The following is a 53,660-nucleotide window of genomic DNA, read 5'->3' on the forward strand; positions in this document are numbered from 1 at the left end:
TAGCGGCCCGGCTTGTCGACCATGCCGTCGATTTCAATCGCCCAGCCGGAAGTATCCAGCGCGGCGGCATTGTCGGCAGGGTCCGTCTTGCCGGTGCCGAACTCGTAGTAGTTGTTGTAGCTGGTGATGTCCTCAAAGCTGTTCGGCTCAAGATCCTCACCTGCCGCCTGCGCCCGCCCGGCCAGCGAGCCGGCCACACCGGCCGCCGTCAGCCCGGCGATGATCTGGCGCCGGTTCAGCCAGATCGGCTCTGGTGTCACGTCGGCGCGGGTGAGTGTGTTGCTCCAGCGAAAAGCCATTATCGTCTCCTTCTTTCCCCACCCACTATATAAGGTGAGAAAACTGAAACATTTCTCACGAGCCGTTTGGCTGACGGGATCGTCAGCCGTTGAAACACTACTCGGGCGGCGCGTTGAAGCTGGGCAGGATGCGGTTGAACGGGATCGAGGTGCCATCGGCCTGCACAATCCGCACGTGCCGCCGCCGCATCAGCCGAGGCTCGGCCACCCCAACAGAGTGCGCAATGGTCTCCACCTCCTTGATGACCGACTTGGCATAATGCGCCACCTTCTTATCCTTATCCTCCACCACAAGCCCCTTCTGGAAACGCGGGTTATGGGTGGTGATGCCGGTGGGGCAGGTGTTGCGGTTGCACTTCAGCGCCTGAATGCAGCCGAGCGAAAACATGAAACCACGGGCAGAGGTGACAAAGTCGGCCCCCAGGGCGAGGGCCAGCGCCACATCGCCCGGGTTCACCATCTTGCCGGACGCAACCAGCCGAATGCGCTCTTTCAGCCCGAACTCGTCGCGCAGGTTGTTGAACAGCGGCAGCGACTCGCGGATCGGCATGCCGACAAGGTCCATCAACGGCATCGGCGCCGCACCGGTGCCACCCTCGCCACCGTCTATCGTAATAAAGTCAGGTGCCGAGGCCTCGCCCCGCTCCGCGATCAGCTCAAACAGCGGTCGCCACGCCTCGATGTTGCCGATCACCGTCTTGAAGCCCACCGGCTTGCCCGTGACCTCGCGCACATGGGCAATGTAGTCGAGCAAATCCCCCCAGTCATCAATCTCGGGATGGCGGTTGGGCGAGATAGACGCCTCGCCGACGCGAATGCCCCTGATCTCTGCAATCTCCGGCGTCACCTTGGCGGCAGGCAAAATGCCCCCCTTCCCCGGCTTGGCCCCCTGCGCCAGCTTCAGCTCCACCATCTTCACCTGCGGGTGGGTGGCCAGCTCTTGCAGCTTTTCATCCGAGAGGTTCCCGTCATGGTCGCGCACGCCGTATTTGGCCGTGCCGATTTGAAACACGAGGTCACATCCGCCTTCAAAGTGGTAGGGGCTCACGCCGCCCTCACCGGTGTTCATCCAGATACCGGCCAGCTTTGCCCCCCGGCTCAACGCCCGAACGGCGGGCTGCGACAGGGCACCATATGACATGCCCGAAATGTTGAAGATCGACTGCGCGGTATAAGGCTCGCGACAGTGGGGGCCAATCAGCACGGGCTCGGTCGATGCAAACTGGTCGTCCAGCGGCGGGAAGGCCGCGTTTACAAAGATCGGCGTGCCGACAACGCTGATGTTGCGGGTCGAGCCGAAGGCCACCGTGTTGGAATGCCCCGCAGCCGCATGTTTGACCCAATCGCGCTGCGCCCGGTTGAAGGGCAGTTCTTCGCGGTCCATCGCAAAGAAGTATTGCCTGAAGAACTCCCCAAGCGTGCTGAACACATGCCGGAAGCGCCCGATCACCGGATAATTGCGGCGAATGGCATCCTGCGTCTGGGTCTTGTCGATCACAAAGAGGCAGGCCGCAACAAACAGGGCCACGCCGATTGCCACCAGCAGCCCCAGCGCCAGAACCTCAAGCGCCCAGCCCGCCCAGTTCGTAAACCACATCTGCCTGCCTCCTTCGGTCGGTTGCCGGAGGATGCGCCGGGTAAGTCGCAGGTGGCAAGGCTAGCCAGTAATGAATTGCGCCCAGATCGGGCGATGGTCCGAAATATGATAGCGGGTGAAGGCATCAAACTCGGCAGGCGAGCGGCTTCGCCAAAGATCGGCAAACACCGCGCCATCAAAGTCGAACACCCCCTTCTGCACGAAGGCCTGCCCCGCATCGCCCGGAAAGAAGGCGAGTTGGTCATAATGCTTGCCCTCGGTAATGACGGTGCCGATGCGCGATTGATGAGCCGGCACCTCCAGCCCGCGCTTTCGCAGAGCATCAAAGATCGCATCGCCCATCTCGGCCTTGGGCATGTTCAGATCGCCAATCGCCACCACATTGGGCGAATAGGCCCAGCCACGTTTGCGGCGCAGGTCGGCCCAGCGGCCCAGCGCGTAGGTTTCCAGCGCACGCCGGTTGACCGAGCGTTTGGACTCCGAGCCGAAGTAGAGGTGCGCGTTCACCACCGTCACCACCCATCCGCCCGCCTCGAAGGCGACGGCAAAGGGGTTGCGGTCGAACCCGCGAAACTTCTGCCCGATCCCCGGCAGTTTCACATGGCGGTGGCTCCCGGGCGGCACGGCGATCTCGCCCGCCAGCTCCATCCGGGTAACGCGGGCGGTGTCGAAGGCAAAAAGCATCCGCTCGTCATTGCCGCCCTGATCCGAAAAGACAGTGTCCCACCCGTGGGGCAGATGCGCCTGCACCCGCCGCCAGTCGGCAAGGTTTTCCTTCACCTCCTGCACGGCAACGATATCGAACCAAGAGATGACCTCGGCGATGAGGCGAACATCGGCCTCATCCCTGATCTGCGAACGGTCTCCCAGATTGGCGATGTTCCACGAAGCCAAGAGCAGCCGCCCGTTCTGCTTGGGCGGAATGGCGCGGCCCGGCTGCGTATCGCGCCAGGCCCGCATGGCGGCGATCTCTGCATCAGCATCGTAGCTGAAGGCGAAGGCAGGTGGTTCGAAGGGCGGCATGCAGGGCTCCGGCGATCTGGCCCCAGCCTAACCGCCCTGCCCCGCTTGCCCTACCCCGCGCAGGCAAATTTCACGCGCGCTTCACGACCGGAGCGCGGGAAGCCCGATCCCGGTGCTCTCAAAGCCGCCATCCACCGAGAGCAACTGCCCCGTAATATAGCTGGCCTTGTCGGACAGCAGGAAGACGATGCCCTGCGCAATCTCCTCTTCCTTGCCGTAGCGATTGAGCGGGATGGAATCGTGGTAGGCCGCGCGAATGTCAGGCGTGTGCACGGCGAGTGCCAGCTTGGTATCCACCGGGCCGGGTGCAATGCAATTGACCCGCACACCATGCTCGCCCCATTCGGCGGCGAACTGTTTGGTCAAGTGAATCACTCCCGCCTTCGAGGTGCCATAGGCCACGCGCAGCGTGCTGGCCCGATGACCGGAGATCGAGGCGATGTTGACGACGGCACCCTTGCTCTCGATCAGCGCCGCGCGCGCGGCCCGCGAACAGAGGAACACGCCGTCGAGGTTGGTGGCCATGACCTCGCGCCACATCGCAAAATCGGTTTCCGCCTCCGGGCCAAACAGCGCCACACCCGCGTTGTTCACCAAGCCGTCGATGCGGCCCAGCGCAGCCTTGGCCTCGTCGACCATCCGGCTCACATCCTCGGGCAGCGACACATCGGCAACCACGGCCACACCGCCCGGCACCTCGCCCACGGCGGCCTCCAGCGCCTCGCGGTCGCGGTCGACCATGGCCACCTTCCAGCCTTCACCGGCCAGCAGCTTGGCAGTCGCCAACCCGATCCCGCGCGCGGCCCCGGTAATGATTGCACCCTTCATGCGCCCTCCTCCCAATGCAAAGGCCCCCTCCCGGGCGGAAGGGGGCCTTGCGTGTTTAGGCGGGCGATGGGCCCGGATCAACTTCGCTCAGTGCACCACGGCATCATCGGGGCGCGGGCGGTTGGAGCCAGCCACCTTGTCGCCGATGATCAAGCCCTCAGCCCCGGCAGACACCGTGACCGTATCGCCATCGGCAACATCCCCGGCCAGCAGCATCTCGGCCAGCTCATTCTGCAAGGCCCGCTGGATCACCCGCTTCAGCGGGCGGGCCCCGAACACAGGGTCATAACCCTCATCGGCCAGCCACTTCTGCGCGCCCTCATCCAGCTCGATCGCAATGCCCCGCGCACCAAGGCGACGGCGCAGATGTGCAAGCTGGATATCGACGATGCCATCCATGTCATCCCGGCTGAGCCGGTCGAAGATGATCGTTTCATCCAGGCGGTTGAGGAACTCGGGGCGGAAGTGCGCCCGCACCGCATCCATCACATCGCGCTTGGCCTCACCGGCGTCCGACCCCTCGGGCAACTGGCTGAGCGCCTGCGCCCCAAGGTTGGAGGTGAGCACGATCAGCGTTTGCTTGAAGTCCACGGTGCGGCCCTGACCATCGGTCAGCACACCATCATCAAGCACCTGCAACAGCACGTTGAACACGTCCGGATGCGCCTTCTCGACCTCGTCGAACAGCACGACCTGGTAGGGCCGACGCCGAACCGCCTCGGTCAGCACGCCGCCTTCGTCATAGCCAACGTAGCCCGGAGGGGCACCGATGAGCCGGGCGACGGCGTGCTTCTCCATGAACTCACTCATGTCGATCCGCACCATCGCGCTGTCATCATCGAAGAGGAACTCGGCAAGCGCCTTGGTCAGCTCCGTCTTGCCCACGCCGGTCGGCCCGAGGAAGAGGAAGCTGCCCAGCGGGCGCGCCTCGTCGTTCAGCCCGGCCCGCGCACGGCGCACCGCGTTGGACACCGCCTGCACCGCCTGGCGCTGGCCGATCACGCGCTTGCCGATCTCGTCTTCCATGCGCAGCAGCTTCTCGCGCTCACCTTCCAGCATCCGCGCGGTCGGAATACCCGTCCACCGCTCGACAACTTCGGCGATCTGCTCAGGGCGGACGGCCTCTTCGACCATCACGTCACTCTCCGACGCTTCAGCCTCGGCAAGCTGCTTCTCCAGCCCCGGGATGACGCCATAAGAGAGCTCACCCGCTTTCGCCAGATTGCCTTCACGCTTGGCCTGATCAAGCTGGGCACGGGCATGGTCGAGCTGCTCTTTCAGCGCACGGGCCGAATCCAGCTTGTCACGCTCGGCCTGCCATTGCGCCGTCATCTCGGCAGACTTCTCCTGCACGTCGGAAAGCTCTTTTTCGAGCTTTTCGAGCCGGTCCTTGGAGGCTTGGTCGTCTTCTTTCTTCAACGCCTCGGCCTCGATCTGCATTTGCAGGATCTGCCGGTCCAGCTGGTCAAGCTCCTCGGGCTTGCTATCCACCTCCATGCGCAAACGGCTCGCCGCCTCATCCACAAGGTCGATTGCCTTGTCGGGCAGGAAGCGGTCGGTGATGTAGCGGTGCGAAAGCTGGGCCGCGGCCACGAGGGCGGAGTCGCTGATCCGCACGCCGTGGTGCAACTCATACTTTTCCTTGATGCCCCGCAGGATCGACACCGTGTCTTCCACCGTCGGCTCCTGCACCACCACCGGCTGGAACCGGCGGGCAAGAGCCGCGTCTTTCTCGACATGCTTGCGATACTCATCGAGCGTGGTGGCACCGATACAGTGCAGCTCACCGCGCGCGAGCGCAGGCTTCAGCAGGTTGGAGGCGTCCATCGCCCCATCGGCCTTACCGGCACCCACAAGCGTGTGCATCTCGTCGATGAACAGCACAATATCACCGGCGGCGGCCTCGATCTCTTTCAGGATAGCCTTCAACCGCTCCTCAAACTCACCGCGATACTTCGCGCCCGCAATCAGCGACCCCATGTCGAGCGCCATCAGGGTCTTGCCCTTCAGGCTCTCGGGCACGTCGCCGTTGATGATACGAATGGCGATGCCCTCGGCGATGGCGGTTTTACCCACGCCGGGCTCACCGATCAGCACCGGGTTGTTCTTGGTCCGGCGCGAAAGCACCTGCATGGCGCGGCGAATTTCCTCGTCGCGCCCGATAATCGGGTCAATCTTGCCGTCACGAGCCGCCTCTGTGAGATCGCGGGCATACTTCTTCAAGGCGTCATAGCCCTCTTCCGCCGAAGCGGTATCGGCAGTGCGGCCTTTGCGAATGTCGTTGATCGCGCCGTTCAGCCCCTGCGCCGTAACGGCCCCGGCCTCCAGCGCCTGCTTGGCCCCCGAGCGCACAACGGCCAGCGCCGTCAGGATGCGCTCCACCGGCACAAAGCTGTCGCCCGCCTTCTTGGCAATTTTGGCGGCCTCGTCGAGCACCTTACCCGTCTGGCTATCCAGATAGACCTGCCCCGCATCGCCCGAAACCTTGGGCTGCTTGGCCAGCGCGGCATCGAGCGCCTCGACCACGCGCTCAGGCGAGCCGCCCGCGCGCTTGATAAGGTTGGATGCAAGCCCCTGCTCGTCGTCCATCAGGGCCTTCAAAAGATGCTCGGGCACCATCCGCTGATGGTCTTCCCGCATCGCGATGGTCTGCGCAGCCTGAATGAAACCGCGAGACCGTTCCGTGAACTCGTTCATGTTCATCGGCAGTTCTCCTTTTCATAAGCGCCCCTTGCGCTGGTCTGCCCGCTCGGCGGCACAGACCTTTCGGGGCCTTCGCTTCCCTATTTGGGGTCGCGTCGCAGCGCTCTCAAGGGGCCGCGTTCCGATGAATCACTGTTTCGTGACTCCCTGTGGAAAACTTTATGGAACATCCCCAGATGTTGTTGCGTTGAGGGTGTGAACCACAAGGATGAGGAGGCAGAGATGCCGTTCACCGGACCACAGATTGACCATGTCATTTACGACCCGGCCATGCGCCGGTTCGAGGCCGATGTCAGCTTCACCAACGGAACGCCGCTGCGCCGCAAGGTGCATGTATCCATCCCCGGGCACGTGCAGTGGGGGCACCAGAAGATGGTGTCAGAGCTCGTGGCCGCTGGAGAAAAGGCGCTCCAAGCGCGGTAAGACTTTTTGATACGGGCCCGAAGCGCAGATCAATCGGGCTCGCAACACGGCGACGGGTTGCTGCCTGGCCCGTCCCCTGTCCCCGGCCCGTCTTCGCTGCCCCCAAAACGCGAAGGCGGGCCCTTTTTTCATCCCGTCAGGTGATCCACCACCATCAGATGCTGCGCCGTGGTGTTGACCCGGTCGAGCCAGCGCAGCACCAGCTTTTCATCAGACGGCGCGGCAGTAACGCCTGCCGGAATCTCATGGGCCAGCACGGCCTCAACGGCCTGCGCAACCGTGTCACTCACCAGCCGCGCCATGGCGGAGCCGCGGGCATCGCCCCAAGCGTCCATCACGTAGCTCTTGTGATAGACCGGAACGCCTTCGGATTCCGCCTGGAGCGCCACGCAAAGCACAACGCGGTCTGGCTCGCCCTCGGCATAGGCGTGCTTATCCCAAAACTCATCCGCCATCTCGCGCAAGCGGTCATCCGCCTCGGGCTTGCCTTCCAGCGCCTCCACCTCGGCAAACACGTCCTTCCACGCATCCGCCCAGCCGTTCAGTCGCAGGGTGCCCCGCACGAAGTCTTTCACCTTCCAGCCGGGCTCAAAGCCATATTCGGCCATGAAAGGAAGGCTGTCACGGTTGGGATAAACCTCGAAGCTTTCAGGCGTGGCCAGCGGAGCATCATAGCGGCTGAGCGCGTCCCACGGGCGTGACACGCGCAGCTCGGAGTGGCTGCGGATGGACACAGAAGGAGATTTCAGCGCCTTCAAAACGCCCAGCGGCGACCAGCTGAACTTGTAGCGGAACGCATTGGGCTCCTTCGGAATACCGCCGCAATAGCTGATAAAGCTTAGCACGTTATCAGGGTTGAAGGCGTCGGAGGCGCGATAGTCGGCCATCAGCCAATGCGCCATCAGGTGATCTATCCCCGGATCGAGACCAACCTCGTTGACGAGGCGCAGGCCCTTTTCCTTTGCCGCCCCATCAAGCGCGCGCATCTCGGGGCTGATGTATGAGGAAGAGACAAAATGCGCCCCCGCATCAAGGCAAAGCTCTGCCAGTGGCACGTGATGGTCGCCGGGCAGCATGGAAACCACAACATCTCCCGCGCCCAGAGCCTCGCTCAAGGCCTCCATCGAAAAGGCGCGAATGTCGCTCGTCAGGTCGCCCACGGCCTCGCGGGCCTTGGCTTCTGTCCTGTTCCACACGACCACATCATCGCGCTCGCTCAGCAACCGCCGCAGGCCGGGAATGGCCGAAAGCCCTGTGCCGCACCAATGAATCGTCATTCCGTATGCTCCTTGAAAGTCTCAGCCGCCCGGCCCCAAACACCCTTGCTGATCTCGTCCAGTCGCAGGAGGTGGGGCAGCATCTGTGCGGCAAAATCCTCGCTGGATTCCTTGGGCAGCAGCGAGGGCAGGTTGTCGATTGCCATGACATCGAGCACCGGCTCATCCGCCGCCCGGTGCACGGGGTCTTCCCAGCTTGTTGCTGCGTCATAGATCGGGATCGGGTTGAAATCGCTCGTCGGGTCGCAGGAGATATCGCCAATGGCCGCAAGGGCACGGGGCGCGGCAAGCGCCTCCCGGGGCACAAATACCGGCGTTTCGGGCCCCGCGAGAACGCAGTTGAAAAAGAGTTCGTTGCCAAGGATCTCGGGGAACGGCCCGCCAGACGCGGTTTCGGCGATATCCCAGCGGATGGGTTCAATGCCCACCTCTTCGCACATGTCGCCCGCGCCGGTGCCCACCCGGCCCAGCGCGCCCACGATCAGCGCGCGGGGCGGCGACAGACCCTCAAGGTCTGCGCGGATTTCACTGACAAGCTCGGCCTGCTCCTCCCACTCGCGCACCGCAGGGCAAATCATGCCCCGCTGCCCGGCAGCCCAGGCCTTCAGGGTAATGGCCGCGCCGACAAACCCCGCCCAATAGCCAAAGGCCGCAACACGGCGGCCGTCGGGCTCGGTCAGATACTCCAGATCATAAAGCGCCCCGCCGCCCGCCCGGAAGCGTCTCAGCAGATCTTGCCCGGCGCGTTGGCCCTTGTAGGCATGGCCGAACATGATGTGGCGATGCACCAGCGGGCTGCCATCTTCCGGCAGTTCCTTGAGGCCGTAAATCAGGGCGCCCTCCGGCGCCTCGCGCCAGCTGCCGCGCGGGGCGATCTCTGCCCCGGCGTGGCGGTATGGCTCCAGCGGCAGGATTCGGTCGGGGCTTTCTTCCACCGTCACCCTGAAGCCGCGCTCCAGCAGGGCTTCCACGCCATCGGGCACAAGGCCCACGCGCCGTTCATTCTCGCGCTCCTCGGCGCGGACCCAAAGGTGAACCATGTGACTTCCCCGCATGTTGCCGCCCGACTTAACAGTGCTGCGCAGGTGGGCGCAATCTCCTGTTGCGTCAGATCAGGCCGCGCAGCAGCGGCAAGACGCCGGCGGCGATGATTCCGACGAAGACGCCAATGGCAAAACGCGTCGGAATGCGCCAGCTGGCCGGAACGAAGCCTGCAAGCAGCCCGCAGACCACTCCGTAATACGCCAGCGAAACAACATCCATCGGTTCAACTCCCCGTTATTTCGGAACGGTGTTCCACACGTATTGAACAGTCGTTCAAAAAACATTTGACGCACGCCCCATGCCTTGACCATAGTAACTGACAATCAACGTCGGGCCAAAGGCCTGGTGCCTGGGGAGAGGCACCTTCTGGGAGGAGACATTGACGGTGACGGCAACGCCTGAGGGCGATCTTAAATCTATTCCTGCACTGCTGGCGCGGAACGCGCGCCAGTTTGGAGGCCGCCCGGCCTTTCGGGAAAAAGAATTTGGCATCTGGCAAAGCTGGACCTGGGCCGAGACCTCCGAGGAGATCGAGGCGTTGGCGATGGGGCTTATCGCGTTGGGGCTGGAGCCCGGTGATCATCTGGCGATCATCGGGCGCAACCGGCCTGCGCTGTACTGGTCTTTCGTCGCCGCGCAAAAATGCGGGGCGGTGCCGGTGGCGCTGTATCAGGACGCGGGCGCCGAAGAGATGGCCTATGTGCTGGAGCACTGCGGTGCGCGCTTTGTCATCTGTGGCGATCAGGAGCAGGTCGACAAGGTGATCGAGGTGCAAGAGAGCGTGCAGGGCATCGATCAGATCATCTATGTCGACAAGCGCGGCCTGCGGAAATACGACCATACCCATATGAACGCCTATGCCGATGTGCAGGCCGAGGGGCGCGCGGGGCACCACAGGTTGGAGCCGGTGATGCGCGAGCGCGAGGCGGGCCTTGGCTACGACGACACATGCGTGATGCTCTACACCTCCGGCACCACCGGCAAGCCCAAGGGCGTGGTGCTGAGCAACCGCAACATCATCGAAACCTCCAAAAACTCTGCGGCCTTCGACCATCTGACTGAAAAAGAAGAGATTCTCGCCTACCTGCCATTGGCCTGGGTGGGCGATTTCATCTTCTCCGTCGGGCAGGCGATGTGGACGGGGTTCTGCGTGAACTGCCCCGAAAGCGCCGAAACGATGATGACCGATCTGCGCGAGATCGGGCCGACCTATTATTTCGCCCCGCCCCGGGTTTTTGAAAGCCAGCTGACCAATGTGATGATCCGGATGGAAGATGCCGGGCGGTTCAAGAAATGGCTGTTCGATCGCTACATGGCGCATGCCCGCGAGGTGGGCCCGAAGATCCTTGACGGTAAACCGGTGAGTGCGGGCGACAAGCTGAAGTACAAGCTCGGGGAGCTGTTCATCTACGGGCCACTGAAGAACACGCTGGGCTTTTCGCGGGTGCGCGTGGGCTACACGGCAGGCGAGGCGATTGGGCCGGAAATCTTTGATTTCTATCGCTCTTTGGGGATCAACCTGAAGCAGCTCTACGGCCAGACCGAGGCCAGCGTTTTCATCACCCAGCAGCCGGATAACGGTGTGCGGGCCGATACGGTGGGCGTGGCCTCACCCGGTGTGGAGCTGAAGATTGGCGACAATGGCGAGGTTTACTATCGCTCGCCCGGCGTCTTCGTCGAATACTACAAAAACCCCGAAAGCACCGCCTCGACCAAGGATGCCGAAGGCTGGGTGGCGACGGGCGACGCGGGCTTCATCGAAGAAAGCACAGGCCACCTGCGCATCATCGACCGGGCCAAGGATGTGGCCAAGCTCGCTGACGGGCGGATGTTTGCCCCTAAATACGTGGAGAACAAACTCAAGTTCTACCCCAACATCCTCGAAGCCGTTGTGATCGGCGCGGGGCGCGACCGCTGCTGCGCGATGATCAACATCGACCTCGGCGCGGTGGGCAACTGGGCGGAGCGCAACAACATCAGCTACGCGAGCTATCAAGAGCTGGCTGGCCACCCGGATGTGCTCAATATGATCCAGAGCCATGTAGAAGAGGTTAACGCCTCGGTTGCCGAAGACGAGATGCTCTCGGGCTGCCAGATTCACCGCTTCCTTGTGCTGCACAAGGAGTTGGACGCCGACGATGGCGAGTTGACCCGCACGCAAAAGGTGCGGCGCGGGGTGATCGCCGAGAAGTTTGCCGACCTTGTCGATGGGCTCTACGGCGGTGCCGACAGCATCTATACCGAAACCGAAGTGACCTATGAAGATGGCCGGAAGGGCAAGATCAAGGCCACGCTGGAGCTGCGCGACGCGAAGGTGTTCGACTCCGCGCAGAAGGTGGCGGCCGAATGAGGGAGGCGCTGGCATCCTTCGTGTTTCTCGGCGCTCTCTTTGCCGCTCCAGCAAGTGGCGGGCCAATGGTAGAAGCCTTTGAAACCCATTGCCTTTCAGCTCTGCAACAGGGCGTGGCGGTGAATACCGAAGGCCTTGAGCAACTCGACCCTGAAAGCCTTGGGCGCAAGCCGATGAAGATGGCTGCCGCCGAGCCGCCAAAGTTCTTTGCCCTGCCGGGGGGCGAGGCCTTTTTGGGAGTGCTCTATTTGGGCGGTTACCAAGGCTGCATGGTGGGCCATCGCAGTGGGCACAAACTGGCCCCCGGGGCCTTTGCGGCCCTTGCAGAACAGGCCGATCTGCTGCTGCTCGAAGAATGCGACGAGACGGACCCGGACATTGCCGTGGCCACCCGCCCCAACTCCATCGGGCGCTACTTCATGGTGAGCCACAGCACCAGCAGCGCGGGCAATGATGAACTGATGGCGATGGAGCGCACCCGCCCTCACACGGGCCGCGCCTGCGACAGCTCGGGCGGGGGTGGAAACTGATGCGTTTTCAAAGAACTGGATGGTCTGATGCTTGATACCGCCGAGAGCTACACCACCGAAGATGGCCGCACGATTGGCGGGGTCATGATGGAAATGAAGAACATCACCCTGCGCTTTGGCGGGGTGGTGGCGATCAAGGATATCTCCTTCGACATCCGCGAGGGCGAGATCCGCGCGATCATCGGGCCAAACGGGGCCGGAAAATCCAGCATGCTCAACGTGATAAGCGGGTTTTACAATCCGCAGGAGGGCGAGGTGTGGTTTCATGGCGCAAAGCGCCCCCCGATGAAGCCCTATGAGGTGGCGCGGCAGGGGATTGCCCGGACATTTCAAAACATCGCGCTCTTCGAGGGCATGTCGGTGCTCGACAACATCATGACGGGCCGCCTTGGCTTTATGAAATCGGGGATGCTGGCGCAGGCGATCTGGTGGGGGAAGGCCGAGAAGGAAGAGATTGAAAACCGGGAAGCCGTTGAAAAGATTATCGACTTCCTCGAAATCCAGAACATCCGCAAAACCCCGGTGGGCCGCCTGCCCTATGGCCTGAAGAAGCGCGTGGAGCTAGGCCGGGCGTTGGCCGCCGAGCCCAAGCTGCTGCTGCTCGACGAGCCGATGGCCGGGATGAACGTGGAGGAGAAGGAGGACATGAGCCGCTTCATCCTCGACGTAAATGACGAATATGGCACGACAATTGCGCTTATCGAACACGATATGGGCGTTGTCATGGATCTCTCCGACAGAGTCGTGGTGATGGACTACGGCAAGAAGATCGGGGATGGCACGCCGGACGAAGTGCGCAACAATCAGGACGTCATCGACGCTTACCTGGGGGTTGCACATGATTAGAGAGATCGCCGCGTTAACCGCCGACAAGGTGCGAAAACGATACAGCCACACCCCATGCACATCCTATGCACATCCCATGCATACGAGGATGCGCCTTGCCTGCGCCGCGCTGGCGTTAACGCTTTTGAATGCCGCCCCGGCCCGCGCCGTTGCGCCAGACGTGCTGAACGAATTTCTGACCTACTGCACCGAGGCCATCGCCACCGCCAGCCCAACCGGGCCAAAACTGCCGCGCGGGGCGCAGGCCAATGACACCGGCGCAATCCTTGCCACGCCCACAGTGCCGCATTTTTCGATGCGCAAGGACAGCCGTGGCGATTGGGTGTGCGAGGTTGGAGACAAGCAGGCCAAGGTGATGACCCGCGTGGTGGAAGATTACCTGCGCACGGTGAACACCGTGGACAAGTATCGCTCCACCTTCGGAGAAAACCGCTACATCGCCGCCACGATCTGCGTGGGGCCAAATGCGGTGGCGCTGATCCTGAATGGCCCGCTGAGCGATGAGCTCGTAATGGGCACGGCGGTGTTCTCCGGGGGCAAGGTCAGCTCGGGGTGCGACGGGTGAAGGCGCTGGCGCTTCTGCTCGCGGCAGGAGCCGCGCCGGCCGGGGCGAACCCGGCGGCCATAGGCGAGGCGCTGGCGCTTTGTATCGACGTGGTGGAAGCGCAGAGCCACGCGCCGCTGGACGAGGCCGGGCTGAACATGCTCGCGCCAAACACCCTGAGCCCGCCGCAATGGCGCGCGCGCTACCGCTCGCCTGCCGGGATCGGAGAGATCTTGGCGGCACGGGGCGCGCAGGAGGCAGAGGGCCTGCCCGCAGAAGTGAGCTGCACACTGCACCTTCCGGCGGCCAATGGCTCTGCCGCGATGCGCTGGGAAAAGCTCGGGCTGGGGCCGGTGATGGCGCTGGAGGGCGATGGCTTTGCGCAGAATGGCGGCAGCTACGTGTCCCCGAAGCTGGCCCGGTGCACCGGCACCGACACACCGATCTATGTGAGCTTCACCCATAACGAGACAAAGCAGGCCGTGGTGGCGCGGATGAGCAACCGCCCCGACGACGGCCAAGACCCTTGCTAGGAGAGCGATGATGCCCGATCAGCTGTTGTTTGCCATGGAAGTCACCCTGAACGGGCTGATGGCGGGCGTCATGTATGCGCTGGTGGCGCTTGGCTTCGTGCTGATCTTCAAGGCCTCGGGCATCTTCAACTACGCGCAGGGCGTGATGGCGCTGTTTGCGGCGCTCACGCTCGTTGGGCTGCAGGACGGGCAAATTCCGTTCAGCCACCTGATCAACGCCACCTTCGGCACCGATCTCCACCACTTCGGCTGGCACATGCCGGCGGTGCTGGCGATTGTGCTGACGGTCGCGGTGATGGTGCTGTTTGCCTGGATCGTGGAAAAGCTGATCCTCAAGCACCTCGTCAATCAGGAGCCGATCATCCTGTTCATGGCCACGATCGGGCTGGCCTACTTTTTGGAAGGCTTCGGAGACCTGATGTGGGGCAGCGACATCAAGAAGCTGGATGTGGGCCTGCCGCAGGGCATCAACATCTGGATCGACGAAACCACGTTTGGCTGGTTCGGCTACGGCTTCTTCATCGACAACCTCGATATCGTGGCAACGGTGGTGGCGGCGCTGCTGGTGGCCGGGCTGGTGCTGTTTTCGCAATACACCAAGCAGGGCCGCGCGCTGCGGGCGGTGGCCGATGATCACCAGGCCGCGCTGAGCGTGGGCATCAGCCTGCGGTTCATCTGGGTGCTGGTCTGGGCGATTGCGGGCTTTGTGGCGCTGGTGGCCGGGATGATGTGGGGCACCAAGAGCGGCGTGCAGTTTTCGCTATCGCTGATCGCGCTGAAGGCGCTTCCCGTTCTGATGCTGGGCGGCTTCACCTCGATCCCCGGCGCGATTGTGGGCGGGCTCATCATTGGCATGGGCGAAAAGCTGTTTGAATTCCTCATCGGGCCGCTGGTCGGCGGCGCGACGGAAAACTGGTTTGCCTATGTGCTGGCGCTCATCTTTCTGGTGTTCCGCCCGCAGGGGCTGTTTGGGGAGCGGATCATTGAACGTGTCTGACCGACCCCTCGCCCCCAGCAACGCCCGGTTGGCGGCCGCGCCCGTGCCTCAGCTTTGCGTGGCGGCGATAAACACGCCCAGCCCAACGGCGCCGAGGCCCAAGAGGATGATCGCCGCCTGCGCTGACACGCCGAAGAACACCGCAATGGCCACAACCAGCACACCTGACACGATGATATACGGCATCAGCCCACCGAGGATCTCGGCGCAGGTGCCCAACATGCAATCAAGGCAGCGCCGAAAGAGCCCTTTTGGGGCCTTGGGTTCGCTCAGGTCCGCCGGCATGTCTTCCAATGGATGGATCTGCGTTTGCGGCGACAGGGGAACGAAGCGGTTCTTGGAGCTCGGCATTAATGTCCTCAGGGGCGTTGTTCGGAACAATTTGCCCAAAGATTGCGGCAACCGCTTGGCGGCATTGTCTCGAAAGCAAGAAAACGCGGGCATCGGCACGGGCCGGATGACGGGCCAGCGGCGCGCCAGGGGCGGAGACTTGGGCGCTGCGCTGCCGCGTATGACGGGGCCTGCCATCGCCGTTGCCGAAATGGAAACAAACAACTTGGGCGGCCCGGTGGCGGGACTGGCTCAAAATGGAGGAAATGGCTGATGCTCTACCGTGAGGCCGGCGACTTCAAAACCAGTTACGCCGCAGACAACCAGACCTTTCCCATCAAGTTCGACCGCTGGCGTTATTACGCGATTCTGGTGGTGGCCTTCGGCGTCGTTCCCTTCATCATCAACGACTACTGGGTGAGCGCGGTTTTCCTGCCCTTCCTGATCTATGCCATCGCCGCAATCGGGCTGAACATCCTCACCGGATACTGTGGGCAGGTCAGCCTTGGCACCGGCGGGTTCATGGCTGTGGGGGCCTATGCCTGCTACAAGCTGATGACGGCCTTTCCGGATGTCAGCATCTTCTTTCACATCATCCTTGCGGGCGGCGTGACGGCGGGCGTGGGCATTTTGTTTGGCCTGCCGAGCCTTCGGATCAAGGGGTTTTACCTTGCCGTGGCCACGTTGGCGGCGCAGTTCTTTCTGGTCTGGCTCTTCAACCGGGTGCCGTGGTTTTACAACTACTCGGCCACCGGGCAGATCAGCGCGCCAGAGCGCACGATCTTCGGCATCAAGATCACCGGCGCCGAAACCGAGGCCTGGGCGACCTATCTGTTCTGCCTTGTGTTCGTGGTGCTGCTGGCCCTGCTGGCGCGCAACCTCACCCGGGGCACGGTGGGCCGCAAGTGGATGGCGATCCGTGACATGGACATCGCCGCGGAGATCATCGGGGTAAATCCGCTCACCGCGAAGCTCTCGGCCTTTGCGGTTTCGTCCTTCTTTATCGGCATCGCGGGGGCGCTGTTCTTCTCTGTCTATCTCGGCGCGGTCGAGGTGGGCGAGGTCTTTGGCATCAACAAGAGCTTCCTCGTGCTGTTCATGGTGATCATCGGCGGGCTGGGCTCTATTTTCGGCAGCTTTGCGGGCGCGGCCTTCTTGGTGCTGTTGCCGGTGCTGCTGAAAAACGTCTTCGTCGGCACGCTGGGCTGGCCGACCGATCTGGCGGCGCATCTGGAGTTCATGATCATCGGCGGGCTTATCATCGTGTTCCTGATCGCCGAGCCGCACGGGCTGGCGCAGCTTTGGCGGGTGGCGAAGGAGAAGCTGAGGCTCTGGCCGTTCCCGCACTGAGCGGGGCGGGCGGTGGGCAGATTGCCCACCCTACCGATTGCTTCGGGCCGCAGCGCCCGGACAAAGGGTTGGCCCACCGCACGGGCCGAGGAGGAGGAGACCGGGGCAAAACCCCGGCGCGCAACGCAACATCGGACCAACCAAGGGAGGAGACACCCGATGAGACTGAAACTAGCAACACTGGCGCTTGGCGCGGTGATGGCCGCCGCTCCGGCGATGGCAGAGATCACCATGTCGGCGCTGAGCTACCGCACCGGCCCCTACGCGGCCAACGGCATTCCGTTTGCGGATGGCTATCAGGACTACTTCACCCTGCTCAACGAGCGGGACGGCGGCATTGGCGGTGAGATGATCAACCTCGTCGAATGCGAGACCGGCTACAACACCGAGAAGGGCGTGGAGTGCTATGAATCCACCAAGGGTGAGGGCGTTCTGGTTTACCAGCCGCTGTCGACCGGGATCACCTATCAGCTGATCCCCAAGGCCACCGCTGACGGCATCCCGATGCACACGATGGGCTATGGCCGCACCTCGGCCAAGAACGGTGCTGTGTTTCCGTGGGTGTTCAACTATCCGGCCAACTATTGGGACGGGGCCTCTATTGCCATCACGCATATCGCAAACGAAGAGGGCGGCGACCTGAGCGGCAAGAAGGTGGCGCTGGTCTATCACAACTCCGCCTATGGCAAGGAGCCGATCCGCACGCTGGAGAGCCTCGCCGAAAAACACGGCTACGAGCTGATGCTGCTGCCGGTCGATCACCCGGGCCAGGAGCAGAAGAGCCAGTGGCTGCAGATCCGCCGGGAGAAGCCCGACTACGTAATCATGTGGGGCTGGGGCGTGATGAACCAGGTCGCGATTCAGGAGGCGGTGAACATCCGTTTCCCGATGGATCATTTCATCGGCATCTGGTGGTCCGGCTCGGAGAATGACGTGCTGCCCGCCGGTGATGGTGCCGATGGCTACAAGGCGCTGACCTTCCACAACCTCGGCATGGAATACCCGGTCTATGACGACCTGAAGACCCATGTGGTCGACAAGGGGCTTGCCGCCGGCGCGGGAGACCAGCTGGGCACGGCGCTGTACAATCGGGGCATGTATGCCGCGATGCTGGCCGCCGAAGCGGTGAAGACGGCGCAAGAGCTGAGCGGCGAAACCACCATCAGCCCGGCGCAGATGCGCGACGGTATGGAGAACCTCGGGATCACCGAAGCCAAGATGGCCGCCCTCGGCCTGCCCGGCTTTGGCCCCGAGTTCACCGTCAGCTGCGAAAACCACGGCGGCAACGGCTTTGGTGCCGTGGCGCAGTGGGATGCAGCCGCCAAGAAGTGGAGCCTGATCACCGACTACTACCAGTCCGATCAGGAGATCCTCGCGCCGCTGATCGAGGAAGACAGCGCGGCCTATGCCGCCGAGGCGGGCGTGGAGCCGGCCTGCAACTGATGTGACTGCTCCCGGCCAGACCGCTCCGGCCGGGAGACCCTTTGGGCCATTTTCGAGAAAGACCGGGGGCGCCCTGCCGCCGGAAGGAGAGCCAGACCATGCTGGATGCCGCCAAGCCCGACGCCGAGACGCTGCTGGAGGTCAACAACATCGAGGTGATCTACAACCATGTGATCCTCGTTCTGAAGGGCGTGAGCCTGAAGGTGCCCAAAGGCGGCATCACCGCGCTGCTGGGCGGCAACGGGGCAGGCAAGACCACCACGCTGAAGGCGATCAGCGGCTTGCTGCGCTCGGAGCGCGGCGAGATCACCAAGGGCAGCATCACCTATCGCGGGGACAGGCTGACCGGAGAAGATCCGGCGGCGCAGGTGAAGAGCGGCATCATTCAGGTGATGGAGGGGCGGCACTGCTTTGAGCATCTGACGGTGGAGGAAAACCTGCTGACCGGCGCCTACACGCGGAGCGACGGGCGCGGGGCCACCGATGCCGATTTGCAAATGGTGTATGACTATTTCCCGCGGCTGAAAGAGCGGCGGAAGAGCCAGGCGGGCTACACGTCGGGCGGCGAGCAACAGATGGTGGCGATTGGCCGGGCGCTGATGAGCCGCCCCGAGACGATCCTGCTGGACGAGCCGAGCATGGGCCTCGCGCCGCAGCTGGTGGAGCAGATCTTCGACATCGTGCGGCGGCTGAACGAAGAGCAGGGCGTGACCTTCCTGCTGGCCGAGCAAAACACCAACGTCGCCCTGCGGTTTGCCCATTACGGCTACATCCTCGAGAGCGGACGGATCGTGATGGACGGCCCCGCCGCCGAGCTGCGCGAGAACCCGGACGTGAAAGAATTTTACCTCGGCATGAGCGAGGAAGGCCGCAAGAGCTTCCGCGACGTGCGCAGCTATCGCCGCCGCAAGAGGTGGCTGGCCTGATGCTGCGTGGTATTCCCCCGATCCTTTCACCCGATATTCTCTGGACGCTGCGGGCCATGGGCCATGGCGATGTGCTGGCCATCGTAGATGCCAACTTTCCCGCCGAGGCGCTGGGGCCGCGCTGCCTGCGGCTGGACGGAATCAGCGCCACCGACCTGCTGGAGGCGGTGCTGGCCTTGATGCCGCTCGACACTTTCGTTGACGAGCCCGCGCACCGGATGGAGGTGGTAGGTGCGCCGGATGAGGTGCCGCCGGTGATAACCGAGTTTCAGGCCATCATCGACCGGGTAGCCGACGCCCCGCGCCCGCTTGCCAAGATCGAGCGACATGGCTTTTACGCCGCCGCGAAGGGTGCCTTTGCAGTGATCCAGACCGGCGAGACCCGGCTTTACGGCAATGTGCTGCTGACCAAAGGCGTCATCGCGCCTGGCTGAAATGGCGCTACAATGACCTGAAAACCGCAGATCATGACAGGGAGGTGGCGTCGTGACCAAGGACGGCCCGGAATTTTGCAGTGTCGAAGCGCGACGCGCCGAGTTGGCAGAGGCGCTGCCCCGGCAGGTGGCGCGGGCGCAGGGCCTGCCGGGCTACGCCGCGCTTGCCGGGGTTGCGGCTGGCGCGGTGGTGGATGCCGAAGCGCTGGCCGCCCTGCCGGTGCTACGCAAGGGCGCGCTGATGGAGGCGCAGGCCGCGCGGCGGCCCTTGGGCGGCCTGACGACGGTGGAGGCCACGGGCTTTACCCATCTGTTCCAGTCGCCCGGCCCGATCTATGAGCCAGGCATGTCCAACGCCGAAGACTGGTGGCGCTTCGCCCCCTTCCTGCGGGCGGTCGGCATTGGCGCGGGTGACGTGGTGCAGAACTGCTTTGCTTACCACCTGACCCCGGCGGGGATGATGTTTGACAACGGCGCGCGCGCGGTGGGCGCGGCGGTGATCCCGGCGGGCACGGGGCAGACGGAACTTCAGGTGCGGGCCGCCGCCGACCTTGGCGCAACCGCCTATGCGGGCACGCCGGATTACCTGAAGGTGATACTGGAAAAGGCCGATGAAATGGGCGTGAGCCTTGGCATCACCCGCGCGGCGGTGTCGGGCGGAGCGCTGTTTCCGAGCCTGCGGGAGTGGTACGCCGCGCGCGGCATCACCTGCCTGCAATGCTACGCCACCGCCGATCTGGGCAACATCGCCTATGAGAGCAGCCCCGAGAGCGGGCTGATCGTGGCCGAGGGCGTGGTGGTGGAGATCGTCACCCCCGGCACGGGAGACCCGGTGCCCGAAGGCGAGGTGGGCGAGGTGGTGGTGACCACGCTGAACCCCGATTATCCGCTGGTCCGCTTCGCCACCGGCGACCTCAGCGCCGTTCTGCCCGGACAGAGCGATTGCGGGCGCACGAATGGGCGCATCAAGGGCTGGATGGGCCGGGCGGACCAGACGGCGAAGATCAAGGGCATGTTCGTGCGCCCCGAGCAGGTGGCAGAGCTTGTGTCTCGCACTGCCGCCGCCAAGGCGCGGGTGACGGTGACGCGCGAGGATGAGCGCGATGTGATGGCCGTGGCCTTCGAATCGGAGGGCGGAAGCGAGGCCACGCTGGCCGATGCGGTGCGCGAGATCCTGAAACTTTCTGGTGAGGTCACCATTCATCCCTTGGGAAGCCTGCCGAAAGACGGCAAAGTGATAGACGACCAGAGAAGTTACGACTGAGGGCCGCTCGAACGGCCCGGGAGGCGGGCATGAGACGAGCAATCCTTTTGACACTGGCGCTGGTGGCCGGGCCTGCAATGGCCGACCGGGCATTTATCCTCGGCCAACCCGAAAGCGGGCGCGGGCTGTTTGGCGGCTCTGCGCCAGACCTTGCCGCCGCCTATGAGGGCGCGGGCTTTGCGGTGATCGGCGGCAGCCCGGCCACGGCGGAGCTGATGCGCGAGGGGTTGGCGCGGTTCTTGAACGGCGTGGAGGGTGAGCGGAGGCTGGTGATCCACCTCAACGGGCCCTTCGTGCGCTCTGGCAGCGACACGTGGCTGATGGCGGATGATGCCAAGGCGCCCAACCTTGCCACCGTCGCTGGCCAGGGGCTTGCCCTTTCGACGGTGCTGGAAATTGCCGCCGAGGTGCCGGGGCAATCGCTTGTGCTCATCGGCGCGGCGGGGGCGCCAGAAGAGCTTGGCCCCGGCCTCACCGCCGGGATCGGGCCGCTCGATATTCCGCAAGGGGTGACGGTGATCCGCGGCCGATCTGCCGAGGTTGGAGCCTTTGCCGTGGGGCCGCTGATGGAGCGGGGGCAGAGCCTTTCTGCCCTCGTGGCCGGTGCCGAAGATGTAACCGGCGAGGGCTTCTTGTCGGCGGCAACGATCTGGCGGCCCGAGGGGGAAGACCCGGTGGAGACTGGCAGCGGCGAAGAGCCGGTGGCCGATGCGGCGGAAGTGGAGCGCGCCGTATGGGAGAGCGCGGTGGATGCCGACAGCAAGGACGCCTACCTTGGCTACCTCGCGCGCTACCCGCTGGGGCAGTTTGCCGACGAGGCGCGCAAGGCGATTGCCGAGATCGAGGCCGAGCCCTTCCGCGCCGAGCGCAAGGCCGAAGAAGCGCTTGACCTGTCGCGCGACGAGCGGCGGCAGATCCAACGCAACCTGACGGTGCTGGATTACAAGCCACGCGGGATCGACGGCATCTTTGGCCCCGGCACACGCGGGGCGATCAAGGCGTTTCAGGAGAAAAACGGCTTTCCGCCCTCCACCTACCTCACGCGCCAGCAGATCACGCGGCTGGCCCAGCAGGCCGAACGGCGCAGCGCCGAGCTTGAGGCCGAGGCCGAACGGCGGCGGCTGGAGGCCGAGCGGGCTGACCGTGCCTATTGGGAAGTCACCGGCGCGGCGGGAGATGAGGCCGGGCTGCGGGTGTATCTGAAGAAGTATCCTGACGGGATCTACTCGGACATTGCCGAGGAGCAGCTGGCCATCATCGAGGAAGACAAGCGCCGCGAAGCCGCCGCACAGGACCGCGCGGCGTGGGATGTGGCGGTGAAGGGCAACACCGTGGCCAGCTACCGCGCCTACCTTGTGGCCTACCCCGAGGGGGCCTTTGCCGAGGAGGCACGGGCGCAGATCGACAAGCTCACCGAAGAGGCCAGCCCCGACCGGCAGGAAGCCGAAGAGCGGGAGGCCGCCCTTGGCCTGCCGCAGTTCACCAAGGTTCTGGTGGAGCGGCGGCTGGCGCAGCTTGGGCTGGAGCCGGGGCCAACGGACGGGCAGTTTGATGACCAGACCCGCCGCGCCATCCGCCGCTTCCAACGCGACCGAGAGCTGGAGGTGACGGGCTATCTGGACGAGGCCACGGTGAGCCGGATGCTTTCGGATGCAGGCATCAGGATCATCCGCGACTAAGACCAACCCAAAGGGGGAGATGAGACATCGAGAAGGTCAGCGGCATCGGCGGGTTCTTCTTCAGGTCCGAAGACCCGAAGGCGCTGGCGGCGTGGTATGAGGCGCACCTCGGCATCAACCCGGTGCCCGGCGACTACGACACGCCGCCGTGGGAGCAGGAGGCGGGGGCCACGGTGTTTGCCCCCTTCGAGAAGGTCACGGAATACTTCGGCAACAGCGAGAAGCCCTTCATGCTGAACTTCCGGGTGCGCGACCTCGACGCGATGATCGCGCAACTGGATGCGGCAGGCATCGCCGTGAAGCGCGACCCGGAGAGCTACCCCAACGGGCGTTTCGCATGGCTGAACGACCCGGAAGGCAACCCGATCGAGCTTTGGGAGCCTGCCTGATCGGGTGGTGGGCAAATTGCCCACCCTACGGGCGGGAGGCGCAGGAAACGGGTCGGCAAGGCGCAGGGTTCGGGTCGGCCCTGAGCTCGCTATCGCGGAAGGTCCGGTCATCCGCAAACAGGAGACCGGACCATGCGATTTTCAGGAAAGACGATACTTATCACCGGCGCGAGCTCGGGCATCGGGGCCGCGACGGCGCGGCTGGCGGCGGCGGAGGGCGCGGCGGTGGTGCTGGGTGCCCGGCGGGCCGACCGGCTGGAAGCGCTGGCGGGCGAGATCAAAGCCGCAGGGGGCCGCGCGGCCTGGGCGGCGGGCGATGTGACCGAGTCAGGCTTTGCCGCCGAGTTGGTGGTACTGGCTGAGGCTCGTTTCGGGGCGCTCCATGGGGCCTTCAACAATGCGGGCACGGTGGGCGAGATGGGGCCGGTTGAGAAGATGATCGAGGCCAACTGGCGCAGCGTGATGGCGGCCAATCTCGACGCAGCCTTTTTCGGGGCCAAGGCTCAGATCCCGGCCCTGCGCCGTGCGGGCGGCGGGGTGCTGCTGTTTACCGCCAGCTTTGTCGGCAGTTCGTCGGGCTTGCCCGGCATGGCCGCCTACGGCGCGGCCAAGGCGGGGGTGATCGGACTGGCGAAGGGGCTTGCTGCGGAGCACGGGGCCGAGGGGATCCGGGCCAACGCGTTGTTGCCCGGTGGCACTCTGACGGAGATGGCTGGGGACGACCCGGCCTTCATCGACTTCGCCAAAGGCTTGCACGCGATGAAGCGGCTGGCGGAGCCGGAGGAGATCGCCCGCGCGGCGCTGTTCCTGCTCTCGGAGGACGCCAGCTTTGTGACCGGGGCCACGCTCTTTGCCGATGGCGGCAATGCGGTGAGCAAGGTGTAGGCCGCGCCGCAGGGGCAGAGGCAGGCGGCGAGAGCCTGCCGACTGCGGCTCCTCCCGGCATCTGGCGGGAACAGAAGCCAAGGCTCGCTCGTTCTGCTGCCATACAGACATGCAAGGAGGGAGCACATGCCCAAGGATTGTGACCTGATCCCCAGCGCGCTGGGCGCAGCCGATGTGGCGCAAACCCCCAGCGCGCTTGGCTTTGAATTGCTGGACGCCGATGCGGGCGACGAGGCCGCGCAGGGGGCCCTGGCCTATCGCATCGGCTACGAAAGCAGCCCCTCGGGAGAGGATGGCGTGATGGAGCGCCTCAGGGTCAGCGAAGTGTATCGGCGCGATGGCACGGGGTGGATGCGCATCCACCGCCACGTATCGCCCGCCCACGCCTGACCCCGCCCGGCGACAACAGACGGAGAACCATACAGACGGAGAACCATGATGCAGGAGAGTTTTGACACCTTTCTCACCCGCCGCCGCGATGCCGCTATGGCCTATGCCCACGGCGACGATGCCCCGATGCGCACGATCACCGCGCTCTCCGGTACGGCCACCGCCTTTACCCGCGATGGCGGCTTTGCCCGGGGCGCACGCAGCGTGAACGAGGCGAACGCGCGGCAGGCCGAAGACTTCGTGGAGGGCCAGACGCGGCTGGAGATCGAAGACAGCGGCACCGAGGGGGACGTGGGCTACTGGACGGGCTTCCAGATTTCGGAAGTGATGGTGGAAGGCGCCGATGTGCCCCGCCGCGAGCGGCTGCGGGTGACAGAGATTTACCGGCGGATCGGGGAGACGTGGCAGCGGGTGCATCGCCATGCCAGCCCGGTGGGCAATTGAGCGAAAACGGCACGGCACGCCAACACAGACAACACAGCCAGCGCAGACAACAAAAAAGGCCGCCCGAATTGGGCGGCCCTTCCGTTTGTGCGCGCTGAAGCGTCTTAGCCCTGACGGGCCTTGAAGCGGCGCTGGGTCTTGTTGATCACGTAGACGCGGCCTTTACGGCGGACCACGCGGCAATCCCGGTGCCGGTTTTTCAGCGAGCGGAGTGAGTTGCGGACTTTCATATCTTCAACCTTTCCTCTCTTGCGGCCCCTAACGCGGCAGTTGGGTGCCAAGTTCAACATGACCCTGGAAGGGTCGGCTCAGATGGTGGGCGATACTGGGATCGAACCAGTGACCCCTTCGATGTCAACGAAGTGCTCTACCGCTGAGCTAATCGCCCTGACCTCTTCGAATCGCCCCGATATCAAAACAAAAGACGCGGGGCGGTCCGCGTCGGTGCGGTGGCGTATAAAGTGAAGCTGAGCGCGGTTCAAGGGCTTTTGGCAAGTGGAAGTTTGCCGCTATAGTTTTGGCTATGAGCAGGAATGAGGCAAAGTCATATCGCATTGAGCGCCCGGTGGAACGGACGACCGGAGCCGTGTTTGCCTCTCCGCATTCGGGTTGCGACTATCCTTGGGCGTTTTTGCGGGCGTCGGTGCTGGATGAGCGCAGCATTCGCAGCTCGGAAGATGCCTTTGTAGACGAGCTTTTCAGCATGGCCCCGGCGCATGGGGCCCCGCTGATCGCTGCCGCTGCGCCAAGGGCTTACATTGATCTCAACCGCTCTGCCGACGAGCTGGACCCGGCGCTGATCCGGGGCGTGGCCACGGTAACGCATAATCCGCGCGTCAGCTCCGGCCTTGGGGTGATTCCACGGGTGGTGGCCGGCGGGCGGGCGATTTACCGGGGCAAGATCACGCTGGAGGAGGCCCGCGCGCGGATTGCCGATGTCTGGCGGCCCTATCACCGCGCCTTGCAGGGCGAGGTGGATGCCGCGCGCGCCGAATTCGGGCAGGCGCTCCTGATCGACTGCCATTCGATGCCCCACGAGGCGATAGACGCCGCCGGAAGCCGCAAGGGCAACCGCCGCCTGCCCGAGGTGGTGCTGGGCGACCGCTTTGGCGCGGCCTGCGGGGCGGAGGTGATGGATCAGGTGGAGGCTGCCTTTGCCGGCGCAGGCTTCCGTGTGGCCCGCAACGCGCCCTTTGCCGGGGCCTATGTCACCCAGAGCTATGGCCGCCCGGCGCGGGGGCAGCATGCGGTTCAGGTCGAGATCGACCGCTCGCTTTACATGAATGAAGAGACCATCGAACGCGGCCCCCGGTTTGAAGAAATCCGCACCCGGCTGGGCAAAGTGGTGGCCGATATTGTCGAGATCGGCCGGGGCGGCGCGGCAATGCCGCTGGCGGCCGAGTAACCCAAGCGACGTAACGTAAGGTTTGACCGGGCCGGGCACGGGCGCATCCTGCCGGGCAGGAGCCAGAGGAGGTGCGGATGCTGTCCAGAGACGAGGCACAGGCCATTTTGGACGCCCAACCGTTTTCCAAGTTGGTGGGCGCCGAGCTGGAGCTGTTCGAAAACGGGCGCTGCGTGATTTCCATTCCGATGCGCGACGACCTGAAACAACACATGGGTATCGCCCACGGCGGCGTTTTAGCCACGCTGGCCGATATGGCGCTCACCTTTGTGGGCGCATTGGTCCTTGGGCCGGTCATCACCTCGGAGCTGAAAATCAACTTCCTGCGGCCCGGCACCGGCGAGCGGCTGGTGGCGCGCAGCGAGATCGTGGGCCACGGACGGCGGCAGGCGGTGACGCGCTGTGACGTGTTTGCCGTGGTGGATGGCGAAGAAAAGCTCTGCGCCGCCGCGCAGGGCACCATCGTGAAGATCGAGAGCTAGAAGCCGCAGTAGTCGGAGCCGTAGTAGCGATAGCGGAAGGGGTTGCGGCTGAGCACCTCGATGTCTTCGCGTTCGGAAACGGCAATCACCGCGTTGTTCGCCCCCATGATGCCATGTCCCGACTCCTGATAGGCCTTCAGCAGCTGATCTTCGGTCATCACGCAGGCGTTGGTTTCGAAGATGTAGCGGACAAAGTCATCCGGGTCGCCGGGCTTTGGCGGTGGCCGGTCCTGCGCGGCGGCGGGCAGCGCGATGAGCAGGCAGAGCAGCAGGTATCGCATGGGCAGATGGTGCGGGGTGCGGGGGCGCGAGTCCAGCCCTTTGCGGGGGGCCGGGGGAGTGGTGCGGGGAATGGTGGGCAGATTGCCCACCCTACGCCTATCTGAGCGCCCTGCCCTTCAGGATGGCGTCCTTACCAAAGCGGGCGCGGATAGAATCGGTGGCCCGCTCGGCCTCGGCGCGCTTTCCGGCGTCCGGGTCCAGCAGGTCGCCCGAGAGGTCTGCCGCCGCCTCTGGCGCGAGGTCAGACAAACCCACACCGATGAGGCGGAAGGGGCCGCTGTTGCCTGCTTGGTCAAAGAGGTCGCGGGCGGTGCGGTAGAGGCGATCGGCGATTTGCGTGGGCTCGCGCAGGGTGGTGCGGCGGGTGAGCAGCTTGAACTTGGCGGTCTTGAGCTTGAGCGTCACCGTGCGGCCCGAAAGCTCCTTGGCCTTGGCGCGGGCCGAGACCTTCTCGGAGAGCCGCCAGATGTGGCCGTCGAGAATGTCAGTGCTGGCGGTGTCTTCAAAGAAGGTGGTCTCGTTGCTGATCGACTTGAGGGCCGAGTCGCGGCTCACCCGGCGCTTGTCTTGCCCGCGTGCAAGGTGCCAGAGGCGGGCGCCGGAGGCCCCGAACCGCGCCGCCAGTTCCTTCTGCTCCCAGCGGCGGAGGTCAGCAAAGGTGCGGATGCCCGCGCCCTCCAGCGACGCCTGAGAGGCCTGACCAACGCCCCAGATCATCCGCACCGGCTTGTCGCGCAAGAAGTCTTCGGTTTCCGCCGCGCCGATCACTGAAAAGCCCTGCGGTTTGTCGAGATCCGAGGCGATCTTGGCGAGAAACTTGTTGTGGCTGAGGCCGATAGAGCCTGTCACCCCCAGTTCAGCCTTCATCCGCTTCACCAGCCGGGCCAGCATGACGGCGGGCGGGTGGCCGTGGAGCCGCTCGGTGCCGGTGAGGTCGATGAAGGCCTCATCCAGCGATAGCGGCTCGATGGACGGGGTCAGCTCTTCCATCAGGGCGCGGATGGCGCGGGACACCTCGACATAGGCCTCCATCCGAGGCTTCACCACCACCGCCTCGGGGCAGAGCTTGAGCGCCTGAAACATCGGCATCGCCGAGCGCACGCCCTTGATGCGGGCGATGTAGCAGGCCGTCGATACCACCCCGCGCCGCCCGCCGCCGATGATCACCGGCTTGGCGGCCAGCTCCGGATTGTCGCGCTTTTCGACCGAGGCATAGAAGGCATCGCAATCCATATGGGCGATGGAGAGCGAAAACAGCTCGGGGTGGGCCGCAACGCGGGGCGAGCGGCAGGCGGGGCAACGTGTGCCGGAATCGAAGGTTTCTAGGCAGTCGCGGCAGAGGGCGGGCATGGTTTGTGGCACTCGTCAGGCGGGCGCATGGTAGCGCCATGGCGGCGCGTGTCCAAGCGGTCACGGTCGCGCTTCGGGCGAGGGGGTGATTCGGAAAACACTTCAAAATGTCATGTGACGTGCCCATATGTGGAGTGGCAGGGGCAGTTATTTACAGGATTTGGGTATGAACTTCATGGATTTTCTTCCGGGCGTAAGCGGTGGCGCAGTGGTCGTCGGCCTGCTGGCGCTGTTTGTCATCATCTCGATCTTTCTGGGTGTGCGGATCGTTCCGCAGTCGGAGAAATACGTGGTGGAGCGCTTCGGGCGGCTGAAAAGCGTGCTTGGCCCGGGCATCAACCTGATCGTGCCGTTCATCGACCGGGTGCGCCACAAGGTGAGCATCCTTGAGCGGCAGCTTCCGAACTCCAGCCAGGACGCGATCACGGCCGACAACGTGATGGTGCAGGTGGAGACCAGCGTGTTCTACCGCATCCTCTCGCCTGAGAAGACCGTCTATCGGATCCGCGATGTGGATGGCGCCATTGCCACGACCGTCGCCGGTATCGTGCGTTCGGAGATCGGCAAGATGGAGCTGGACGAGGTGCAGAGCAACCGTTCGGCGCTGATCTCGTCGATGAAGGCGCTGGTCGAGAGCGCGGTGGATGACTGGGGCATCGAAGTGACCCGGGCCGAGATCCTCGACGTGAACCTCGACGAGGCGACCCGCGCCGCGATGCTCCAGCAGTTGAACGCCGAGCGTGCACGCCGTGCGCAGGTGACAGAGGCCGAGGGCCGCCGCCGCGCGGTGGAGCTTGCTGCCGACGCCGACCTTTATGCCGCCGAGCAAACCGCCAAGGCCCGCCGCGTGCAGGCCGACGCCGAAGCCTATGCAACCGGCGTGGTGGCTGCAGCCATTCAGGACAACGGCATCGAGGCAGCACAATACCAGATTGCGCTGAAGCAGGTCGAAAGCCTGAACAAGCTGGGCGAGGGTGACGGCAAACAGACGATCATCGTGCCCGCAGATGCCATGGAATCCTTCGGCAACGCCTTCAAGATGCTCGGGGGGATCGGCAAATGACCGAGCTCTTCACCACGTGGTGGGCTTGGCTCGCGCTGGCGGTGGTGCTGGCGATCCTCGAGCTGTTTGCCCCCGGATTCATCTTCGTGGGCTTCGCCATCGGCGCGGCGCTGGTTGGCATCTTGCTGGCAATGGGCCTAACCTTCGGCGGCAGCCTTGCGTGGGTGCTGCTGGTCTTTGCGGTGATCTCGGTCGTGGCCTGGGTGATTTGTTACAAGACCTTCGGCGCCAAGGGCCGGCAGGTGCAAACCTTTGATGAAGACATCAACGAGGGCTGAGGCAGAGGCTCAGGCCTTGCCAAGCGGCCTGTGACCAATCCTAATATCTGAAGGGGCCGGCGAGCGACTCGCCGGCCCCTTCAATTTTGATTAGCGAGTGGGAGGGATGCATGGCAGACCTTGAATACAACGGCACGATTCTTAACTGGGCCAAGAACGGTGCAAAGAAGTACCCGGCCTCCAGCGGTATGGATCAGGGCACCAATAACTCCGGCAACGTTGTCGACCTTCGAGTTGCCAAATACCAGACAGTGGCAGGGATGGGGCCGGTGCCGGAAGGTCAATACTTCATCCACCTCAAGCTGAACGGTGCCGCCAACGTGGTGAACAAGTATACCGATCCCCCGACAGAGGCGAGTTGTTCGATTGCGGCGAGCAAATCAGGCGGGGTCGAGAAGATTCCGACGCAAGGGCCGGGTGAATGCGCTCTCTATCAATACCCCGGTTGGGGGAAGAACCGCATTCGGATGTTCAAGGGGCCGGGCAATAGAACGGCACGAAGCAACTTCTATCTGCACGATTCAACCAAGGGCTACTCCCATGGCTGCATCGAGGTGGATGGCCAGTTTTTCGTAGATCTGAAGGCCTATATCGCCAGCCATGAAGACGATGTTCTGACGGTGAAAGTGGCCTACCCCGGGGCGGAAGCCAGCACCAACGGGGGCACCAAGAAATGAGGCGGCTCGTCGGCGCACTCATTGGCGCCCTTACCCTGGTTGGGCCGGTGCAAGGTGCCTCATTGGAGGTGGTTGGGCCGAGCACATCCTGCAATGGGCTGCTTTCGATCATCCGGGCTGAGCAGCAGGAGGGAGGCCTGCGCGCGGAGGTTACGATACGGCGGGCAGGGCCGCCTGACGGCGAGGTTTCGCGCTGTGTACACCCCTATAACCGGGTAATGCTACTCCGCGAGCCTCAGGCCCCAAGCGGCGGCGCGCGACACCCGGCAAACCCGGAGTGGATGCGGCGACTGGAGCTGATTGGCTTTGGAGCTTACATCTTCGAAGCAGAGGGCAAGCTGGAGCCGATCCGGTTTTCGGCGTCAGTGGAAGGGGACGGGCAGTATGTGCTGCTGTGGTATCTCGATCAGGGGCACCAACCGGTTTCTGCCCTGAAGGACGACGCGCCTTTTCGGCTACTGCCCGAACCGATGCCGATGAAAATGCCTATCACCGCCGCAGAGATCTTCAGAGCGATGGAGTAGCCCAGAGCGAGGGCGCGCTCAGAGACGTGCAGGGGCCGCGTGCGGGTGGCCCTTTTGCGGCTCAGGCCTCTTCGCGGGCGTCATAGGCTTGGCGGCAGTCGTTGATCTCTGGCTGATGCACCACCGCCCAGTCGCGCAGCCCTTCCAGCGCCGATTGCAGCGAACGGCCCAGTGGGGTGAGCGCGTATTCCACCGAGGGCGGCGAGCAGGGCAGCACCGTGCGGCTAACCAGCCCGTCGCGCTCAAGGTTGCGCAGGGTGACAGTGAGCATCCGCCGCGACACACCGTCAATCACCCGCGCCAGCGCGTTGAAGCGGCAGGGGCCACTGAGCAGCTCCAGCATGACCAAGAGCGACCACGCATCGCCGATCCGGTCGAGCACATCGCGCATGGGGCAGGCATAGGTGATGCGGCGGCGGGCTTGCATGTTCATGGCGAAGGCTCCTTGGGCGGTTACATCTGGGTAACCATGTGACGAGAGAATGCCTCTCCCCCAGCGCGGTTATGGTCCGTAAGTAGGTTATCAATAGTAACTTATCGCGGAGCAAGACAGATGAACATCCTTTTGATTGGCGCAAGCGGCATGATCGGCAGCCGTATTCTGGCCGAAGCAGCGGGCCGCGGGCATGTGGTGCGCGCGGCCAGCCGGACACCCGGCAAGATCGCCCTGCCGGAGGCTTCAGAGGCGGTGGCACTTGATGTGACAGACGGTCAGGCGGTGGCCAAGGCCGCGGAAGGGATGGATGTGATCGTCACCTCCGTCAGCCCGCGCAGCACCGGAGATGCCGTGGCCGAGATGGCGGCGATCGGGGCGGGCGTTGTGGCCGGGGCCAAAGCCGCCGGCACGCCGCTGCTGGTGGTCGGCGGCGCAGGCACGCTGAACCTGCCCGATGGCTCGCCGCTGCTGCCAAACCTGCCGCCCGAAATCCTGCCCGAGGCCACCGGCATGAAGGCCTTCAAGGAGACCCTGCCCGAGAGTGGCGTGGAGTGGACCTTCTTCGCCCCTGCCGCAATGATCGAGCCGGGCGAGCGTACAGGCAAGTTCCGCATCGGCGGCGATGTGCTGCTGAGCGATGCCGAGGGCGAGAGCCGGATCAGCGCCGAAGATTACGCCGTGGCGCTGGTCGATGAGCTGGAAGCGCCCAAGCACCGTGGCGGAGTGTTTACCATCGCATACTAGCGGGGCCGCTCATCCACCCTGCGCGGTGTCTTCGCGCGGGGCCGGTCAGGGCAGCTCAGAGATGATGGCGCGGGCGGCCCCATCGGGGTTGTCCGCCTGCCACACCGGGCGGCCGACAACGATATGGTCGGCCCCCTGTTCCACCGCAAAGGCGGGGGTGGCGATGCGCTTCTGGTCGCCCTTCGCCGCGCCCGCGGGGCGCACGCCGGGGGTGACGATGAGCTTGCCTTCGGCCTCCGGCAACGCCCGGATCATCCCGGCCTCATGGGGCGAGGCAATCACCCCGTCGGCCCCGGCCTCGAAGGCCTTGGCGGCGCGCTCGGTGACGATCTCGGAAATGTCGCCAGCGCGGATCAGCCCGGCATCCAGATCGGCACGGTCCAGCGAGGTCAGGATGGTGACGCCGAGGATCTTCAGATCGCTGCCGCCCTTGCCCTCCTGCGCCGCCCGCACCACATGCGGGTCGCCGTGGACGGTGAGGAAATCGAGCTCGAACTGGGCAATCCCGCGCACCGCGGCCTCTACCGTTGCGCCGATGTCGAAGAGCTTCATGTCGAGGAAGATGCGCTTGCCGTGTTCCTGCTTGAGCTCATTGGCCAGCGCCATGCCGCCGCCGCAAAGCATCCCCAGCCCGATCTTGTAGAAGCTCACCGCCGCATCCAGCTTCTCGGCCAGCGCCAGCCCCTGCACCGCATTGGGCACATCGAGGGCAACGATCAGCCGGTCATCCGGCAGGCGATTGTGGGCGATGGATGCATCGGCGGTGGCAGTCTGCATGGCGGCGGGCCTCCTGAAAGATGTTTCCCTTCCCTAAGCCCTGCCCCAGCGCCACGCAAGCCGCAGAGGCCAAGGGCCGACGTGGTGCACCCACGCCCGCAGCCCGCCTGCGCGGCGGCGCGGGGGGAGCGGGCGGGCGTGCCGGTGCGCAGGCGGCCCGCGCGCTCAGCTCTCGCGGAAGGCCTTGTTGAAGTAATCCGTCAGCGGCTTGACCAGATAGGCGAGCGGCGTGCGGTCATCGGTGCGGATATAGCTATCGACCGGCATCCCGGGAATGATCGCCTTATCCGCCAGCTTGCCGATCTCGCCTTCATTCAGCCGAATCTCGGCGCGATAATAGGTGATCTGGCTGCGCTCATCGGTGAAGGCATCGGCAGACACCTGCACCACCTGCCCAAGCAGCTCGGGCGTGGTGCGGCTGTCGAAGGCCGGAAAGCGAAGCACCACGGGCTGGCCTGCAAAGACCTGATCCACATGGATCGGCTCAACCCGCGCGGCAATTACCAGCGGCCTGTCTTGCGGCACGAGGAACAGCACCGGATCGGCCGGGCGCACCACCGAGCGGGGCGTGTTGACCGTGAGGCCATAGACGATGCCCGACACCGGGGCGCGAATATCGAGCCGCGAGAGCCGCACTGTCAGCGCCTGCCGCCGCTCGATCAGCTCGCCCTCCTGCGCGGTGACGTCGCGCAATTGGGTGATGGCCTCCTCGCGGCGCGCCGTGCCCAGCTTGAGAATTTCGATCTCGATCTCGGTGATCTTGCCCTCGGCCTCGGCCCGCTGCGCCGTCAGCCGCCCGATCTCGCCCGCCAGCCGGGCCTGCTCGCGCTCCAGCGTCAGCACCTTGTCATAGCTGACCAGCCCACGCTCGAAGAGGCCGCGCTGCGTTTCCAGCTCGGTTTCGATCAGCTCCAGCTGGCGGGCGAGCGAGGCGCTTTGGGCGTCGATCCCCTCCACCTGATTGTCGATCTGGCCCTTCCGGCGGGCCAGTTGCTCGGCCTCCCGCGACATCGACTCATTGCGCGCGGTGAAGAGGCGGGACTGGCCCTCCACCATCTCGGCCACATCGGGCCAGCCCTCGGCACGGTCGAGCAGCTCTTGCGAAAATTCGATGCGCTCGGCCTCGTCACGCTCGGCCCGCAGGCGGGCGGCGCGGGCCATGATCTCGAACAGCTGGCCTTCGACAATGGCCAATTCGGAGGCGAGCTCGGAGGCATCAAGGCGGATCAGCACATCACCCGCCTCCACGCTGGCCCCCTCGGCCACCAGCACCTCATCCACCACGCCGCCATCGGGGTGCTGCACCACCTGCCGGTTCTGCTCCACCTCGACCTGACCGGAGGCAACGATGGCGCCCGAGATATTGGCCAACGTCGCCCAGGTGCCAAAGCCGCCCAGAAGCAGCACCAGCGCAAAGAAGCCAAGCAGCAGCGGGCGGCGGGCCGAGAGGTTCATGACACGCCTCCCTGCCCACCGGCCCGGGCGATTTCGGCGTGGTTCTTGACCATCTGCTTGAGCACCTCGTCACGCGGGCCAAAAGCTTTGCGCATGCCGCCGTCGAGCACCATCAGCAGATCGCATTCCTGAATCGCGGCGGGGCGGTGGGCCATGATCAGCACCGATTTCTGATCCGCCTTCATCGCCTTGATCGCCCGGTTCAGCGCCTCGGAGCCCGCGTTGTCGAGGTTGGAGTTCGGCTCGTCCAGCACAAGGATCACCGGATCGCCATAGAGTGCGCGGGCCAGCCCGATGCGCTGGATCTGCCCGCCCGAGAGCCGCCCGCCCGCTGCCGCAACCGGCGTGTCGTAGCCGTCGGGCAGCTTGAGAATCATCTCATGCGCCGCTGCCTTCTTGGCAGCGGCCACCACCGCCTCGGCATCCGGCTGGGGGGCGAGGCGGGCGATGTTTTCGGCAATGGTGCCATCAAACAGGGTCACGCGCTGGGGCAGGTAGCCGATGTAGCGGCCAAGAGTATCCGGATCATACTGGTCGAGCGCGGCCCCATCGAGGCGGATGCGCCCGCCTGCGGTGGGCCATGTGCCGGTGAGGGCGCGGGCCAGCGTGCTTTTGCCCGCACCGGAAGGGCCGATGACGCCCATCGCCTGCCCGGGCGCGAGGTGGAAGGAGATCATCCGCAAAGAGGCCTGGCTTTCGCCCGGGGGCACCACGGTGGCCTGGCTCACGTCGAGCACGGCGCGGGGCGCGGGCAGCTCGGTGCGGGGCTTTTCGGCGGGCACGGCGGAGAGCAGGCGGCCCAGCGATTGCCAGCCCTTCGAGGCACGGCTGACCAGCTCCCACTGGCCAATAAGCAGCTCCACCGGCGCAAGCGCGCGGCCCAGCAGGATGGAGCCCGCAATCATCGCGCCGCCCGTCAACTCGCCCTGAAGCACCAGCCAGGCCCCCAGCGCCAGCATTGCCGATTGCAGAAAGAGCCGCAGCGCCTTGGTGGTGGTGCCATAGCCCCCTGCCCTGTCGGCGGCGGCAAGCGCACGGGTTGCCGACTTGGCCCTTGCGCCCTGCCAGCGAGCAAAGGTGGCCCCGCGCATCCCGAGAGACTGGATCGTCTCGGCCTCGCTGCGCATCTGGTCGGCCATCCGCTCGGTGCGTTCGCGCAGCGCGGCGGCCTCCTGCGAGGGCCGTTTTGTGCGGCTCTGGTTGAGCAGGGCCACAGCCACAAGCACCGCGCCACCGCCCAGCGCGAGCACGCCGAGCAGCGGGTGAAAGATGAAGATCGCCGCCAGAAAGAGCGGCGTCCACGGCACATCAAAGAACGCGAGCAAGGCGGGCGAGCCCATGAAGCGATGCACCGAATCAAGATCGCGCAGACCCGATGCCGCCAGATCATTGCCGGGGCTCTTGCCCTCTGCGGCGAGCACGGCGGCAAACACCCGGCCCTCCATCTCGGCCTGAAACCGCGCCGCCGCCCGCGCCATGACCCGGCCCCGCGCGTAATCGAGCAGGCCCATCATCAGGAAGAGGAAGGCCACCAACACGAAGAGTGCCACCAGCGTTTCTTCGGAGCGCGAGCCAAGCACACGGTCGTAGACCTGCAGCATGAACAGCGGGCCGGTGAGCATCAGCAGGTTGACGAAGATCGAAAAGGTGAAGGCCGAGCCGGAGAGGCCGCGCGCGCTGGCACGGGCTGCCCGAAGCTCCGCAAGCCCCTTGGCCGTGTCGGACATGCGCATATCCGCCGCTCTCCTTATCCTGCCCGTTTTACCGCCTCGGGGGTCTGCCACCTTCCGCCGGTTGTGACCAGCGGCTGCGGCGGCTATTCTGCCCCAAAGACGCGGGCACTGCGTGGCCCGCCCACCATGCGCGCCAAGATACGAAGAACTGGTTGAGAATTCCATTGATTCATCACATCCCCCCTCGCACCCGCGGTGCCGCCCTGCTGCTTGCCTTCGCCACGTTGATGGCCGGATGCAGCGCCAACACCTCGGGCGAGGCCATCCATGACCCCTACGAGGCGCAAAACCGCAAGGTACACGCCTTCAACAAGCGGGTCGACAGCGCCATGGGCGGCGGCAAAGGCGGCGGGGTGGGCAAAGCCATTCCCAAGCCGGTCACGCAGGGCCTCTCGAATTTCTCCAGCAACATCAGCCAACCCAGCTACATGATGAACCACCTGTTGCAGGGCAACATGGAAAGCGCGATGCGCAACTTCTGGCGTGCGGCGGTCAATACCACGGTGGGCATCGGCGGGCTGTTCGACCCGGCCACCAAGATCGGACTCTACGACGATTCGACCGATTTCGGCGTGACGCTGGCGAAGGCGGGCATTCAGGAAGGGGCCTACATCGAGCTGCCCATCCTCGGCCCCTCGACAGAGCGCGACCTTGCCGGCAAGGTCTTTGACTCGCTGCTGAACCCGCTTCAGGGCGTGATCAAGGTGGAAGACCAGAGGAAAATTACCGTCATCAAGGTGATGTCACGCGCCGGTGACCGGGCAAAGTATTCGGAAACCGTCGATTCTGTTCTATATGACAGTGCAGACAGCTACGCGCAGATGCGGATCATCTACCTGCAAAACCGCAGGGGCGAGACCGGAGACACGGCGGCTGCAGAAGCAGAGGCAGATGAGGTTTACGATTCCTATGAAGACTTTTACGGCGGCCAGTGACACTGGCAATCTGACCCGGCGGAACGTTCTGACGGGAGCGGCGGCGCTGACGGCATCCGCACTGGCCCTGCCTCGCGGTGCAATGGCCCTTTCGTCCGGTGCATCGCAGCAGCTTGTGACCGCGGCGGTGAATGACATCAACAAGGTGATCGCCTCGGGCAAATCCGAGCGCGCGATGTATGGCGACTTTCAGCGTATCTTCGTGCGCTACTCCGACCTCAACTACATCTCGTTCTACTCGCTCGGCTCTGCAGCACGCGGGGCCTCCAAGGCGCAGATGCGGGCCTACACACAGGCCTTCTCGGGTTACGTCTCGCGCAAATACGGGCGGCGCTTCCGCGAGTTCATCGGCGGCAAGATCGAGGTAAAGGGCGCACGGTCGGTCAAGAACTGGATCGAGGTGGATACGGTTGCCATCCTGCGCGGCAGCGCCCCCTTCGATGTGACCTTCTTCGTCAGCGACAAGAGCGGGAAGCACAAGTTCTTCAACCTCTTCATCGCCGATGTGAACATGCTGCTCACCGAGCGCACCGAGATCGGCGCGATGCTTGATCGGCGCGGTGGCAACATCGACGCGCTGATTCAGGATCTCAAGCGCGCGTGAGCAGGGCGCGCCTCCTCACCTTGGCTCTGGCCTGCGCCGCCACCCCGGTGTTGGCGCTTGAGGTGGAGGGCCGCTACCGGGCCAGCCCGGAGGCGGATTGCGAGGCCGGGGACGGGGCCGAGGGGTTCCTGCGGATTGAAGACGGCGTGTTTCACGGCCTCAGCGGCACCTGCAAGATGCGGAACCCGGTGAACGTGCGCGATATGAACGCCCAACTCTTCGACATGGAGTGCGAGGGGGCCAACCCCAACTTTCAGTGGACCGAGCGCGCTCTGTTCATGGAAGGGGCCGAGGGCGGGCTGATACTGGCGTGGAACGGCTATGCCTTCCGCTACGAGCGCTGCCCGGTGCCAACGCCTGAGCCCGAGGCCACCGCGACAGAGGCCGCCGCCGACTGAGGCGCGGCGAGGCGTCACCAACGCCTGCCCGCCCCGCTGCTGCCGTCAGTTGCGGCAGCCCAGTAGCCCGCACAGCACGTTTTCCAGCACCCGCTCGGCCACATCGCCGTTCTGGCGCCGCCGTTGCTGGCGCTCCTGGCGCTCGGCTTCGCGCTCGGCCTGACGGCGGGCACGTTCTGCCGCGCGGCGTTCGGCCTCGGTCTGCTCGCGCGCGGTTTGCTGGGGCGGCTCTGTCTGGCTCACCTGCGGCTGCCTGCGCTGGGGCACCAGCATCGGCAGCTCTTTCACCGGCTGGCCTTCGTTCACACGCACCATGACCTCGCGCCAGATATCTGCCGGAAGCCCGCCGCCGGTCACGCCGGTGAGCGGGGTGTTGTCGTCATACCCCATCCAGACGCCCACCACGTAATCGGCGGTGAACCCCAGAAACCACGCATCCCGCGCGGAGTTGGTGGTGCCGGTCTTGCCTGCCGCCGGGCGGCCGATGTTGGCGCGGCGGCCTGTGCCCTGCTCGATGGTCTGGCTCATCATGTAAATGAGGTAGCGCGCGGCCTCTTCGGTGATCACGCGCTCACCCAGCCCGCCGCCCTGCCCCATCAGCGGCTCGTCATCGCCCTTCAGGCGCAGCTCAAGGATGCCATAGGGGCTGACGGAGGTGCCGCCGTTGAGGATGCCGGCATAGGCGCCGCTCATCTCCAGCAGGGACGATTCGGAGGCGCCCAGCGCCAGCGCCGGGCCAGCGGCCAGATCGCTCTCGATCCCGAAATCCTCGGCAATGTTGCGCACGTTCTCGCGGCCCACGGCCTCAGAGACCTTCACGGCGGGGATATTGTAGCTATGCGCCAGCGCCTCGGTCAGCGTCACACGGCCATGAAACTTTCGGTCGTAATTCTTGGGGCTGTAGGGGCCGGAGCCGGGCACGTTGATGGTGAGCGGCTCATCCACCACCGTTGCATTGGGCGTGTAGCCCAGATCAAGCGCGGCGGCATAGACGAAGGGCTTGAAGGAGGAGCCGGTTTGCCGCTTGGCCATGGTGGCGCGGTTGAACGCGCCGGTCACCTTGGTTTGCCGCCCGCCAACCATGGCGCGCACCGCGCCATCGGCGCTCATCACCACGATGGCAGCCTGCGCGGCGGAGCCTTCCTTTACCTTGGTGGCAAAGATCTCCTTCATCGCCTCTTCGGCGGCCTTCTGGATGCGCTGATCGAGCGTGGTTTTCAGCACCACGTCCTCGGTGGTGTCCTTGGTCAAAAAGTCGGGGCCGGTGTCCATCACCCAATCGGCAAAGTAGCCGCCAGCGCGGGCCTGCGCGGCCTGAGAGAGCGTGGCCGGGTTGTTGGTGTACTGCTCGCGCTCGGCCATGGTGATGTAGCCCTGCTCCTGCATCAGCTTGAGCACGGTGGCCGCACGGGCCTGGCTGCGCTCAAGGTCGGAGGTGGGGGCATAACGGGTGGGGGCCACGAGAAGGCCCGCCAGCATCGCCGCCTGCGCCGGGTTCAGATCCTTGGCGGCAATGCCGAAGTAGCGCTGTGAGGCGGCGGCAAACCCGCGCGAGGAGGCCCCGAGATAGGCGCGGTTGAGGTAGATCGCCAGCACCTCATCCTTGGTGTAGCGGGTCTCCAGCGCCATCGAGTAGATCATTTCCTTGATCTTGCGCCACAGCGTGGTTTCGCGGCAGTCCGACTCATAGGCCGCCTCACTCTCCCACGCGGCCTCGTCATAGGGGATGCCGAGGCAGAGCAGCTTGGCGGTTTGCTGGGTCAGCGTGGAGCCGCCGTGGCCGGAAAGCGGGCCGCGCCCTTCGGAGAGGTTGATCTTGATCGCAGAGGCAATGCCGCGCGGGCTGACACCGAAGTGGCGGTAGAAACGCTTGTCTTCGGTGGCCACCACGGCGTTTTTGAGATGGGGCGAGATTTTTTCGACAGTCACCGGGCCGCCGTAGGTTTCGCCGCGCCACGCATAAACCGCGCCGTCGCGGTCCAGCATGGTGACGGAGCCGCGCGTGCGGGCATCAAGCAGGGCCGTCACATCCTCGGGCAGCGTGGTGTAGAAATAGGCCACCGCCCCGGCGACGATCAGCGCCACAACCGCGCCCATCCGCCATGTCACGCCCCAGATGATCCGCATGAAGAATCGGATGATCCGCGCCGCCCAGCCCAAAGGCCCCTTGGGCACAGGCCGCTTGGCACGCGGAGCGCGCTTCTTCTTCGGGGGTTTCGCCTTCTTGGGCGCCGCCTTCTTTGCCGGAGCCGCGCTCGAAAAGCGCTTCTCCGCCACCAGGGGCGTCTTCTTTCGTCCATTGCCGCTCATGCGTGCCTCGCTCGCATTTTTCCGCGCAGCATAGAGGTGGGGGCTGGAAAAGGGGAGACAAGACCGTGCGAGAAACGTGATTTTTCAGAGCGCCTAATTTCTGAGCATGTCGCCCATTTTGTGCAAAAATTGTGCAACTGCCTGCTGAATCCGCAGGTGGAGCGGGCTGCGTTCGCTTGAAGCCGGGGGTGCAACGGGCTGTGACTGACGCCGTGAACCCGCCGGGGCTGCGCCTGGCACAATGGAAGGGGACAACTGTGAAACTCATAATTGCAGCAATCAAGCCGTTCAAGCTGGAGGAGGTTCGCGAAGCGCTGACCACCATCGGCGTGCGCGGCATGATGGTGACCGAGATCAAGGGCTTCGGCTCCCAGTCGGGCCACACGGAAATCTATCGCGGTGCCGAATACGCCGTGAACTTCGTGCCAAAGGTCAAACTCGAAATCGTCGTTTCGGCCGCGATGGCCGATCAGGTGGTGGAAACGATCCAGACCACTGCGAAGACCGACAAGATCGGCGACGGCAAGATCTTCGTTCTGGATGTCAACCAGGCCGTGCGCGTGCGCACCGGCGAAATCAACGACGAAGCGCTTTGAGCGCGGACAGTTAGGGGACTCTGAAAAGATGCAATTCCGCAAATATATCCCGGCCGCCGCGGCCCTGACGGCAGCGGTTGCGCTGCCCGCCATGGGTCTTGCGCAGGAGGCCGAAGCCGACATGACGCCGCCGAACGGCGAAATCGGCTATATCTTCACCACCTTCATGTTCCTGGTCACCGGCTTTCTGGTGTTCTGGATGGCAGCGGGCTTCTCGATGCTCGAGGCCGGCCTCGTGCGCCAGAAGAACGTGACCATGCAGCTGACCAAGAACATGGCGCTCTTCTCGATCGCCTCGCTCGCCTACTACCTCGTCGGCTACAACCTGATGTATCCGGGCGATGGCTGGATCTCCGAGGGCTACCTCGGTGCCTTCGGCCCTGCCGTGCTTGAAGCCGTTGGCCTTGCAGACACCGAAACAGACCTGACCTATGCTTCCGTCGGTTCCGACTTCTTCTTCCAGCTGATGTTCTGCGCCACCACCGCCTCGATCGTTTCGGGCACCCTGGCCGAGCGCATCAAGCTGTGGCCCTTCCTGATCTTCGTGATCCTGCTGACGGCGTTCATCTACCCGATCCAGGCTTCCTGGAAATGGGGCGGCGGCTTCCTGGCACCCGGTGCCGAGGGTGTGACCGACTTCCTCGACTTCGCCGGTTCGACGGTGGTGCACTCCACCGGTGGCTGGGCCGCCCTTGCTGGTGCGCTCATCCTCGGCCCGCGTCTTGGCAAGTACAAGGACGGCCGCGTGCATCCGATGCCCGGTTCCAACCTGACCCTCGCCACGCTGGGTACGTTCATCCTGTGGCTTGGCTGGTTTGGCTTCAACGGCGGCTCGCAGCTGTACATGGATACCGCTGGCAACGTGGCTGACATCAGCCGGATCTTCGCCAACACCAACACGGCGGCTGCCGGTGGTGCCCTCGCGGCGCTGGTGCTGACCCAGATCCTCTACAAGAAGGTCGACCTGACGATGGTGCTCAACGGCGCGCTCGCAGGCCTCGTCTCGATCACTGCCGAACCGCTGACCCCCGGTCTGGGCGCGGCGACGCTGATCGGTGCCGTGGGCGGTGTGATCGTGGTCTTCGCAGTGCCGTTCCTCGACAAGCTGAAGATCGACGACGTTGTGGGCGCCATCCCGGTGCACCTCTTCGCCGGCATCTGGGGCACGCTCGCGGTGTGCATCACCAACGGCGACGCGTCGCTTGCAGTGCAGATCAAGGCCATCGTGATCGTGGGCATCTTCGTCTTCGTGGTCAGCGGCGTGATCTGGTTCATCCTGAAGGCGATCATGGGCATCCGCGCTTCGGAGGAAGACGAGATCGCCGGTCTCGACACCACCGAGCTGGGCATGGAAGCCTATCCGGAATTCGCCAAAGGCTGACCTCCCCTTCCGGGACAGTCTAAAAACGGCCCCGGGCGTGAAAGCGCCCGGGGTTTTTCTTTGACCAAGCGGGAGAGCGACGGCAGCTCTTCAGCCCGCGCAGGGGCCTCATCGCATCTGCGAGGCGGGGGAATTGGCGTGAAGCAGGCTGCTCCTCAGCCCAGCGCGGCCTGCACCGGCATCAGCGGCTGGCGCCCGGCCTCGGTCAGCAGCGCCACCTCCAGCCGCTCGCCCTCGATCACCACCGCCGAGAGCGGCCCGCCAAAGGCTGCCGCGCTGTCGATGTTGAGCCGGTTGCCATAGTGGGTGGCCGCGGCAACCGGGCTGTGGCCATGCACGATGAGCCGCCCGTGGTCGCGCGGATCCGACAGAAAGGGCTCGCGAATCCAAACCAGATCATCCTCGGTCTGCGCGGCGAAGGGCACACCGGGGCGCACACCAGCATGAACGAAGAAGAGCCCCGGCAGGGTGTGGTGCGTGGCCATGCCGTCGAGCAGGGACACATGGGCCTCGGGCACTGCGGCGCGGGCATCGTCATGGATCGCCTCCTTGCCGCGCGCCGGGTCGGTATCCACCCCGTAGCTCTCCAGCGTGTTGCGCCCGCCGATATTGGGCTGAAGCCAGTGCAGATCGGGGCGGGACGGGTCGCGCAGGCGGTCGGGCTCCAGAAAGCGGCGCATCATCCTGTCGTGGTTTCCCTTAAGAACGATCCAGGGCTGCCCGGCGGCCATGCCCTCGGCAAGGTAGCCAAGCACGCCCGACGAATCAGGGCCACGGTCCACCAGATCGCCAACATGGACGACCACGGCATCAGGGTCTTTCACCCGCGCCTTATCCTCTTCGATGAAGGCATGAACGCTCTTCAGCTTGTCGAGGTGACCATGAATATCCCCAATCGCATAAACGCGCATACCACTTTGACCTTTCACAGAATTTCGGGTGCCAGCATCCCCCCTGCGCGCGAGATATCATGGCAGGGGGGCGGGTCAACCACCCGGGCGGGATATTGCCGCGCCCCGCTCACGCAAAAGGGGCGGCCCCGGCTCACCGGCACCGCCCCTTCATTGCTCTGTTCAAACGTCAGGCGACGTCGAATTGCAGCGGCTTGATCGACTGGAACAGGTTGGTCTCTGCCAGCTTGCCCAGCACGTCATCGGGCACACGGTCATCGACATAGAGCAGCGCGATGGCATCGGTGCCCACCGAGGAGCGGCCAAGCGTGAAGTTGGCGATGTTGACGCCATTGGTGCCCAGCGTCTGCCCCAGCGTGCCGATGATGCCCGGCACGTCCTTGTTGGTGGTGTAGAGCATGTGCTCACCGATCTCGGCGTCGATGTTGATGCCCTTGATCTGGATGAACCGCGGCTTGCCATCCGAGAAGACCGTGCCCGCAATAGAGCGCTCGCGCTTGTCTGTCACCACCGTCACCTTGATGTAGCCATCAAAAGCGCCGGACTTGTCTTGGTTGGTGGTGGAGATCTGCACGCCGCGCTCCTTGGCGATGACCGGGGCGCTGACGAGGTTCACATCGGGGTTGGCCTTTTTCATGATACCGGCCACCACCGAGCAGTTCAGCGCGGGCAGGTTCATCTTGGAAACGACACCATCGTAAAGGATGTTGATCGCCTTGATCGGCTCGTCGGTCATTTGGCCGATGAAGCTGCCGAGATGGTCGGCCAGCTTGACCCAGGGCCCCATCACCTTGGCCTCTTCGGCGGTCATGGAGGGCATGTTGAGCGCGTTTTCCACCGCGCCGTCGAGCAGGTAGTTCGACATCTGCTCGGCCACCTGCAGCGCCACGTTTTCTTGCGCTTCCGAGGTGGAGGCGCCGAGGTGCGGCGTGCAGACCACGTTGGGCAGGTTGAAGAGCACGTTCTCGGTGGCCGGCTCTTCGGCAAACACGTCGAGCGCGGCCCCGGCGACATGGCCGGATTTCAGCAGTTCGGCCAGCGCGGCCTCGTCGATCAGCCCGCCACGAGCGCAGTTGATGATGCGCACGCCCTTCTTGGTCTTGGCGAGGTTCTCGGCCGAGAGGATGTTGCGGGTCTGGTCGGTGAGCGGCACGTGCAGGGTGATGAAATCGGCCTTGGCGAGCAGATCATCAAGCTCCACCTTCTGCACGCCCATCTTGTCGGCCTTCTCCTGGCTGAGGAAGGGATCGTAGGCGGCGACCTTCATGTGCAGCCCGCGAGCACGGTCACACACGATGCCGCCGATGTTGCCTGCGCCGATGACGCCCAGCGTCTTGCCGGTGAGCTCGACGCCCATGAACTTGGATTTCTCCCATTTGCCCGCATGGGTGGATTGCGAGGCTTCGGGAAGTTGCCGGGCCACGGCGAACATCAGCGCAATGGCGTGCTCGGCGGTGGTGATCATGTTGCCAAAGGGCGTGTTCATCACGATCACGCCCTTCTTGGAGGCTGCTTCCTTGTCGACGTTGTCTGTGCCGATCCCGGCACGGCCAACGACCTTGAGGTTGGTCGCGTTCTCCAGCAGCTTGGCGGTGACCTTGGTGGCGGAGCGGATGGCGAGGCCATCATACTGGCCGATCACCTCGGCGAGCTTTTCCTTGTCTTTGCCCAGCTCGGGCATGAAATCGACGTCGATGCCGCGATCACGGAAGATCTGAACGGCGGTTTCCGAGAGTTTGTCGGAGACGAGAACTTTGGGGGCCATGGGTTTGGTCCTGTCATGTAAATTGGATAGGGGGGAGGTGGGCAGATTGCCCACCCTACAGGGCGCGCCCACCACCTAGGGTGGGCAATTTGCCCACCTATGCGGTTTCGGCGAGGGCCTCGATCTCGGCTTCAAAGGCCCATTCGAGCCAGGGCAGCATCGCCTCGATATCGGAGGTTTCCACCGTGCCGCCGCACCAGATGCGCAGGCCCGCAGGGGCATCACGATAGGCGCCAACGTCGAGCGCCACGTTCTCGTCGGCCAGCCGCTTGGCGACGGCCTTGGCGAATGCGGCGCCATCGGTGATGCGGGCGTCGGTGAACTTCAGGCACACGCTCGTGTTGGAGCGCGTGGCCGGGTCGGTGGCGAGGTTGGCGATCCAGTCGCGGGCCTCGCAGAAGTCGAAAATCGCCTGCGCATTGGCATCAGCCCGGGCGATGAGGCCCTTCAGGCCGCCCACCGATTTGGCCCAGTCGAGCGCCACGAGATAATCTTCCACGGCCAGCATGGAGGGGGTGTTGATGGTTTCTCCCCGGAAGATCCCGTCGATCAGCTTGCCGCCCTTGGTCAGGCGGAAGATCTTGGGCAGCGGCCATGCGGGGGTGTAGCTTTCGAGCCGTTCCACGGCGCGGGGGCTCAGGATCAGCATCCCGTGAGCCGCCTCGCCGCCCAGCACCTTCTGCCAGGAGAAGGTAGTGACATCGAGCTTGTCCCACGGCAGGTCCATCGCGAAGGCGGCGGAGGTGGCATCACAAATCGTCAGCCCCGCACGATCCGCCGGGATCGCATCGCCATTCGGCAGGCGCACGCCAGAGGTGGTGCCATTCCATGTGAAGGTCACGTCAGTATCGAAGTCCACTTCAGCGAAATCGACAATCTCGCCATACTCGGCGGTCTTCACATCAGCGTCGATCTTGAGCTGCTTGACCACATCGGTCACCCAGCCTGCGCCGAAGCTCTCCCATGCAACCATGGTGGCCTTGCGCTCGCCCAGCAGGTTCCACATCGCCATTTCCACCGCGCCGGTGTCAGAGGCCGGGACGATGCCGATCTTGTAGTCGGCGGGAATGCCAAGGATCTCGCGGGTGGTCTCGATCGCGGCCTTCAGCTTTTCCTTGCCAACGGCAGCACGGTGCGAGCGGCCAAGGGCGGCATCCGCCAGCTTCTCGAGCGAAAAAACGGGGGGTTTGGCACAGGGGCCGGACGAAAAACGCGGGTTAGCCGGCCGCGTGGCCGGAGCTTCGATAGCCATTGCTGGTATCCTTCCAGATATATGCCTCTCGTTGGGGAGAGGTGTCCCGCCGCCGGAGATAGTGGGGTGCAGGCCGGGCTGCAACCGGGAAAATGGCGCGGATACGACGGAAGGGCAGGCAAAAACGGCGGCGGGCGTTCCGATAGGAAACCGGGCTCAATCGAGCGGCAGGGCCTCGAGCGTGTTTTTCAGCAGGCGGGCGCTGCGGGCGAGGTCGGCGGTTTCCTGTGGCGAAAGCTCGGGCGGCAGATCGGCCAGCACGCCCGCAGCCCCGATCAGGCGCGGCAACGAAAGTGGCACCTCCTGCACCCCGGCAACATGGGGCGTGAGGATGGAGACGGAATGCACCGAAGCCTCGTCACCGCCCACCGCCTCTACCAGCCGCGCCAGCCCTGCGCCGATGCCATACCACGTGGCACCCTTGCCCTCGATGATGGTGTAAGCCGCGCGGCGCACGCCATCGTCAATCCGGTCGCGCGCCTCCGCGCCCAGCGGTTTGCCAACCTGAGCCGCCACCTCCTCCAGCGGTAGCGCGCCGACGCGGGCCGAGGACCATGCCAGCACCTCGCTGTCACCATGCTCGCCCAGCACATAGGCATGCACCGAGCGCGGATCGACGCCCAGCGCCGCGCCGAGCAAGTGGCGAAAGCGGGCGGTGTCGAGGATGGTGCCGGAGCCGATGACCCGTGCGGGCGGCAGGCCGGAGAGGCGGGTGGTGATGCCCGTCATCACATCCACCGGGTTGGAGGCAATCAGCAGCAGCGCGCCCGGCGCATGGCGGGTGAGCCCCTCAAGTACCTCGCGGAACACCGCGGCGTTGCGGGTGAGCAGATCGAGCCGCGACTCGCCGGGCTTTTGCGCCACCCCTGCGGCGATAATCACCACATCGGCCCCGGTGAGCTCTTCATAGCCCCCCGCCTCGATGGCGCAGGCGGCGGCAAAGGGCATGGCGTGGGCGATGTCTTCCGCCTGAGCGCGGGCAAGCGCGGGGTTGGCATCCACCAGCACGATATGGCGCGCGCAGCCCATCAACCCGCAGGCATAGGCCGCCGCGCTTCCAACCATTCCGGCACCCACGATTCCAAGTTTCATCACGCACTCCATTGCTGATTCCCGCAAAGGTAGAGTGTCGCGCCTGCGCGCGGACGGAAACCGGGGCACTGGCCAAGCCCCCCTGCCATCTGTTCTATGGCGCGCGAATCGACACTTCGGAGCCCGATTGATGCATATCGTGACCCTCATTGCCCGCCCCGGCGGGCTGGAGCCCGCCGCCGCCGAAGCCCTGCGCAACGCATGGGGCGGCGAAAGCCTGCAATGGCTCGCGCCCGACGAGGCGGCGGGGTTCGCCGTGGCACAGGTGCCGGGCAATCGCTGGGATATCTGGGCGGACATGCAGGCACTTGGCGTCGATATGGCGGTGCAGCCCGCCGAGGGCCGCCGCAAAAAGATGCTGCTGGCGGATATGGACAGCACGATGATCCGGCAGGAATGCATCGACGAGCTGGCCGAAGAGGCGGGCGTGGGCGCGCGGGTAAAGGAAATCACCGCGCGGGCAATGAACGGCGAGCTGGATTTCGAGGGTGCCCTGCGCGAGCGGGTGGCGCTGCTGGAGGGGCTGCCCGAAAGCATCATCGCCAAGGTTCTGGACGAGCGGATCGAACTGATGCCGGGCGGCGCGGCGCTGCTGGCGACGATGAAGGCGAACGGGGCCTATTGCGCGCTGGTGTCGGGCGGGTTCACCGCCTTCACAGCGCGGGTGGCCGAGCTGCTGGGCTTCGATGAGAACCGGGCGAACACCCTGCTGATGGAGGGCGGCACGCTTTCGGGCAAGGTGGCCGATCCGATCCTCGGGAAAGCGGCCAAGGTGCAGGCGCTGGAAGAGATCACCGCGCGACTTGGGATCGCCGAGGCCGAGGTGATGGCCGTAGGCGACGGGGCGAATGACCTTGGCATGCTGGGCCGCGCGGGCGCGGGCGTGGCGCTGCACGCCAAGCCGGTGGTGGCCGCCGAATGCGAGCTGCGCATCAACCACGGTGACCTGACGGCGCTGCTCTACCTTCAAGGCTACGCCAAGTCCGAGTTCGCGGGCTGAGCTGCCCCGCCTAGAGGAACACCGGGCGCACCTCGCCCACTTCGACCTTGCGGCGATTGAGCAGCGGGGCCCAGGCCCGTTTGCGCACCGCCGGATCGTCCTTGTCGAGCACGCCGTATTTGACCAGCAGCGCGGCCATGGCACATTCTGCCGCCCGCGTGCCGCCATCCGCCACCTTCAGCGCGATCCCAAGCCCCTGCCCTGGCAGGATCGCGGTAAAATAGCCCTCTGCCCCGGTCTTCACCGCCGCCTTGCCCGCCGCCGCGCGCATCAGCTCGGTGCAGGCCCGGCCTTCGCCCGCCACCAGCTCGGGGTGGGCCATCATCGCATCGCGCAGCTGCGCCTCCGCGGAGCCTTCGGGAGCCGTGGCAAATTTGGCCATCGCCCGGGCCATGGCGGTGACGGAGCTGCGAAAGTTCGGTGCCGAGCAGCCGTCAATGCCCCAGCCGGAGGTGTCTTCCTCGCAGATGTCTTCCCATGCGGCATGCGCCGCCTGCTGCACCGGATGGTCATACTCGTGGTATTCCGGCCCGGCCCCGAGGTGCGCCGAGAGCGTGAGAAAGCCCGCGTGCTTGCCCGAGCAGTTGTTGTGCCACTGGCAGGGCGCTTCACCCGATTTGATGAGCGCCTCGCGGGCCGGTCGATCATCCGGCATCTGGGTGCCGCAGCGCAGGGCGGGCTCGCCCAGATCGAGCGCGGCCAGCCAGCGGGCCACGGGGCGGGTGTGAATGGCCGCGCCGTTGTGCGAGGCGCAGGCCAGCGCAAGCTGCTCGCTGCCAAGGCTCCTGTCTGCCGCCGCGCCCGAGCGCACCAGCGGCAGGGCCTGAATCATCTTGGCCGCGGACCGGGGATAAACCGGCAGCCCCGGCGCGCCGCGCCCGTCCACCAATTCACCCGCCGCATTGACCACCGCGACATGCCCGAGGTGAACAGATTCCACCTCGCCACCGCGCGTTACTTCCACCAGTAGATCTGCCTGCATGCCTCACCTCTCCGTAATGTCAGCGAAATTCTGCCAAGAGGGCTTTCGCAGTTACGGAAAATCACGTTACATTGAGCCAGAGCAAGTTGAAAAGACATTCGCCACCTGCAAGGAAAGGCGAAGGCTTGAGGCAGAGGCAGCTGGAGGCTGTGGGACACATGAAAAACCGGGTTATGGCTGGCCTCGTGGCCAGTATCGTTGCAATGGGCGCAGGCGCAGGCCTTGCACAGGAAAGCGACAACCGCGTCGCGGCAAAGACCGACTGGTCGGTTTTCGTCGAGGACGACCCCAAGGAATGCTGGAGCGTTTCGGCGCCCAAGGAAACGGTAAACACCCGCGACGGACGCGTCGTGGCGGTGCGCCGGAGCGACATTTTGCTGTTCGTCACCGTGCGGCCCGGCAGCGGCGCGGGCGAGGTGAGCTTTACCGGCGGCTATCCCTTTGCCGGCGGCTCCACCGTGACGCTGGACATCGGCGGCACCCAGTTCGAGCTGTTCACCGAGGGCGAGTGGGCCTGGTCCGCCAGCCCGCAGGATGACGCCCGGATCCTCACCGCGATGAAGCGCGGCGCAGAGGCCAAGCTGACGGCGCGCTCCAGCCGGGGCACCCGCACCGAGGATACCTTCTCGCTGCTGGGGCTGACGGCGGCGCTGGACGAGGCCACCAAGCGCTGCGGCGGTTGATCGGCGCGCGAATTTGGGCTTAGGCTTCTCGCAGCGGTTTTCTGTGCGGAGTCATTGCCTTGCCCTTTATTCTCGGAGCCATCGCGCTGCTCGGTGCAGCCTACATGTGGTATATTCGTGCCAAGGGCGCTGCCGATATGGCAGGCGAGCTGATGAACGCCGCGGGCGATGTGCGCGCCGCCGCCCGTCGCTTTGGTTACAAGCTGCGCAAGCGTGAACACCCGGTCGACGGCATCGACGAGCCCATGGTGGCCGCCGCAGGCATTGCCGAGGCCTTCATTTCGCTTGATGACCTGCCCACGCGCGGCCAGCGCACCGGCATATTGCAAGGGCTGCAAAAGGCCTATCGCACCGATCTGAACGGCGCCGAAGAGGCCGCCATTCTGGGCCGCTGGCTGGTGGCACAATGCGGCACGCCGGATGCGGCCATCACCCGGATCGTCAAGAAGCTGATCACGCTGGGCGGTCAGGGCGAGGTGCAGCCCCTGCTGGAGGTGCTCAACACCGCCGCCAGCGCCGAGGGCGGCAGCCTTGGCCCGCGCCAGCAAGAGGCCCTGCAAGAGATCTCCCGCCGCTTCGGCCTGTGAAAAAACCTTTGCAATAAGGCCCTGCCCGCCCTATGTGCACGGCTTGAACCCGACACCCGGAGAACTCCCATGACCGAGGCCAATGCCCCGATCACGCAAGACGTTGCCACGATCCCGCGCAAACTGCCCGAGGGCGGAAAGCGCAACATTGTCGGCCTGACCCGCGAGGGCCTGGCCGATGCGTTGCGCGGCATCGGTGTGGCCGACAAGCAGCTGCGGATGCGGGTGAACCAAATCTGGCAGTGGGTCTACCAGTGGGGTGTGCGCGACTTCGAGGCGATGACGAACCTCTCCAAGGCGTTCCGCGCCGATCTGGCCGAACATTTTGAAATCGCCCTGCCCGAAGTGGTGAAGCGCGAAGTGAGCGCCGATGGCACCCGCAAGTATCTGGTGCGCATCGCCGGCGGGCATGAGGTGGAAACCGTCTATATCCCCGAGGAAGATCGCGGCACGCTCTGCATCTCCTCACAAGTCGGCTGCACCCTCACCTGCTCATTCTGCCACACCGGCACCCAGAAGCTGGTGCGCAACCTGACGGCGGGGGAGATCGTCGGGCAGGTGATGCTGGCCCGCGATGACCTTGGCGAATGGCCCGAGCCCGGCAAAGGCTCTGACGAGAACGGCCCGCGCCTGCTGAGTAACATCGTGCTGATGGGCATGGGCGAGCCGCTCTACAACTTTGATGCGGTGCGCGATGCGATGAAGATCGCGATGGATGGCGAGGGCATTTCGCTCAGCCGCCGCCGGATCACGCTGAGCACCTCCGGCGTTGTGCCCGAGATCGCCAAGACCGCCGAAGAGATCGGCTGCCTGCTGGCGGTCAGCTTTCACGCCACCACCGACGAGGTGCGCGACAAGCTGGTGCCGATCAACAAGCGGTGGAACATCGAAACCCTGCTGGCCGCGCTGAAGGCCTACCCCAAGGCGTCGAACTCCGAGCGCATCACCTTTGAATACGTCATGCTCGACGGGGTGAACGACAGCGACGAAGATGCCCGGCGGCTGGTGAAGCTGATCGCGGGCATCCCCGCCAAGATCAACCTGATCCCCTTCAACGAATGGCCCGGCGCGCCCTACAAGCGCTCCAGCTGGGAACGGATCGAGGCCTTTGCCGATATCGTCTACAAGGCGGGCTATGCCAGCCCGATCCGCACCCCGCGCGGCGAAGATATCATGGCCGCCTGCGGGCAGCTGAAGTCGGAGACGGAGCGGGCGCGCAAGAGCCGCAAGGAGATCGCGGCGGAGGCGGGTCTCTGAGGCAGGCTTAATCCCTCGTTAACCAGAATCGGCTGATCCTGCCGGCATGCAGCGGATTTCTTTTCAGGTCACCCACGCCACGCTCTCGGCCCTCATGGACGAAGCGCAGAAAGGTGACATCTCGGTCGGTCAATTGCTGCGCGATGCCGTGCGGCGCGAACTGCGGCACCGCCACACCCCGGCGAAGACGCCTCGAAGGGCGGATGAGCGGCTCGTCGCGCGGCTCGCCGCGCTCCTCGCCCCAGCTTTCGCCGATGCCGAGTCCTGGCGCCATCTTACAGACCTCCTGCACCGCCTCGACCATGAACTGCGCCCGGCTGGCGGAGGCCTCGCCGTGCACCGCCTCTCAGACGGCCAACGCATTTGCAAAGCATCGGAAATCGGGCAGGCCTATTCGCGGCTGATCCGCCGCTTCGGCGCCCCCTTTCCGGGGCACAGCCACCGCTACCTCGTCGAACGCATTCTTGGAGACACCCCCAAAGAGGCGGCCAGCGAGGTTGTCGAACCCCTAGCTCCTAAGAGCACCCATCCTCGGCCCAGAGCTTGAGGTTGGCCTTGAAGGTGCCGCCCAGCGGATGCGCCTTGGCGAGGTTGTCGGCAAACTCGGGCTTCAGGTAATTCGTCGCCTGCTCGCAGATGCGCTCGCGCGTCCATTCGTGGCAATTGGTGCAGGTCTGGTCCTTCCAGATCTCCTCTGGCAGCCCTTCAAGCGGCGGAAACAGCGGCGAATTCTCGGTAAACACCTGTTCGATCGTCTTGCCGCGGATGTCCTCAACCCCGCCTTGCAGCGGTTCGCCCCAGCGCACCGGGCCCACCGGAACATCCTGCCCGGGTGCGCCGGCTTCCTGCTCATTCTCATCCACATCGAGAATGATCACCGCCGGATCGCCCGTCCCCTGCGCAACGGCCACGCCGGCCAGGAACAGGGCGGCAAACAGCCCAATCACAAGACCTGCACGATTTTCTTTCATTCTGCCCGCCTGTTGCGCTTAGTATAAAGACGCTAGCAACAGTTCCGCCTTCGGGCAATTCATGTTCCCAATTGAACCGTCCGCTGGGCGGCATTTGCAACAGACCCATTCAAGGCCTCAACCCAAGGAGGTAACCATGATCCGTCGTCTCGCCTTTATTCTGGCGCTCGCCCTGCACGTCGCCCAACCCGCCAACGCCCAAGGCGCGCTTGATCCGGGCTGGCTGCTGGATGCCGATGCCTCCAACCTGCGGTTCCAGTCGATCAAGAAAGAGGTCGTTTCGGAGTCCAGCGATTTCGCCACCTTCACCGGCGAGATCTTTCCCAACGGCAAGGCGGAACTGCGGATCGCGCTGGAAAGCGTGGACACCAAGGTGGATCTGCGCAACGTCCGCATGCGCTTCCTGTTCTTTGAAACCTTCAAGTTTCCCGAAGCCATCGTGCTGGCCGATGTGACGCCCGAGATGATCGGCGAGCTGGAAAGCAAGCGCCGCGCCACCTTTTCCATGCCCTTCTCGCTCGATCTGCACGGGGTCAAGAAAACCCTCGTGGCCGAAGTCGTGGCAACGCTTCTGAGCGATGACCGCATCTCGGTGGCCACGGCCCGGCCCGTTGCCATTTCGGTGGAGGAGTTCGGCCTGATGGAAAACCTCGGCAAGCTGGAAGACGCCGCGAAGGTGGATATCGTGCCCTCCACCACCGTCACCTTCGACTTTCTCTTTGACCGGCGCGGCACCGGCAGCGCCCCGCTGACCGGCGGCGGCGGTGCGGAGGTGGATGCCACCAATGCGGCGCTGGAAGATGAGGGCGACTTCAGCAAGGAGGCCTGCGAAGGCCGGTTCGAGATTTTGTCGCGCACCGGCAATATCTACTTCGCCTCCGGCTCGTCCCGGCTCGACAGCGCATCGGAGCCGCTGCTCAAGGAGTTGCTCGACATCACCAGCCGTTGCCCGGGCATCGAGGTTGAAGTGGCAGGCCACACCGACAGCGTGGGCAAGGCCAGCTACAACCAGCGCCTCTCGGAGCGCCGCGCCAGATCGGTGGCCGACTACCTGATCGAAAACGGGATCGCGCCCGAGCGCCTTTCGGCCAAGGGCTATGGCGAAGACAAGCCGGTGGCTTCAAACGACACCGCAGAGGGTAAGGGCAAGAACCGCCGGATCGAGTTTTTGCCCCGCACCAACTAGGTCAGGCCGAGGCCAT

General features: G+C 64.6%; 59 protein-coding genes and 1 tRNA gene (2 of these 60 cut by a window edge). 35 read left to right on the plus strand and 25 right to left on the minus strand.

What is annotated here, in order from left to right:
• The 5 genes from msrP to clpB form a co-directional block, all read right to left on the minus strand.
• Positions 1-299, minus strand: the beginning of a protein-coding gene (gene msrP, locus ACXAG6_RS00955) for a protein-methionine-sulfoxide reductase catalytic subunit MsrP (RefSeq protein ID WP_475334117.1). 610 nt of this gene lie to the left of the window's left edge; the window shows 299 of its 909 coding nt (coding positions 1-299); its start codon is at positions 297-299; its stop codon lies off the left edge, out of view.
• 97 nt (positions 300-396) lie between these two features.
• On the minus strand, positions 397-1,896 hold the full coding sequence (locus tag ACXAG6_RS00960; protein WP_475334119.1) for an FMN-binding glutamate synthase family protein: 1,500 nt from the start codon (positions 1,894-1,896) through the stop codon (positions 397-399).
• 60 nt (positions 1,897-1,956) lie between these two features.
• Positions 1,957-2,919 (minus strand): endonuclease/exonuclease/phosphatase family protein, encoded by a 963-nt coding sequence (locus ACXAG6_RS00965; RefSeq protein ID WP_475334121.1) that lies wholly within the window; start codon positions 2,917-2,919, stop codon positions 1,957-1,959.
• Between the two features lie 81 nt (positions 2,920-3,000).
• A complete protein-coding gene (locus ACXAG6_RS00970; protein WP_475334122.1) occupies positions 3,001-3,747 on the minus strand; it encodes an SDR family NAD(P)-dependent oxidoreductase in 747 nt (248 codons plus the stop codon).
• An 87-nt stretch (positions 3,748-3,834) separates the two neighbouring features.
• Positions 3,835-6,450, minus strand: coding sequence for an ATP-dependent chaperone ClpB (gene clpB / locus ACXAG6_RS00975; protein ID WP_475334125.1), 2,616 nt, complete (start codon positions 6,448-6,450; stop codon positions 3,835-3,837).
• A gap of 222 nt (positions 6,451-6,672) precedes the next feature.
• On the opposite strand from clpB, the gene ACXAG6_RS00980 reads away from it, so the two are divergent.
• Complete coding sequence (locus tag ACXAG6_RS00980; RefSeq protein WP_140015882.1) at positions 6,673-6,873, plus strand: hypothetical protein; 201 nt, start codon at positions 6,673-6,675, stop codon at positions 6,871-6,873.
• A gap of 128 nt (positions 6,874-7,001) precedes the next feature.
• Here the strand turns inward: ACXAG6_RS00980 and ACXAG6_RS00985 are convergent, their stop codons facing one another.
• The 3 genes from ACXAG6_RS00985 to ACXAG6_RS00995 form a co-directional block, all read right to left on the minus strand.
• Positions 7,002-8,150 carry a saccharopine dehydrogenase family protein gene (locus tag ACXAG6_RS00985; protein WP_475334128.1) on the minus strand — a complete coding sequence of 383 codons (1,149 nt, stop codon included), beginning with the start codon at positions 8,148-8,150 and terminating at the stop codon, positions 7,002-7,004.
• Complete coding sequence (locus ACXAG6_RS00990) at positions 8,147-9,190, minus strand: saccharopine dehydrogenase (protein WP_475334129.1); 1,044 nt, start codon at positions 9,188-9,190, stop codon at positions 8,147-8,149. The genes ACXAG6_RS00985 and ACXAG6_RS00990 overlap by 4 nt, the downstream gene beginning before the upstream one ends.
• Before the next feature lie 67 nt (positions 9,191-9,257).
• Complete coding sequence (locus tag ACXAG6_RS00995; protein ID WP_475334132.1) at positions 9,258-9,413, minus strand: hypothetical protein; 156 nt, start codon at positions 9,411-9,413, stop codon at positions 9,258-9,260.
• A 166-nt stretch (positions 9,414-9,579) separates the two neighbouring features.
• Between ACXAG6_RS00995 and ACXAG6_RS01000 the strand changes: the two genes are divergently transcribed.
• The 6 genes from ACXAG6_RS01000 (at position 9,580) to ACXAG6_RS01025 (ending at position 14,994) form a co-directional block, all read left to right on the plus strand.
• Positions 9,580-11,544: an AMP-binding protein gene (locus ACXAG6_RS01000; RefSeq protein WP_475334135.1), complete on the plus strand. Its 1,965-nt coding sequence runs from the start codon at positions 9,580-9,582 to the stop codon at positions 11,542-11,544.
• Positions 11,541-12,074 carry a hypothetical protein gene (locus ACXAG6_RS01005; protein WP_475334136.1) on the plus strand — a complete coding sequence of 178 codons (534 nt, stop codon included), beginning with the start codon at positions 11,541-11,543 and terminating at the stop codon, positions 12,072-12,074. The genes ACXAG6_RS01000 and ACXAG6_RS01005 overlap by 4 nt, the downstream gene beginning before the upstream one ends.
• 27 nt (positions 12,075-12,101) lie before the next feature.
• Positions 12,102-12,920, plus strand: coding sequence for an ABC transporter ATP-binding protein (locus ACXAG6_RS01010; protein ID WP_140015887.1), 819 nt, complete (start codon positions 12,102-12,104; stop codon positions 12,918-12,920).
• Between the two features lie 76 nt (positions 12,921-12,996).
• Positions 12,997-13,485: a hypothetical protein gene (locus ACXAG6_RS01015; protein WP_475334139.1), complete on the plus strand. Its 489-nt coding sequence runs from the start codon at positions 12,997-12,999 to the stop codon at positions 13,483-13,485.
• Positions 13,473-13,997, plus strand: coding sequence for a hypothetical protein (locus ACXAG6_RS01020; protein WP_475334142.1), 525 nt, complete (start codon positions 13,473-13,475; stop codon positions 13,995-13,997). The genes ACXAG6_RS01015 and ACXAG6_RS01020 overlap by 13 nt, the downstream gene beginning before the upstream one ends.
• A 10-nt stretch (positions 13,998-14,007) precedes the next feature.
• Positions 14,008-14,994 carry a branched-chain amino acid ABC transporter permease gene (locus ACXAG6_RS01025; RefSeq protein WP_140015890.1) on the plus strand — a complete coding sequence of 329 codons (987 nt, stop codon included), beginning with the start codon at positions 14,008-14,010 and terminating at the stop codon, positions 14,992-14,994.
• Positions 14,995-15,042: 48 nt separating this feature from the next.
• On the opposite strand, the gene ACXAG6_RS01030 is transcribed toward ACXAG6_RS01025, so the two are convergent.
• Positions 15,043-15,279, minus strand: coding sequence for a hypothetical protein (locus ACXAG6_RS01030; protein ID WP_475334143.1), 237 nt, complete (start codon positions 15,277-15,279; stop codon positions 15,043-15,045).
• A gap of 318 nt (positions 15,280-15,597) precedes the next feature.
• On the opposite strand from ACXAG6_RS01030, the gene ACXAG6_RS01035 reads away from it, so the two are divergent.
• The 10 genes from ACXAG6_RS01035 (at position 15,598) to ACXAG6_RS01080 (ending at position 24,528) form a co-directional block, all read left to right on the plus strand.
• The gene (locus tag ACXAG6_RS01035) at positions 15,598-16,674 is read left to right on the plus strand and encodes a branched-chain amino acid ABC transporter permease (RefSeq protein ID WP_140015892.1); all 1,077 of its coding nucleotides are present in this window, start codon (positions 15,598-15,600) and stop codon (positions 16,672-16,674) included.
• Positions 16,675-16,833: 159 nt separating this feature from the next.
• On the plus strand, positions 16,834-18,117 hold the full coding sequence (locus tag ACXAG6_RS01040) for an ABC transporter substrate-binding protein (RefSeq protein ID WP_475334145.1): 1,284 nt from the start codon (positions 16,834-16,836) through the stop codon (positions 18,115-18,117).
• 98 nt (positions 18,118-18,215) lie between these two features.
• On the plus strand, positions 18,216-19,043 hold the full coding sequence (locus ACXAG6_RS01045; RefSeq protein ID WP_140015894.1) for an ABC transporter ATP-binding protein: 828 nt from the start codon (positions 18,216-18,218) through the stop codon (positions 19,041-19,043).
• Positions 19,043-19,477 (plus strand): RbsD/FucU family protein, encoded by a 435-nt coding sequence (locus ACXAG6_RS01050; protein ID WP_475334148.1) that lies wholly within the window; start codon positions 19,043-19,045, stop codon positions 19,475-19,477. Before ACXAG6_RS01045 ends, ACXAG6_RS01050 begins: the two co-directional genes overlap by 1 nt.
• 52 nt (positions 19,478-19,529) lie before the next feature.
• Complete coding sequence (locus ACXAG6_RS01055) at positions 19,530-20,741, plus strand: phenylacetate--CoA ligase family protein (RefSeq protein WP_475334150.1); 1,212 nt, start codon at positions 19,530-19,532, stop codon at positions 20,739-20,741.
• Positions 20,742-20,770: 29 nt separating this feature from the next.
• Positions 20,771-22,420, plus strand: coding sequence for a peptidoglycan-binding domain-containing protein (locus ACXAG6_RS01060; protein WP_475334152.1), 1,650 nt, complete (start codon positions 20,771-20,773; stop codon positions 22,418-22,420).
• A gap of 44 nt (positions 22,421-22,464) precedes the next feature.
• A complete protein-coding gene (locus tag ACXAG6_RS01065) occupies positions 22,465-22,809 on the plus strand; it encodes a VOC family protein (RefSeq protein WP_475337892.1) in 345 nt (114 codons plus the stop codon).
• 132 nt (positions 22,810-22,941) lie between these two features.
• Positions 22,942-23,694 carry an SDR family oxidoreductase gene (locus ACXAG6_RS01070; protein ID WP_475334154.1) on the plus strand — a complete coding sequence of 251 codons (753 nt, stop codon included), beginning with the start codon at positions 22,942-22,944 and terminating at the stop codon, positions 23,692-23,694.
• A gap of 126 nt (positions 23,695-23,820) precedes the next feature.
• Positions 23,821-24,084: a hypothetical protein gene (locus tag ACXAG6_RS01075; protein ID WP_475334156.1), complete on the plus strand. Its 264-nt coding sequence runs from the start codon at positions 23,821-23,823 to the stop codon at positions 24,082-24,084.
• A gap of 45 nt (positions 24,085-24,129) precedes the next feature.
• Positions 24,130-24,528, plus strand: a complete 399-nt coding sequence (locus ACXAG6_RS01080) for a hypothetical protein (RefSeq protein ID WP_475334159.1) — start codon at positions 24,130-24,132, stop codon at positions 24,526-24,528.
• A gap of 104 nt (positions 24,529-24,632) precedes the next feature.
• Here the strand turns inward: ACXAG6_RS01080 and ykgO are convergent, their stop codons facing one another.
• Both ykgO and ACXAG6_RS01090 read right to left on the minus strand, forming a co-directional pair.
• On the minus strand, positions 24,633-24,758 hold the full coding sequence (gene ykgO, locus ACXAG6_RS01085; RefSeq protein ID WP_005850168.1) for a type B 50S ribosomal protein L36: 126 nt from the start codon (positions 24,756-24,758) through the stop codon (positions 24,633-24,635).
• A gap of 83 nt (positions 24,759-24,841) precedes the next feature.
• Positions 24,842-24,916 (minus strand) — tRNA-Val (locus tag ACXAG6_RS01090).
• 135 nt (positions 24,917-25,051) lie between these two features.
• Between ACXAG6_RS01090 and ACXAG6_RS01095 the strand changes: the two genes are divergently transcribed.
• Together ACXAG6_RS01095 and ACXAG6_RS01100 are read left to right on the plus strand one after the other, a co-directional pair.
• Positions 25,052-25,933, plus strand: a complete 882-nt coding sequence (locus ACXAG6_RS01095; protein ID WP_475334160.1) for an N-formylglutamate amidohydrolase — start codon at positions 25,052-25,054, stop codon at positions 25,931-25,933.
• Positions 25,934-26,010: 77 nt separating this feature from the next.
• The gene (locus tag ACXAG6_RS01100) at positions 26,011-26,415 is read left to right on the plus strand and encodes a PaaI family thioesterase (RefSeq protein ID WP_475334162.1); all 405 of its coding nucleotides are present in this window, start codon (positions 26,011-26,013) and stop codon (positions 26,413-26,415) included.
• On the opposite strand, the gene ACXAG6_RS01105 is transcribed toward ACXAG6_RS01100, so the two are convergent.
• On the minus strand, positions 26,412-26,696 hold the full coding sequence (locus ACXAG6_RS01105) for a hypothetical protein (protein ID WP_475334163.1): 285 nt from the start codon (positions 26,694-26,696) through the stop codon (positions 26,412-26,414). The two genes, ACXAG6_RS01100 and ACXAG6_RS01105, sit on opposite strands and share 4 nt — an antisense overlap.
• A 97-nt stretch (positions 26,697-26,793) precedes the next feature.
• Positions 26,794-28,047 carry a DNA polymerase IV gene (locus ACXAG6_RS01110; protein WP_475334166.1) on the minus strand — a complete coding sequence of 418 codons (1,254 nt, stop codon included), beginning with the start codon at positions 28,045-28,047 and terminating at the stop codon, positions 26,794-26,796.
• Between the two features lie 166 nt (positions 28,048-28,213).
• Here ACXAG6_RS01110 and ACXAG6_RS01115 point away from each other — a divergent pair, with 166 nt between their 5' ends.
• From ACXAG6_RS01115 to ACXAG6_RS01130, 4 genes are all read left to right on the plus strand, one after another.
• Entirely contained in the window at positions 28,214-29,110 is an 897-nt protein-coding gene (locus ACXAG6_RS01115) for an SPFH domain-containing protein (RefSeq protein WP_475334169.1), read from the plus strand.
• Complete coding sequence (locus ACXAG6_RS01120) at positions 29,107-29,388, plus strand: NfeD family protein (protein WP_475334172.1); 282 nt, start codon at positions 29,107-29,109, stop codon at positions 29,386-29,388. Before ACXAG6_RS01115 ends, ACXAG6_RS01120 begins: the two co-directional genes overlap by 4 nt.
• 110 nt (positions 29,389-29,498) lie before the next feature.
• Positions 29,499-30,065 (plus strand): hypothetical protein, encoded by a 567-nt coding sequence (locus tag ACXAG6_RS01125; RefSeq protein ID WP_475334175.1) that lies wholly within the window; start codon positions 29,499-29,501, stop codon positions 30,063-30,065.
• Between the two features lie 218 nt (positions 30,066-30,283).
• Positions 30,284-30,589: a hypothetical protein gene (locus ACXAG6_RS01130; RefSeq protein ID WP_475334178.1), complete on the plus strand. Its 306-nt coding sequence runs from the start codon at positions 30,284-30,286 to the stop codon at positions 30,587-30,589.
• 61 nt (positions 30,590-30,650) lie between these two features.
• Here the strand turns inward: ACXAG6_RS01130 and ACXAG6_RS01135 are convergent, their stop codons facing one another.
• Positions 30,651-31,022, minus strand: coding sequence for a winged helix-turn-helix transcriptional regulator (locus ACXAG6_RS01135; RefSeq protein WP_475334181.1), 372 nt, complete (start codon positions 31,020-31,022; stop codon positions 30,651-30,653).
• Between the two features lie 120 nt (positions 31,023-31,142).
• On the opposite strand from ACXAG6_RS01135, the gene ACXAG6_RS01140 reads away from it, so the two are divergent.
• Complete coding sequence (locus tag ACXAG6_RS01140; protein ID WP_475334182.1) at positions 31,143-31,769, plus strand: NAD(P)-dependent oxidoreductase; 627 nt, start codon at positions 31,143-31,145, stop codon at positions 31,767-31,769.
• Positions 31,770-31,814: 45 nt separating this feature from the next.
• On the opposite strand, the gene pyrF is transcribed toward ACXAG6_RS01140, so the two are convergent.
• The 3 genes from pyrF to ACXAG6_RS01155 all read right to left on the minus strand — a co-directional run bounded on the left by pyrF (position 31,815) and on the right by ACXAG6_RS01155 (position 35,734).
• The gene (gene pyrF, locus ACXAG6_RS01145) at positions 31,815-32,546 is read right to left on the minus strand and encodes an orotidine-5'-phosphate decarboxylase (protein ID WP_475334184.1); all 732 of its coding nucleotides are present in this window, start codon (positions 32,544-32,546) and stop codon (positions 31,815-31,817) included.
• A gap of 165 nt (positions 32,547-32,711) precedes the next feature.
• Positions 32,712-34,001: an HlyD family type I secretion periplasmic adaptor subunit gene (locus tag ACXAG6_RS01150; RefSeq protein WP_475334187.1), complete on the minus strand. Its 1,290-nt coding sequence runs from the start codon at positions 33,999-34,001 to the stop codon at positions 32,712-32,714.
• Positions 33,998-35,734 (minus strand): type I secretion system permease/ATPase, encoded by a 1,737-nt coding sequence (locus ACXAG6_RS01155; RefSeq protein ID WP_475334189.1) that lies wholly within the window; start codon positions 35,732-35,734, stop codon positions 33,998-34,000. Before ACXAG6_RS01155 ends, ACXAG6_RS01150 begins: the two co-directional genes overlap by 4 nt.
• Before the next feature lie 227 nt (positions 35,735-35,961).
• Here ACXAG6_RS01155 and ACXAG6_RS01160 point away from each other — a divergent pair, with 227 nt between their 5' ends.
• Genes ACXAG6_RS01160 through ACXAG6_RS01170 form a run of 3 tightly spaced genes read left to right on the plus strand, consistent with a single transcriptional unit; the run spans position 35,962 to position 37,671 of the window.
• Positions 35,962-36,669, plus strand: a complete 708-nt coding sequence (locus ACXAG6_RS01160; RefSeq protein WP_475334192.1) for an MlaA family lipoprotein — start codon at positions 35,962-35,964, stop codon at positions 36,667-36,669.
• Positions 36,644-37,273: an MlaC/ttg2D family ABC transporter substrate-binding protein gene (locus ACXAG6_RS01165; RefSeq protein ID WP_475334194.1), complete on the plus strand. Its 630-nt coding sequence runs from the start codon at positions 36,644-36,646 to the stop codon at positions 37,271-37,273. Before ACXAG6_RS01160 ends, ACXAG6_RS01165 begins: the two co-directional genes overlap by 26 nt.
• Entirely contained in the window at positions 37,270-37,671 is a 402-nt protein-coding gene (locus tag ACXAG6_RS01170; RefSeq protein WP_475334196.1) for a hypothetical protein, read from the plus strand. The genes ACXAG6_RS01165 and ACXAG6_RS01170 overlap by 4 nt, the downstream gene beginning before the upstream one ends.
• Before the next feature lie 45 nt (positions 37,672-37,716).
• Here ACXAG6_RS01170 and ACXAG6_RS01175 read toward each other — a convergent pair whose 3' ends face one another.
• A complete protein-coding gene (locus ACXAG6_RS01175) occupies positions 37,717-39,981 on the minus strand; it encodes a transglycosylase domain-containing protein (protein ID WP_475334198.1) in 2,265 nt (754 codons plus the stop codon).
• Positions 39,982-40,238: 257 nt separating this feature from the next.
• On the opposite strand from ACXAG6_RS01175, the gene ACXAG6_RS01180 reads away from it, so the two are divergent.
• Both ACXAG6_RS01180 and ACXAG6_RS01185 read left to right on the plus strand, forming a co-directional pair.
• A complete protein-coding gene (locus tag ACXAG6_RS01180) occupies positions 40,239-40,577 on the plus strand; it encodes a P-II family nitrogen regulator (RefSeq protein WP_140015917.1) in 339 nt (112 codons plus the stop codon).
• A gap of 28 nt (positions 40,578-40,605) precedes the next feature.
• Positions 40,606-41,958 carry an ammonium transporter gene (locus ACXAG6_RS01185; RefSeq protein ID WP_475334201.1) on the plus strand — a complete coding sequence of 451 codons (1,353 nt, stop codon included), beginning with the start codon at positions 40,606-40,608 and terminating at the stop codon, positions 41,956-41,958.
• Between the two features lie 155 nt (positions 41,959-42,113).
• Here the strand turns inward: ACXAG6_RS01185 and ACXAG6_RS01190 are convergent, their stop codons facing one another.
• From ACXAG6_RS01190 to ACXAG6_RS01205, 4 genes are all read right to left on the minus strand, one after another.
• Positions 42,114-42,869: a metallophosphoesterase gene (locus ACXAG6_RS01190; protein WP_475334204.1), complete on the minus strand. Its 756-nt coding sequence runs from the start codon at positions 42,867-42,869 to the stop codon at positions 42,114-42,116.
• 169 nt (positions 42,870-43,038) lie between these two features.
• Positions 43,039-44,634, minus strand: a complete 1,596-nt coding sequence (gene serA / locus ACXAG6_RS01195) for a phosphoglycerate dehydrogenase (protein WP_475334207.1) — start codon at positions 44,632-44,634, stop codon at positions 43,039-43,041.
• 97 nt (positions 44,635-44,731) lie between these two features.
• Positions 44,732-45,886 (minus strand): phosphoserine transaminase, encoded by a 1,155-nt coding sequence (locus ACXAG6_RS01200; RefSeq protein WP_475334210.1) that lies wholly within the window; start codon positions 45,884-45,886, stop codon positions 44,732-44,734.
• Positions 45,887-46,042: 156 nt separating this feature from the next.
• Entirely contained in the window at positions 46,043-46,978 is a 936-nt protein-coding gene (locus ACXAG6_RS01205) for an L-lactate dehydrogenase (protein ID WP_475334213.1), read from the minus strand.
• Positions 46,979-47,108: 130 nt separating this feature from the next.
• Here ACXAG6_RS01205 and serB point away from each other — a divergent pair, with 130 nt between their 5' ends.
• Positions 47,109-47,978 carry a phosphoserine phosphatase SerB gene (serB, locus tag ACXAG6_RS01210; RefSeq protein WP_475334215.1) on the plus strand — a complete coding sequence of 290 codons (870 nt, stop codon included), beginning with the start codon at positions 47,109-47,111 and terminating at the stop codon, positions 47,976-47,978.
• Between the two features lie 10 nt (positions 47,979-47,988).
• Here the strand turns inward: serB and ACXAG6_RS01215 are convergent, their stop codons facing one another.
• Positions 47,989-48,960, minus strand: a complete 972-nt coding sequence (locus ACXAG6_RS01215; RefSeq protein WP_475334218.1) for an asparaginase — start codon at positions 48,958-48,960, stop codon at positions 47,989-47,991.
• Between the two features lie 158 nt (positions 48,961-49,118).
• Here ACXAG6_RS01215 and ACXAG6_RS01220 point away from each other — a divergent pair, with 158 nt between their 5' ends.
• From ACXAG6_RS01220 to ACXAG6_RS01235, 4 genes are all read left to right on the plus strand, one after another.
• Positions 49,119-49,643 (plus strand): invasion associated locus B family protein, encoded by a 525-nt coding sequence (locus ACXAG6_RS01220; protein ID WP_475334220.1) that lies wholly within the window; start codon positions 49,119-49,121, stop codon positions 49,641-49,643.
• 59 nt (positions 49,644-49,702) lie between these two features.
• Entirely contained in the window at positions 49,703-50,230 is a 528-nt protein-coding gene (locus ACXAG6_RS01225; RefSeq protein WP_475334222.1) for a hypothetical protein, read from the plus strand.
• Between the two features lie 69 nt (positions 50,231-50,299).
• Positions 50,300-51,487, plus strand: coding sequence for a dual-specificity RNA methyltransferase RlmN (rlmN, locus tag ACXAG6_RS01230; RefSeq protein ID WP_475334225.1), 1,188 nt, complete (start codon positions 50,300-50,302; stop codon positions 51,485-51,487).
• A gap of 46 nt (positions 51,488-51,533) precedes the next feature.
• Positions 51,534-52,034 carry a hypothetical protein gene (locus ACXAG6_RS01235; RefSeq protein ID WP_475334227.1) on the plus strand — a complete coding sequence of 167 codons (501 nt, stop codon included), beginning with the start codon at positions 51,534-51,536 and terminating at the stop codon, positions 52,032-52,034.
• Here ACXAG6_RS01235 and ACXAG6_RS01240 read toward each other — a convergent pair.
• Positions 52,003-52,458: a hypothetical protein gene (locus ACXAG6_RS01240; protein ID WP_475334228.1), complete on the minus strand. Its 456-nt coding sequence runs from the start codon at positions 52,456-52,458 to the stop codon at positions 52,003-52,005. The two genes, ACXAG6_RS01235 and ACXAG6_RS01240, sit on opposite strands and share 32 nt — an antisense overlap.
• 136 nt (positions 52,459-52,594) lie before the next feature.
• Here ACXAG6_RS01240 and ACXAG6_RS01245 point away from each other — a divergent pair, with 136 nt between their 5' ends.
• Positions 52,595-53,644, plus strand: a complete 1,050-nt coding sequence (locus ACXAG6_RS01245) for an OmpA family protein (RefSeq protein WP_475334230.1) — start codon at positions 52,595-52,597, stop codon at positions 53,642-53,644.
• A 1-nt stretch (position 53,645) separates the two neighbouring features.
• Here the strand turns inward: ACXAG6_RS01245 and ACXAG6_RS01250 are convergent, their stop codons facing one another.
• Positions 53,646-53,660, minus strand: partial view of a metallophosphoesterase family protein gene (locus tag ACXAG6_RS01250; protein WP_475334231.1) — the final stretch only. It continues 813 nt past the right edge of the window; only the last 15 of its 828 coding nucleotides appear in the window; the start codon falls outside the window, past its right edge — the gene reads right to left on this strand; the stop codon is at positions 53,646-53,648.

This window comes from Vannielia sp. ABF1_015 (assembly GCF_056160745.1).

What these genes read in the sequence shown, in the direction of transcription:
- ACXAG6_RS01070 (WP_475334154.1), top strand. Translation starts at nt 22,942, where the DNA reads ATGCGATTTTCAGGAAAGACGATACTTATCACCGGCGCGAGCTCGGGC.
- ACXAG6_RS00965 (WP_475334121.1), bottom strand. Translation starts at nt 2,919, where the DNA reads ATGCCGCCCTTCGAACCACCTGCCTTCGCCTTCAGCTACGATGCTGAT.
- ACXAG6_RS01235 (WP_475334227.1), top strand. Translation starts at nt 51,534, where the DNA reads ATGCAGCGGATTTCTTTTCAGGTCACCCACGCCACGCTCTCGGCCCTC.
- ykgO (WP_005850168.1), bottom strand. Translation starts at nt 24,758, where the DNA reads ATGAAAGTCCGCAACTCACTCCGCTCGCTGAAAAACCGGCACCGGGAT.
- ACXAG6_RS01050 (WP_475334148.1), top strand. Translation starts at nt 19,043, where the DNA reads ATGCTGCGTGGTATTCCCCCGATCCTTTCACCCGATATTCTCTGGACG.
- serA (WP_475334207.1), bottom strand. Translation starts at nt 44,634, where the DNA reads ATGGCCCCCAAAGTTCTCGTCTCCGACAAACTCTCGGAAACCGCCGTT.
- ACXAG6_RS01095 (WP_475334160.1), top strand. Translation starts at nt 25,052, where the DNA reads ATGAGCAGGAATGAGGCAAAGTCATATCGCATTGAGCGCCCGGTGGAA.
- ACXAG6_RS01060 (WP_475334152.1), top strand. Translation starts at nt 20,771, where the DNA reads ATGAGACGAGCAATCCTTTTGACACTGGCGCTGGTGGCCGGGCCTGCA.
- ACXAG6_RS01135 (WP_475334181.1), bottom strand. Translation starts at nt 31,022, where the DNA reads ATGAACATGCAAGCCCGCCGCCGCATCACCTATGCCTGCCCCATGCGC.
- rlmN (WP_475334225.1), top strand. Translation starts at nt 50,300, where the DNA reads ATGACCGAGGCCAATGCCCCGATCACGCAAGACGTTGCCACGATCCCG.
- ACXAG6_RS00990 (WP_475334129.1), bottom strand. Translation starts at nt 9,190, where the DNA reads ATGGTTCACCTTTGGGTCCGCGCCGAGGAGCGCGAGAATGAACGGCGC.
- ACXAG6_RS00995 (WP_475334132.1), bottom strand. Translation starts at nt 9,413, where the DNA reads ATGGATGTTGTTTCGCTGGCGTATTACGGAGTGGTCTGCGGGCTGCTT.
- ACXAG6_RS01105 (WP_475334163.1), bottom strand. Translation starts at nt 26,696, where the DNA reads ATGCGATACCTGCTGCTCTGCCTGCTCATCGCGCTGCCCGCCGCCGCG.
- ACXAG6_RS01010 (WP_140015887.1), top strand. Translation starts at nt 12,102, where the DNA reads ATGCTTGATACCGCCGAGAGCTACACCACCGAAGATGGCCGCACGATT.
- ACXAG6_RS00970 (WP_475334122.1), bottom strand. Translation starts at nt 3,747, where the DNA reads ATGAAGGGTGCAATCATTACCGGGGCCGCGCGCGGGATCGGGTTGGCG.
- ACXAG6_RS01040 (WP_475334145.1), top strand. Translation starts at nt 16,834, where the DNA reads ATGAGACTGAAACTAGCAACACTGGCGCTTGGCGCGGTGATGGCCGCC.
- ACXAG6_RS01030 (WP_475334143.1), bottom strand. Translation starts at nt 15,279, where the DNA reads ATGCCGGCGGACCTGAGCGAACCCAAGGCCCCAAAAGGGCTCTTTCGG.
- ACXAG6_RS01115 (WP_475334169.1), top strand. Translation starts at nt 28,214, where the DNA reads ATGAACTTCATGGATTTTCTTCCGGGCGTAAGCGGTGGCGCAGTGGTC.
- ACXAG6_RS01185 (WP_475334201.1), top strand. Translation starts at nt 40,606, where the DNA reads ATGCAATTCCGCAAATATATCCCGGCCGCCGCGGCCCTGACGGCAGCG.
- serB (WP_475334215.1), top strand. Translation starts at nt 47,109, where the DNA reads ATGCATATCGTGACCCTCATTGCCCGCCCCGGCGGGCTGGAGCCCGCC.
- pyrF (WP_475334184.1), bottom strand. Translation starts at nt 32,546, where the DNA reads ATGCAGACTGCCACCGCCGATGCATCCATCGCCCACAATCGCCTGCCG.
- ACXAG6_RS01160 (WP_475334192.1), top strand. Translation starts at nt 35,962, where the DNA reads ATGGCCGGATGCAGCGCCAACACCTCGGGCGAGGCCATCCATGACCCC.
- ACXAG6_RS01155 (WP_475334189.1), bottom strand. Translation starts at nt 35,734, where the DNA reads ATGCGCATGTCCGACACGGCCAAGGGGCTTGCGGAGCTTCGGGCAGCC.
- ACXAG6_RS01215 (WP_475334218.1), bottom strand. Translation starts at nt 48,960, where the DNA reads ATGCAGGCAGATCTACTGGTGGAAGTAACGCGCGGTGGCGAGGTGGAA.
- ACXAG6_RS01190 (WP_475334204.1), bottom strand. Translation starts at nt 42,869, where the DNA reads ATGCGCGTTTATGCGATTGGGGATATTCATGGTCACCTCGACAAGCTG.
- ACXAG6_RS01205 (WP_475334213.1), bottom strand. Translation starts at nt 46,978, where the DNA reads ATGAAACTTGGAATCGTGGGTGCCGGAATGGTTGGAAGCGCGGCGGCC.
- ACXAG6_RS01100 (WP_475334162.1), top strand. Translation starts at nt 26,011, where the DNA reads ATGCTGTCCAGAGACGAGGCACAGGCCATTTTGGACGCCCAACCGTTT.
- ACXAG6_RS01080 (WP_475334159.1), top strand. Translation starts at nt 24,130, where the DNA reads ATGATGCAGGAGAGTTTTGACACCTTTCTCACCCGCCGCCGCGATGCC.
- ACXAG6_RS01220 (WP_475334220.1), top strand. Translation starts at nt 49,119, where the DNA reads ATGAAAAACCGGGTTATGGCTGGCCTCGTGGCCAGTATCGTTGCAATG.
- ACXAG6_RS01150 (WP_475334187.1), bottom strand. Translation starts at nt 34,001, where the DNA reads ATGAACCTCTCGGCCCGCCGCCCGCTGCTGCTTGGCTTCTTTGCGCTG.
- clpB (WP_475334125.1), bottom strand. Translation starts at nt 6,450, where the DNA reads ATGAACATGAACGAGTTCACGGAACGGTCTCGCGGTTTCATTCAGGCT.
- ACXAG6_RS01245 (WP_475334230.1), top strand. Translation starts at nt 52,595, where the DNA reads ATGATCCGTCGTCTCGCCTTTATTCTGGCGCTCGCCCTGCACGTCGCC.
- ACXAG6_RS01165 (WP_475334194.1), top strand. Translation starts at nt 36,644, where the DNA reads ATGAAGACTTTTACGGCGGCCAGTGACACTGGCAATCTGACCCGGCGG.
- ACXAG6_RS01240 (WP_475334228.1), bottom strand. Translation starts at nt 52,458, where the DNA reads ATGAAAGAAAATCGTGCAGGTCTTGTGATTGGGCTGTTTGCCGCCCTG.
- ACXAG6_RS01005 (WP_475334136.1), top strand. Translation starts at nt 11,541, where the DNA reads ATGAGGGAGGCGCTGGCATCCTTCGTGTTTCTCGGCGCTCTCTTTGCC.
- ACXAG6_RS01140 (WP_475334182.1), top strand. Translation starts at nt 31,143, where the DNA reads ATGAACATCCTTTTGATTGGCGCAAGCGGCATGATCGGCAGCCGTATT.
- ACXAG6_RS01035 (WP_140015892.1), top strand. Translation starts at nt 15,598, where the DNA reads ATGCTCTACCGTGAGGCCGGCGACTTCAAAACCAGTTACGCCGCAGAC.
- ACXAG6_RS01120 (WP_475334172.1), top strand. Translation starts at nt 29,107, where the DNA reads ATGACCGAGCTCTTCACCACGTGGTGGGCTTGGCTCGCGCTGGCGGTG.
- ACXAG6_RS01025 (WP_140015890.1), top strand. Translation starts at nt 14,008, where the DNA reads ATGCCCGATCAGCTGTTGTTTGCCATGGAAGTCACCCTGAACGGGCTG.
- ACXAG6_RS01015 (WP_475334139.1), top strand. Translation starts at nt 12,997, where the DNA reads ATGCATACGAGGATGCGCCTTGCCTGCGCCGCGCTGGCGTTAACGCTT.
- ACXAG6_RS01175 (WP_475334198.1), bottom strand. Translation starts at nt 39,981, where the DNA reads ATGAGCGGCAATGGACGAAAGAAGACGCCCCTGGTGGCGGAGAAGCGC.
- ACXAG6_RS00985 (WP_475334128.1), bottom strand. Translation starts at nt 8,150, where the DNA reads ATGACGATTCATTGGTGCGGCACAGGGCTTTCGGCCATTCCCGGCCTG.
- ACXAG6_RS00960 (WP_475334119.1), bottom strand. Translation starts at nt 1,896, where the DNA reads ATGTGGTTTACGAACTGGGCGGGCTGGGCGCTTGAGGTTCTGGCGCTG.
- ACXAG6_RS01125 (WP_475334175.1), top strand. Translation starts at nt 29,499, where the DNA reads ATGGCAGACCTTGAATACAACGGCACGATTCTTAACTGGGCCAAGAAC.
- ACXAG6_RS01110 (WP_475334166.1), bottom strand. Translation starts at nt 28,047, where the DNA reads ATGCCCGCCCTCTGCCGCGACTGCCTAGAAACCTTCGATTCCGGCACA.
- ACXAG6_RS01200 (WP_475334210.1), bottom strand. Translation starts at nt 45,886, where the DNA reads ATGGCTATCGAAGCTCCGGCCACGCGGCCGGCTAACCCGCGTTTTTCG.
- ACXAG6_RS00980 (WP_140015882.1), top strand. Translation starts at nt 6,673, where the DNA reads ATGCCGTTCACCGGACCACAGATTGACCATGTCATTTACGACCCGGCC.
- ACXAG6_RS01045 (WP_140015894.1), top strand. Translation starts at nt 18,216, where the DNA reads ATGCTGGATGCCGCCAAGCCCGACGCCGAGACGCTGCTGGAGGTCAAC.
- ACXAG6_RS01075 (WP_475334156.1), top strand. Translation starts at nt 23,821, where the DNA reads ATGCCCAAGGATTGTGACCTGATCCCCAGCGCGCTGGGCGCAGCCGAT.
- ACXAG6_RS01130 (WP_475334178.1), top strand. Translation starts at nt 30,284, where the DNA reads ATGCTACTCCGCGAGCCTCAGGCCCCAAGCGGCGGCGCGCGACACCCG.